The sequence below is a fragment of the Alkalihalobacterium alkalinitrilicum genome, from assembly GCF_002019605.1.
Taxonomy (GTDB): domain Bacteria; phylum Bacillota; class Bacilli; order Bacillales; family Bacillaceae_F; genus Alkalihalobacterium; species Alkalihalobacterium alkalinitrilicum.
The window spans coordinates 4,373,231-4,430,901 of sequence record NZ_KV917368.1; the positions used below are offsets into that span (position 1 = coordinate 4,373,231).

The window sequence follows — 57,671 nt, forward strand, 5'->3', positions numbered from 1 at the left end:
CAGCAATTGCCCGTATTAAAGAAATGTTAAATGAAGAAGAAGAGCAAGGTTTGAAGCTTAGGATCGGTGTTAAAGGTGGCGGTTGTAGCGGTCTTTCATACGGCATGGGCTTTGATAAAGAAGTGCAAGAGGGCGATCAGAAGTTAGATTATGACGGTCTAGAAGTTTTGGTCGATCAGGAAAGTGCACCTGTATTAAATGGTGTTGTGATTGATTTCAAACAAAATATGATGGGCGGAGGATTTACCATTGAAAATCCAAATGCCATCGCATCATGTGGCTGTGGCTCTTCGTTTAGAACAGCTGAAAATGCTGGAAAACCTGAAGATTGTTAATCAGAAACTGATCGTTTATTTTATCTAAAATTAAGCAAAAATATTACGATTTATAGTAAAATAAGCTATTTTGTCTACGCTCATATATTTTTGTGTAAAGACATGTTAAGCACTTTCTAACGTATTTTTGATATGTTACGAAGTGCTTTTTCTTATGTTTGAAAATGAGAGAGCTATAGAGACCTAAAGTATATTTAATGATTACAAAGTATTTTGTGTGATTCAAAGTTTTGGGCTTTTTTGAATTTGTAGTTGTTATTTCCTCATTTAAGTGGTGTATTAAAGGTTTTTTTTTCATATTTAGTACTTTCGCCTATTTTTATTGAACTAACGAGCACTCTCTTTAGCTAGCAAATTCTAATAATACTCGGAATAGTCATTACTCTATACGCACTAATATTTGATGCATAAAGTATAGTAATGATGAAAGTAAAGGTCATCAAAAGGAGAAGGGGGAAGGTAAATGAGTTATTATAAATCACCATCACATAACGTTTGTGGGTGTCATAATCCAATTAAGCCTCTACGTCCTCATCATGATACTCATAGACCAAAACACAAGGAAGAAAAGAAGACCTGTGGTTGTTTTTGTGAACGCTTTATAGGAGAAACTCCAGTTGAATTTCAAAGCTTAGTGATTAATGGAAGAGCATTTAGAGTCAATTCTGATGATCCAGTTCACCCTGATTTTCCAGTAGTAGCTACGATTACTCTAACGAATATAAATAAAAAAACGTGTTGTGCAACTGTTAGAGTTACGTATGTTCCTGAAGCAGAAAAAAGTCCGCAAACATATCGAGATATTGCATGTCATCAGCTCGGACCGTATATTGAATAAGGTGTTACGATTATTAGCTATAGTAATGACACATTAGAAAGAATAAAAGGGATAGGCTAGTGTAGTCCCTAATCTATCCCATAATTATTTAGCACACATCACTAAACTTAGCTGCTGTAAAAACACGTGAATCGACCTTGATCGGGACTTGAGGGTCACAAATGTCTTTGGGGATTGGACCTAGGTCAACGGTTAAGTAATAGCGGTTTAGTCCACAGCATGGGTTTTGGTCAACCCAATGAAAATGAGTTGTCGTCGTACTGGCTCCTGGTGTTAAAGAAAGTGTCGTGACTTGAAATCCAGGGGAGCAGGTGGCTGCATCCTCCCATTCATCTTTAGGACAACTTGTTAATGTAGCTGTTGATGGAGAAGAGGTGTCTGTTGTCTCAAAAATAATTTGAGGGGTTTCATCATCACAGATTCTCCAAATTCGGAACGTGACAGGTACTCCAAAAAGCCCAGTACTCGTTGACCCCAAATCAGAGAAACATGCACTGATGGATAGGAGTTCGGGTACTTTCCATTCAACTGTAGCATGGAGCAGCACTTTATCTTTTTTCTCATCGGTACAAATTTCTACTTTAGCAATTGGATTAGCAGGAGTGGGACAATTTACAGCTGGGATCGTACGGCTTGTATTTTGATCTTTATCAAAATCAGTAAATAAGGTTTTATCATCTTTCTTTTTGGCATGGGGAGTTTTTTTACAATGAGATTTTGATTTGTGATTTTTCTCAAAATAAAATGAATTCAATTAAAACACCTCTATCTAGTTTTTATTCCTTTTATGTATCATATTGGGTTTATTTGAATTTGTGATTGGTGGGCATTTATTATAGAAAGAAAACCATACATTTATGCGATATCGTATAAAATAAAAAAGGCTGAACATAAATTCAGCCTTTAAATGTATTGTATTTTAGGTAGCATAAACCTAGGGTAGAAGATTAGCCAACCTCGTGTTTCCTTTATCTCCTACAGATGGCTCTATTCCATGTGCCCTTTAAGAGGAATTCTTATCTCTGAAATCTAAAACATACTTGAACTGTGACCAGGTTGAAGTCTTGCTTCAGGGTCCATGTATGATTTTGCATTATTGACTGCCGTTGGTGCCTCACCAAAACCGACAGCAATTAATTTGACTTTTCCAGGATAGGTTGCGATATCACCCGCAGCATAAATCCCATTAATATTCGTTTCCATTTTTGAATTTACGATAATCGAGTTTTTTTGAATTTCAAGCCCCCATTCCTTAATCGGGCCTAGGGAAGAGACGAAACCATAGTTTATGACAACAGCATCGACGTCAACGGTAACTTCCTTTTCTCCCCTTACTTCTTCGAGGACGACTTGAGTAATTTTCTCACCATCTCCAATTAAATCTTTAATGGCATATGGCGTTTGAATATCGACCTTGGATTGATTTAGAAGTTCTACACTATGCTCGTGTGCTCTAAATTTATCACGGCGATGAACGAGTTTTACGTTATTAGCAATCGGTTCTAACATAAGTGCCCAGTCGACAGCAGAGTCACCACCACCACAAACTAGAACATTTTGCCCAGCAAAAATACTTAAGTCGTTAACGAAATAATGGAGGTTCTTTCCTTCATACTTTTCTGCACCCGCTATATCAAGGCGGCGAGGCTGGAAGGCACCTGCGCCAGCTGTAATAATAATTGCTTTTGAAAAATGTTCTTCTTTATTCGTTTGAATTTTAAAGACTTGACCATCTTGTTTCTCTAATTTTTTTACAGATTGTTCTAAAACAATGGTTGGATTAAATTTCTTCATTTGTTCTTTTAAGTTATCTACAAGCTCTTGTGCACGGACTTTAGGGAAGCCTGCTACGTCATATATGTATTTTTCTGGATATAATGCAGAAAGTTGACCACCTAGTTGAGGCATACTTTCGATAATTTTTACCTTTGCTTGTCGCATTCCACCATAAAACGCCGTAAACAATCCGACTGGCCCACCGCCGACAATCGTTATATCATAAACTGAGCGTTCTTTTGTCATATAAGCACCTCCACTATTTTCGAAATATTTTAACTGTTCATTTAATATTATAGACGTAATATGGAGCAATTTAAAGGAATAATGTGAAATTATCTGTATTAGAGTAGTTTTTCCAACGCGTAAGATAATATCGTAACTTTATAAAACCTTACATTCCATATAAATACAAGAATAAACGTACGGATTTAAGAAGAAATTATAAAAAAGACGGTTGAAAAATATGAAGAAAACCAATATCATTAAAGATGTGATTTGTGACTATTTTGGGAATTTATCTATACCTTTTTGTAATATTTTATAACATTTTATATTTTTACGTGAAGTAAATCACAAACTAGTAGGTTCATCGGATAGTATTTAACTAAAAAGAAAATGGAAGTGATTAAGTTGAAAAAGCCAAAAATCGTTATTTTAGGTGCAGGTTACGGGGGAATGATTACAGCTTCACGCCTTTCGAAGGAGCTAGGTTATAATGAGGCAGATATTACGTTAGTTAATAAACATGATTACCACTATCAAACAACATGGTTACATGAGCCAGCTGCTGGTACTATGGACCCTGAAAAAACACGTATGAAAATTAGTGAGGTATTAAATTTAAGTAAAATTCACTTTATAAAAGATGTTGTTGTGGATATTAAAAAGGACGAGAAAAAAGTAATTCTTGAAAATAGTGAACTTGATTATGACTATTTGGTCGTTGCATTAGGTTCTGAACCTGAAACGTTTGGCGTCCCAGGTGTTTTCGAACACGCATTTAGCAAGTGGACGGTTAACGGTGCTCGTCAAGTGAGAGACCATATTGAGTATATGTTTTCAATTTACAATAACGAAGACGAAAAACGTAATGAGTTGTTAACATTTGTTGTAGCTGGGGCTGGCTTCACAGGTATTGAATTTATCGGTGAATTATCAGAACGTGTTCCAGAATTATGTGCTGCATATGATGTGCCACGTGAAAAGGTCAAAATGTATGTGATTGAAGCTGCACCAACGGCTTTACCTGGATTTGATCCAGAGTTAGTCGAGTACGCAATGAACTTATTAGAGAGCCGTGGAGTTGAGTTTAAGATTAGTTGCCCAATTAAAGAAGTAACTGAGCACGGTGTACTTTTAGCTGATGGCAATGAGATTAAAGCAGAGACTGTAGTTTGGGCAACGGGTGTACGTGGTAACGCACTTATTGAAAAAGCAGGCTTTGAAAACATGCGTGGTCGCGTAAAAGTCGATCCTGATCTTCGTGCACCAGGTCATGATAACATCTTTATTATTGGAGATTGTGCATTAATTATTAATGAAGAAATTAATCGTCCATATCCTCCAACTGCCCAAATTGCGATGCAACAAGCCGCAGTATGTGCTTCTAACCTAAAAGCGCTAATTCATAACGCACCAACGAAAGGTTTTAAGCCAGAAATTAAAGGTACAGTTGCGTCATTAGGTGGTAAGGAAGCAATTGGTATCGTGTTTGATCGTAAGCTTTATGGTTCTTCCGCGAACTTTATGAAGAAGATGATCGATAATCGTTACTTATATATGCTAGGAGGAACACCACTTGTACTGAAAAAGGGCAAAAACCCACTATAAGCAGATTATTCAAAAGCTGACTTTACATTAAGAAGTCAGCTTTTTTCTTCAAAAATTCTTAGAAACAGAGCTTACATACTTGAATGCCTCTTTTTGCATTTCTTTAAAGCACAACCTTTTCACATCAGTGATTTCAAGATAGTGTAGTCATTTTATAAAAAACTGAATTGAATTACTAATTCTGCAATAAAAAGTGAAATTTAAAGATAAATTAATTTGATTGCGCTTACATGGCATAAAACAACCTGTTTTTCTCTTTTGCATTTTTGAGTAATAATTGATAAAATTATCTGAAACTTCAGAAATATCATAAGGGGGTTTCTCACATGAAGAAAAAACAAATTATTCTCAAAGATGGTCAATGCCCATATTGTAATGGAGTCGGTTATTTCGAATTGTATTTAGGTGGAAGTGAAACGTGTGAAGTTTGCTCAGGTCATGGAGAATTGAATAAGAAAGTTGAGAAAAGCGTAGTTTCATAATACTACGTTTTTTTTTGTTTTTTTAACAAGCTTCCAAAGATAACTATTTTTGCTGTTCTTATATGCTTTGGTCTCTAGACTGAAAAGAAATCGTAACTTCTTTTTAAAATGTTCACCAGTCGTTCAAGTATTCTATATTGACGCATGTACGTAGATTAAGTAAACTAACCTTTGTAGTATTATGTATAACTTCATGATAAAGTGAAGGTGCTTTTCTATTTGGGGGTGCAAGTTAGTGGATTTCCTTATGGGTTTACCCGTTTTAATTATATCGGTATTGTTATTTTTAATATTATTTTTTGGAATTGGTTTTTTATTAAACATGATTTTAAGAGCGACGTGGGTAATGGCCATTATTTATCCAATTGTTGTAATTTTAATTGTAGATAACGTCGGGTTAATGGAATATTTTACGGCTCCAATTGCTTCGTTTCAAGCACTTGGTTCTGATTTAATTTCACTTAAACCTGCGGATATCATTATTTTGTCAAGCGGTATGTTGGGTGCTGTTTTATCTGGTGTTGTTATCCGATTACTCCGCTCAAAAGGATACCGAATGTTTTAATGAATTGCATGATATAGAAGCGTAATGGGATGTTTACCCCATTACGCTTTTTTCTTTTTATCCCGCAACAACTAGCAGTAATCCCCCCACTTTAAGACTTCGAGGAATCATAAGAAGGATAAGTAGGGGATTTGAACACAGGCTAAATACGCCAGGTCCAGTGGTAACGTCTGTGGTGACCCACATCGTGTGGCCTCAACTTACCGTCAGTGGGGAAGAGAAAAACCCTTACTGATGGAAGCTTCACTTTTTTAGAGTACTTAGAAACGCATAAATAATCAGAAAAGTCAAATAACCAATTTACTTCTTCCTCTTTTTTGAATAATTTTGTTCAAACTGGAGATGCTTAGTCAGTGAGAGGAGTGAAGGAAATGGAAGTTGCGAAAAATACATTTCGCAGAATAACCATGACTTTAATGTTTTGTTTTGCATTTTTCACAACTTATCAGACGGTCACTGGTGTGAATGAGGAAGAATGGTCGAGTTGGACAAAGTTTGGGTTGTTTGAGCCACTCAGTGTAAATGAGAGTAGATTGAAGGATAGTAACTTAATGTCAAAAGAATTACCGATGATACAACATAAAAATGAAGCAAAAACACTTCCAGCTGACGCACAACCATTATCTTTAAATGACGCCGTCGATTGGGAACGTTACCCTTCAAAAAAGGTGGTTGCAACAGGCTATACAGCAGGTTATGAATCAACTGGAAAAAATCCTGGGCATCCAAGTTACGGTATTACATATTCTGGAGTACAAGTACGCAGGGATTTATATTCTACGATTGCAGCTGATCCACGTACTTTTCCGATTGGGAGTATTTTATATATCCCAGGATATGGATACGGTGTAGTTGCGGATACTGGATCTGCGATTAAAGGCAACAAAATTGATCTATATTATGACACTGTAGCAGAAGTATTTGAGAAATGGGGTAAACAGGAAGTCGAAGTTTTCGTTGTGAAAGAAGGAAATGGAAGATTATCTGAACAAGACCTTAATGACTTAAATGAGAACGAAACCGTTCAAGTATTTCGTAGGCAACTGTTATTCTAACTGTAAGAAAAAAGTGGTTGAAATAATTCTTTCCGAAAAAACAATAAATGATTTAATCATCTACAAACAATGAAGAGACTGATTTAAAAAGTGTCACGCACCATTAGGAAACGCTAATATGTCTAGTATTTCCTACTTGATTTGCACAAGAGGTACGTACACATGGAATCAGTCTCTTTGCTGTTTTATTTGAAAGGCGTACTTTTTAGAAAAACATTTATCCCAACGTATGTGTGACCCACATCGTTGTGGGCCTCAACTATCCATCATTGGGGGGAGAGGAAAACCCCTCACTGATGGAAATTTCACTTTATTGAACCTTTGAATCTAACAATGGATCTTTACCTTCAAACAAAGGGTATTTATCTGGATGTAATAATGCAGCAATCTTTTGTAAGCCTACTAATAGACGTGGCGATGGACGACAGAAAAGCGGTTCATCTAATACGTGTAAGTTTCCATTTACTATCGGTGCAAACTCATTCCATCCAGGTCGCTTTTTAACAATTTCGGGTTTTACTTTATCCTGTTCCACACCTACCCAAACGAGGCATATATGGTCAGGTTTTCTCTGGATGACATCATCCCAATCGGTTTGGACACTTGCTTTTTCAATATCAGAAAATACGTTAAATCCACCAGCTAAATCACTTATTTCAGTAAGCCAGTTTGTTTTTCCTGGGGTGAAGACAGGTTTTGGCCACCATTCCCAATATAAACGAGGTTTGTCTACAATTTCTTTGCTAATGGCACGATATTCTTCAATTAAGGTTTCGATGCGTTGGACGACTTTTTTAGCGTGATCTATTAATCCCGTTAATTCTCCTACTTTTAGAAGGTCTGCACAAATTTCTTTAATCGAATTAGGGTTAAGAACGATGTGGGGAATATTGCGTTCTTTTAATCGTTCGATATTTTTTTCCATTCCAGGTACACTCAATGACGCTAAAACAAGGTCAGGTTCAAAAGCGGCTAGCTTATCCATATCGATATTTAAGTCAGGGCCAAGACGTGGCAAGGATTGAACTGATTCTGGCCAGTCCGAATAATCATCAATAGCAATCAGTTGTTGATCAAGCCCTAGATACCCAAGTAACTCTGTATTACTAGGACAAATGGAAATAATTTTCATCATCATTCCTCCTCGTGATTTTATATCATTATTTATATTTACTCTGTAGGCTGGGAAGGCATAAAGAAAAACCTTCGGCATGAAGGTTTTCTCTACATTTACTATAACACTGCATGAAGAAAAAGTGTTAAGACAATTCCTAATAATCCACCAAAAAATACTTCTATCGGTTGATGACCTAAAAGTTCTTTTAATTCTTCTCTTTTTTCTTTTTCTTCCATCTTAGGCCATGATTTCACTTCATGGACAAGCTTATTAAAATCAGCCATGAGTTGATTGAGGACGGTCGCATGATAGCCTGCGTGTCTTCTAATCCCTGTTGCATCAAACATCACGATAATCCCGAATACAGTCGAGATCGCAAAAAGAGGTGAGTTAAATCCATATTCAAGGGCAATGGCTGTCGCTAAAGCAGTAACAGCAGCTGAATGAGAACTTGGCATTCCACCTGTACTTGTTAGGAGCCTCCAGTCAAATTTTCGCGTTGGAATAAAAGCTAGAGGTACTTTGATAAATTGAGCGAAACCGATCGCTATGAGTGCAGCCCATAAAGGGAAGTTTTGAAAAATCTCCATTGTTCTATGTTCGTCCTTTCTATAGTAAGAGGTCGTTCAAAAAAATCTGGATTGTTTTGTTTTGCATACGTACAATAAATTCTTTATATTTGCATTAAGAGTAGACTTAGTTTATGTTTTCAGTGAGCTGACATACTTTCTATTCCTGATTATTTGTCATTTGTAACCTGTAGAGAGGTGAAATATATTGGATGAACCGTTGTATCCACTGGAATACTATGAATTCTTTGTGAACTTCAATGAAGGTGACTACTACACATGTCACGACTTATTAGAAGAAATTTGGATGACGGATAAAAGTAACTATTTTCTTAAAGGGATGTTACAAATGACCGTCGCCATCTATCATTATGAGTATGGAAATGTAAAAGGAGCCAGACTCATGATGTCTGCGGGGCTCCACTATATACAACCGTATAGACCTTATTACTGGGGTGTCGATCTGGAAGAAATTGATCAATTTATTAAATTGTGCTTGTCCATTATACCACAGGACATCGATCGCGTCCCGTTTGAACGAGTAAATGAGTTACCGAAACTTCCTCAACTCGCTCTTTTTTTACAAGAGTGAAATTAAATTCGATACTCGAAATAATATAGACTAATCGTTATAATAGAAGAAATAGGTGAAGGGGGCAAATAATGTATAACGTAGTAGAATTAAAAAATTGGAAAAATGAAGAAGTAGATGGGATTTTTATAGCCTTGTTTGAAGATGATAAACATTGGCCAGAGAGTTTAAATGAGGTAGACGCATCCATAGACGGGACGCTTAAACAGATGTTAAAAGAAGCTCGATTTCATGGCAAGTTTAAAAGTGTCTTTTCATTTCATACCTTAGGTAAGCTTAAAGCGAAAAAGGTTTATATCGTAGGTGTTGGGAAAAGGTCTGAGATAGACGATGAGCAAATTCGTAGCGCCTTCGCGACTTTAAGTAAAAAAATTCATGCCGATCAACTACAAAGTGTGGCTGTGATATTAGATTCGTTTGTACATGAAGAAAACGAGGAGCACTATGGTTACCTGCTTTCTGAAGCCATTGAACTAACAAGTTACAAAGTCGCTCATTATAAAGAAAAAGATAATCAAGTCGAAAAGTCTTTAGAACGAGTCACCATTTTTACGAATGGCTCAGAGCAACCATTACTAGAAGAGTTACACGCTGGAAAGGTGTATGGAGGTGGAACCAACTTAGCTAGGGCATTAGTGAATACACCAGGTAACTTACTAACACCGACCGATTTAGCGGAAAGTGCTAAAGAAATTGCCGAACGACATGGTATGGAAATTGATATTTTAGAGCGTGAAGACATGGAGAAGCTAGGGATGGGTGCTCTCCTTGCTGTCGCTCAAGGCAGTGAACAACCACCGAAGATGATTGTCATGAAATACCAAGGGAAGAAAGAGTGGAACGATGTTTTAGCATTTGTAGGTAAAGGTCTGACCTTCGATTCGGGAGGTATCAGTATTAAACCAGGTGCCAATATGCATGAAATGAAGATGGATATGGGCGGGGCAGCTGCAGTTCTTGGAGCGATGGATATTATCGGACAGATGAAACCAGAAACGAACGTTCTTGCTGTTATTCCTTCATCAGAAAATTTACTCAATGGTTTAGCGATGAAGCCAGGGGACGTCATTACTTCATTAAGTGGGAAAACAATCGAAGTAAGAAACACGGATGCAGAAGGACGTTTAATTTTGGCTGATGGCGTTACTTATGCGAAACACTTAGGTGCGAGCTATTTAGTGGATGTTGCGACTCTAACAGGAGCTGTGATCATTGCGTTAGGTGAATATACGACAGGAGCTGTGACGAACAACGAAGAACTTATGGAAAAGCTACTGTATTCAGCTTACGACTCAGGCGAGTGGGTATGGAGATTACCTAGCTTTGAACCGTACCGAAAAATGTTGCAAACGAGTGACGTCGCTGATTTGAATAATTCTCCTGGCCGTCCAGGTGGAAGTATTACGGCTGGATTGTTCATTGGTGAATTTGCAGGTGATACGCCTTGGGTGCACCTTGATATTGCGGGAACAGCTTGGAGCTCAAAAGGGACAGAAACAGGACCAAAAGGTGGTACAGGAGCGATGGCTCGTACTTTAGCGACCCTCGCTGAACAATTTGATAAATAGAAGGAAATATGAAGCTAGGCCCCTTTAGTAGATGAAGGGGTCTGGCTTTTTGGATTTTCGGAATTCAAATGGCGTTTTTGGAGGATTTCGCCACATATGTAAGGAGACTAGAGGATTACTATACATAATATGGGTCAGTGTACTTGAACATAATATATGCTTACTCATCAAGGTATCCGCCAATTTTAGCTGGTTGAGTTGGAAAAATAATCCCAGTATCATTATTGTATGTCTTGTTTTCAGACAACTTAGAATACATAACGAGGAGGCTTAACTAGTTGAATATTATTCAAAAAGTCGACCGTGGAATTATGAAAGTCGAAGAAGTGATCTTAAGTTATTCGGTCATCCTCATTTCTGTGATGGTTGTCGGTAATGTACTAAGTCGAGCACTCACAGGAAAAAGTTGGGCTTTTGCAGGAGAGATTAGTGAGTTTGCGGTGATCCTTGCGACATTTATGGGCATCAGCTATGCAGCTAGAAAAGGTCGACACATTAGTATGTCAGCGTTTTTTGATATCGCACCGCCAAAGATTAGGAAAGCCCTTGCGATATTTATTCCAGCAGTGACAGCGATTATTTTATTTGTCCTAGCTTACTACGCGTATGGCTATATGTATTCCGTATTTGAGAGAGGGAGAGTAACGATTGCTTTACAAATTCCTGTATGGATTTTACTCACCTTTATACCACTCGGGTTAACCTTAGGAGGAATACAATTTTTACGGAATATGTGGATCAACATAAAAGAAAAAGAGGTGTATTTAGCAACTGAGAAAAAGGATTACTCGGAAAATTGAGTGTTCAATCCTTTTAATCTATGAAAAAAAAGAATAGAGAGGGACAACTATGGTAGCAACTCTAATGACGATAATGGTTATATTTTTAGTGCTAGGTTTTCCGATGTTAATACCTTTAATTGTAGCGCCACTTATCGTTGTCTTATTTTTTCTCCCCAACATCGACCCGATATTTCTCATTCAACAAATGATTCAAGGAATTTCTGCTTATGTTCTATTAGCGGTTCCGCTGTTTATCTTTGCAGCAGACATTATGTCCACGGGAAAAACATCGAAACGGCTACTAGATTTTGTTGGTGCGTTTATTGGACATCTTAAAGGCGGTTATGCGATTACTACCGCTGCAGCATGCACATTATTTGGTTCGATTTCTGGTTCCACACAGGCAACAGTTGTGGCAATTGGTAAACCGATGCGCGAACGTTTACGTTCGGTAGGTTATAAAGATTCAAATGCGATCGCTCTTATCATAAATTCAAGTGACTTAGCTTTATTAGTGCCACCGAGTATTGCAATGATTATTTATGCACTTTCAGCTTCAAGTGTTTCCGTTAGTGAATTATTTATGGCAGGGATTGGACCTGCAATATTAGTTTTCATCATGTTCGCTGTGTACAGCTATATTTATGCAAGAATCAAAAAGATCCCAACGGTCGAGAAAGTTTCATGGAAACAAAGACTTACGTTTACACGAAAAGCGTTACTCCCATTAGGGTTTCCTGTCATTATCATTGGTGGGATCTACTCGGGAATTTTCAGTCCAACGGAAGCAGCAGGGATCTCAGTTCTATATGCAATCATTTTAGAAGTACTCATCTTCAGAACAGTAAAAATTACAGATATTCCGAAAATTGCCTTATCAACGGGGCTTGTTACATCAGCTGTATTTATTCTTGTTGCTGCGGGTCAAGCATTTTCATATGTCATATCTTATGCACGAATTCCGCAAATGGTAGCCAACAATGTAATGGGTGGCGATCCCTCAGCACTTACGGTGTTATTTATTGTCGCGATCTTTTTCTTTATTGGCTGTATGTTTGTCGATCCAATCGTCGTTATCGTTATATTAACACCGATATTCTTTCCGATTGCGATGCAGGCTGGAGTTGATCCGATCCATCTAGGGGTAGTTATTACGTTCCAAGCGGCTTTAGGTTCGGCGACACCACCATTTGGGGTTGATATTTTTACCGCTAGTGCAGTTTTTAACAAATCTTATTTAGATGTAATTCGAGGAACACCGCCTTATATTGTTATGCTCGTGATTGCCTCGATTTTAATTATATTGTTTGAAGAAATTTCTCTTTTCTATCGTTACTTTATGTAAAAGAGAATTTCATATAAAAAAACAGGGGGTATTTGATGTTTTTTAAAGAAAAAAAGTTCATGTTACTTACGTTTACCATCGTGATGAGTGTCATTCTTGCAGCATGTGGAAGTGAGGAAGCAGATGGTGGCGAGGTAGATGGAGAAGAAACGTACAATTGGATGTTTGCGACGGAAGAAACAGAAGGTCAAGTGCAATTTGAATATGCACAGGAGTTCGCGGATCGTCTTCATGAAAAATCAGATGGACGAATTAACATCGATGTATATGAATTTGGTGGACTTGGTAGTGAAGTCGACCAAGTAGAACAACTTCAAAGTGGTATTATCGAATTTGCAATCGTATCACCAGGATTTACAGGTACAATGGTTGATGAAGGTCAATTGTTCGCTCTTCAATTCTTATTTTCAGATGATATGGAATTAAACCAACACGTTTTAAATACTAGTGAAGCGTTAAACGTTCACCTTGCAAATAAATATGAAGAACATAATATTTTACCACTTGCATTCTGGACGGAAGGGGCGATGCAGTGGACGGGGAACCGCGAGTTACGTACACCAGAAGATTTCAACGGTTTTAAAATGAGAACACAAGAATCACCGTTAATTATTAAATCATATGAAGCGTACGGTGCTGACCCAACAGCGTTAAGTTGGGCTGAATTACACGATGCATTAAATCGTAATATGGTGGATGGTCAAGAAAATCCAATCTTCTTTATTGAGGATGCTTCATTCCATGAAGTACAGAGTCATATGACGATTTCAAGACATAATATTTATGTCGCAATGACAACAGTAAATCCTGATTTCTATTATGGTTTACCAGATGACATTCGTGCACTGATCGATGAAACGGTTGAAGAGATGCGACCTGTTGGCTTTGAGCTTCAGGAGCGTTTAAATGAAGAATTACTTGATGAAATTGTTGATAATGAACAATATCCAACAGAAGTAATTGAGCTAACGGAAGCGGAAAGAGATGCATTCAGAGAGCTAGCGATGCCAGTTCACGAATCTTTCCTTAATGAAGTTGGAGAAGACGGGAAACTAATTGTAGAAATGCTTCAAGCTGAAATCAAAGCAGCAGAATAAATAATAACGAAAAGACTGACTCAAGTTTAGCCACTACCGCTGTTATGGAGGCGGATGCTGCGAGTCAGTCTTTTTTTGTTGTAAACAGGGAGCTTGAAGAAATTGAGCATTTATAGTGCCCGCGAGAGAAGAAAAAATGAGAGAACGGTAACTATAGAGCGTTCATAGTGCCCGCGAGAGAAGAAATGAAGAGAAAACGGTAACTATAGAGCGTTCATGATGCCCGCGAGAGAAGAAATGATGAGAGAACGGGAACTATGGAGCGTTCATAATGCCCGCGAGAGAAGAAAAAATGAGAGAACGGGAACTATAGAGCGTTCATAATGCCCGCGAGAGAAGAAAAAATGAGAGAACGGGAACTATGGAGCGTTCATAATGCCCGCGAGAGAAGAAAAAATGAGAGAACGGTAACTATAGAGCGTTCATAATGCCCGCGAGAGAAGAAAAGATGAGAGAACGGTAACTATAGAGCGTTTATGATGCCCGCGAGAGAAGAAAAAATGAGAGAACGGTAACTATGGAGCGTTTATAATGCCCACGAGAGAAGAAAAAATGAGAGAACGGTAACTATAGAGCGTTTATAATGCCCGCGAGAGAAGAAAAAATGAGAGAACGGGAACTATGGAGCGTTCATAATGCCCGCGAGAGAAGAAAAAATGAGAGAACGGGAACTATGGAGCGTTCATAATGCCCGCGAGAGAAGAAAAAATGAGAGAACGGTAACTATAGAGCGTTTATGATGCCCGCGAGAGAAGAAAAGAAGAGAGAGCGGTAACTATAGAGCGTTCATAATGCCCGCGAGAGAAGAAAAGATGAGAGAACGGTAACTATAGAGCGTTCATAATGCCCGCGAGAGAAGAAAAAATGAGAGAACGGGAACTATGGAGCGTTCATAATGCCCGCGAGAGAAGAAAAAATGAGAGAACGGGAACTATGGAGCGTTCATAATGCCCGCGAGAGAAGAAATGATGAGAGAACGGTAACTATGGAGCGTTCATGATGCCCGTGGAGAAGGAAATGAGAAGGGAGTGGGAACTATGGAGCACCCTTAAAACACGCAAGAAGAAAAAAACTAGCATATCACCGTAACCGTATAGAACCACGCCCCCTCTTCAAACTATAATCCGTTCAACTCCAAAAGTGCGATTTTTATCTAAGGGTATACTATTTTAGAAGAATATTACATTGACTTCATAAAAAGAGAATGATAGCTTTAGTATATTAATTGTTTAATATACTAAAGCGTTTAGTGTTGTAAGGAGGATTTTATAATGAATGCAGTTATCATCGCAGTACTTATTATGCTAGTGTTAAGCTTAGTTCGTGTTCACGTCGTTATTGCCCTAGTCATTGGTGCATTGGCTGGTGGAGTTGTTGGTGGCCTAGGTTTAACTGATACGATTGATGTGTTTACAAATGGGCTAGGTGGCAGTGCAAATGTAGCGCTAAGTTATGCTTTGTTAGGTGGATTCGCCGTCGCCATAAGTCGAACGGGGTTACCTGATGTGATCGTAAAGCTAGCATTAGCTATCGTAGGTAAAGAGGGCGACAGTCGCAAGAGAGCATTATCAAAAGCACTAATTTTTATTATCATATTAACAATCTCTTGTTTTTCACAAAATGTAGTACCAATTCATATCGCTTTTATTCCGATCTTAATTCCACCGATCTTAAAAATCTTAAATGAATTAGGGGTGGACCGCCGTGCGATTGCTACAATCATTACGTTTGGTTTAACGACACCATATATTTTACTTCCCTATGGATTCGGGGCGATCTACCATGATATTGTAGAAACAAATATGGCAGAAAGTGGGCTTGTGATAAATCGAGCTGATATTCCTGCAGCCTTGTTGTTACCTGTTTTCGGTTTGGTTATTGGATTACTTATCGCAGTGTTTATTACGTATCGTAAACAGCGAAACTATGAAACAAAAGAGTTAATGAGAGAAACAAACATTTCAGAAAAGGCGTTTACAAAGCGTTCCGTTATTTTCGCTATCCTTGCTATTATCATTACATTAATTGTGCAACTGATTACCAAATCAATGATTGTTTCAGCCTTAGCAGGATTAATTGTCATTTATTTAAGTGGCACTATAAAATGGACAGAGTCGGATGAACTTGTTACGAATGGTATGAAAATGATGGCGTTTATCGGCTTTGTTATGCTTTCTGCATCTGGATTTGCAGCAGTTATTCGCGAAACAGGTCATGTAGATGCTTTAGTCGAACAAGTGGCGGGCGTTATAGGTCAAAACCAGGCATTAGCGGCATTATTAATGTTACTTGTTGGACTTTTTATTACGATGGGGATTGGCTCATCTTTTTCAACTATACCGATCATTGCAGCGATTTTCGTTCCATTAGGTGCAGCAGTAGGTTTTAGTCCACTTGCGATTATTGCATTGATTGGAACAGCTGGAGCATTAGGTGATGCGGGGGCCCCAGCTTCAGATAGTACACTTGGTCCTACAGCAGGGTTAAATGCAGACGGACAACATGATCATATTTGGGATACGTGTGTCCCTACATTTATTCACTTTAATATTCCATTACTCGTTTTTGGTTGGATTGCAGCAATGGTCCTTTAGTTGGGCATTTTAAAAAAATTAGCAGAAATTTGTAAGTTTTTGAAACCTAATCATGGGGAAAAGCGTCTATATAATATAAGTATTCGAGGTAAGGAGAATGCGTATGGTGTATAGAATAAAGGGTGGTTTTATTATATTGCTTTTCCTCGTCATTAGTGGGTGTTCATCGATCGATGAAAGAGGAATCTTCTATCAGTTAAACGAAATTTTTGCGACATCCTCTAAGCTTTTTCAAAATCACAGTCCGTATGGGGAATTGTTTTATAATGAACAGTTTCATAAGGTAGAAGATATTGAAAGGCTTCTCGATGGAAAAGTAACAGAAAATGGGCTGCAGTATATGGTTGAAAGAATATTTGATGATAACGATGAAATGCTCGTTTATAAGGAGCCATTTCAAATGTACATAAAAGAATCAAATGTTTATCAATCAACAATTAACGTTACAAATGGGTATTATGAAACGGTGAGAGAAACGATACTTAATCCAGGGCTAAGGTTAATTTCTCAAGAAGAGCTTCTCTTTGAAGAATATGGAGATCGGTTAACCGTAACAGGGGAAAATATCAATATCGAGTTTTATAATCTGGAAGAGTATGGAACCGCAGATCAGTATACTAGGTACGGTTATCCAGCCAATGATGTCCTTACAGTATGCTTTACATTTGTAAAAGACTCCAGCGGATATTTATTGGATTCTTTTCAAATTGGAAAAGGCGATGTGGCTTCTTAAAGCTTTTTAAACAGATGGCAGTTTTAATAAACTTTTTAACCTGAAGACCAACTTCGTAACCAACACCAAAAAAAGAAAACCAAATTTTAGACCATAACAAGTCTATTATATTGGTTTTCTTTTTTTTTTAACTTTTCCTTTAAAGAAATATTAAGTTTTTTGTTCGTTTTTAACAATTTCACGTCCAAAATGATTTTATCAACAGTTAGTGCTTCTTTGTTGTAGGATTATTTCTAAGAAGCAACAGTGTATTTTGCTGCGTTTTTTCGTGTCGCGTGGTAGACCCGTTCGCAAATAACAGCACCAATCGCAGCCACGATGATATCTTTAATGAGTGGTGCAATCATCCATCCCCAAGCCATTCCATACGTGAATCCCTCTGGAGCTTGAGCGATCGTAGTATAAGCAAAATACATATAGTTGGTGCCGAGTACGTACGTTATGACCAGTCCTGTGTAACTAGCGATTAAAAATGTTTTCAAAGAAGCGATGCTCGACTTTTCGACAATTTTGCCTGCAACAAAAGCGATAAGGATAAATGATAACAGAAATCCAAATGTCGGTGAAACGAGCGTACTTAGTCCACCTTTAAATTGAGCAAAAATGGGGGCACCTACTAAGCCGACTAATAGATAAACAATCATCGAGGTTGCACCTAGTTTACTTCCTAATAAAGCACCAGCCATAATCGCAAATAGGGCTTGGAGAGTAATCGGAACACCCCCAATAACTAGAAATGATGTTACGTTTGCACCAATCGCCATTAAAGCTACGAATAATGGGACCATCACTAAGTCAATCGTCTTAAATTTCGGTTTCGTCGTCAATATGTTCACCTCTGTTTTAATATTAGTTAACATTATCATATTTAATAGACTAAAGAGTGTCAATATAAAGTTTCTATTATAGTTAACTTTATTTATATTTTAGTTAACTAATGCACAGTTCTTTACAATTACTTAGTAGAAGCTTAAGCTTTGTATATAATATTTAAATAGAAAAGAAGTTCATTATCTCGCATCAACTGACGATTAGTGGGGGAAGAGGAAAACCCTCGCTGATGAAAGTTTTACTTTTATAACTGCGTAAAAAGAAGGGGTAAGTATGAAAAAAATAAAAATTGTAACTGATTCTACTGTTGATTTTTATGAGCAACTAAAAGATTTAGGTGTTGAAATTGTCCCACTATCAGTAACGATCGCAGGTCAATCATACTTAGACGGAGTGGATATAACATCGAGAGAATACATAGGTAAATTAAAGAGTAGTAAGGAAATTCCCAAAACATCTCAACCAGCTGTTGGTACATTTGTAGATACATATAATCGATTAGGGGAAGATGGTAGTGAAATCATCTCTATTCATATGACTTCTGGAATGAGTGGGACAGTAACTGCGGCAGAAACTGCGGCAGGGTTAGTCGATGTACCAGTTACCGTCGTTGACTCAATGTTTATATCAGCTGCTCTTTCTTTTCAAGTTATCGAAGCAGCAAAGATGAAGTTAGAAGGAAAAAGTAAAGAAGAAATCTTACAACGATTAAAAGAAGTGCGATCCAATACATCGCTGTATCTCATGGTCGATACGTTAGAATATTTAGTAAAAGGTGGACGGATTGGTAGAGGAAAAGCGTTAATTGGTTCGTTACTAAAAATAAAACCTGTAGCGTCACTTGATGATGGAGTTTACACACCAGTCACAAAAGTTAGGACGCATAGCCAGTTCATTAAGTTTATTCAAGGGCAGTTTGAGAAAGAAACAAATGGAAAAACGGTAAAATCGATTGGAATCGCTCATGCTGATACAGAGTCACTTGCTGATCAAGTTAAGCAAGCACTTTCAACTGATCAGGCGGAAGTAGATAAAGCCGACATTGCTTTTACGACGCCAATCATTAGTACACATACAGGACCTGGAGCTATTGCTGTAATGTATTATGCTGAATAAATTGTCATTTTAACTCTATTTGAGAGCTATAAAGGCATACCCGTATTCTTGTGTTTGAAAAATTTAGGGAATAAAAAAAGGCCGCACATTACGGCCTTTTTTGTACCACTTAAAAAGCTGTACTTTTTAAGTGGATGGAAAGAAAAGATTAATCTCTAATCCATGTATTTCAATTAGTCTACTCACATAAGTCTTGCTCCAGTTTTCGATTTCGCTTCGCAGTAAAATTTCAGTTGAAATAAGTAGTTCGAATGTAAGCTTATTTAACGGCTTCTTTTAACTGTTTCCCTGCTTTAAATGCAGGAGTTTTACTTGCAGCGATTTCGATTTCCTCACCCGTTTGTGGGTTTCTACCTTTTCTTGCAGCGCGCTCTCTCACTTCAAAGTTACCAAAACCGATAATTTGTATACTTTCACCTTTTGCTAGTGTATCAGAAATGACTTCAAAAAGTGAGTTTACACAAGTTGAGACATCCTTTTTCGTAAGCTCAGAGTGTTCAGCGACAGCGTTAATAAGTTCAGTTTTATTCATAAATTTTCCCTCCCAAATCTACTAATTTTACTTAGTTGCTATCATCGTTACCGTTTTTATAATAAATATACATCGAAACAGCGTTTTCTTAGTATTTTTACACTTTTTAACTAAATTAGTACATATTTTTGCTGTTATGCGCGTACTTTCACTAGTAAATAGCACTGGGTTTGGTGTTATTACCCATTTTATTCCGCGACAACTGGCAGTAATAGCCCCGCTTCAAGACTTCGGAGAAAAAAAGTAAATGGAAACATAAAGTTTACCCGTTCATTAAATGTTTAAAAATTCTTAATTATTGTATTTGCCTTTCTTCCTAATCCGAGATTGTTTATAATGTGCAAATGTGTTTCTAATATAATATTTTTACTAGTTTATTAAGGAGGAGAAACATGAGGGATAATAACAAAGGGATTATTTATCGTTCTCTAGATGGGATAGAACGTGTCGGTAATAAACTTCCACATCCAGTAACATTATTTGTGATATTCGCTTTTATTGTTATATTACTATCAGGAATTTTCTCGGCTTTTGGTCTTTCTGTCGAGCACCCGACGAATGAAGGGGAAGTATTAGAAGTTAAAAACCTAATGAGTGCAGAAGGAATTAAATATATGTTTACGAGTGCGGTTGCTAACTTCACAGGTTTTGCACCGTTAGGTACGGTACTTGTGACGATGTTAGGGATTGGTATTGCGGAACGGTCGGGGTTAATTAGTGCAGCGTTACGTGCTCTAGTTACATCGGTTCCGAAACAACTAATTACTGCAGCGCTTGTATTCGGTGGTATTATGTCTAGTATGGCAGCAGATGCAGGTTATGTGGTGTTAACACCATTAGGGGCTGTTCTTTTTGCTGGATTAGGAAGACATCCTTTAGCTGGTCTTGCTGCAGCGTTTGCTGGTGTGTCAGCTGGCTTTAGTGCGAATTTATTATTAACATCATTAGATCCGTTATTAGGTGGATTAACGCAAGAGGCCGCTGCTGTGTTAAACCCTGAGTATGCAGCTGCGATGAACTACGCGATGAACTGGTATTTCATGATTGCGAGTGTATTCGTACTAACGATCGTTGGTACAATTGTAACTGATAAAATTGTTGAACCACGTTTAGGGAAATACAAAGGTGGAGTGACAGAAACCGTAAACGGAATTTCGACTGTTGAAAAGCAAGGGTTAATTGGAGCCTTGCTTGCATTTATCGTAACAGGAGCAGCGATCGCTTTATTAATTGCTCCAGAGTGGGGTCCGTTACGTGGTGAAAATGGAGAAGTGATCAACTCACCATTCTTTTCATCACTAGTGCCGATAATTTTAATCATGTTCTTTATTCCTGGTTTTGTTTATGGAAAAGTTACAAAATCCATTCAATCGGATAAAGACGTAGCTGACCAACTTTCAGATACAATGGCTACGATGGGGGCTTATATTGTGTTAGCTTTTGCTGCTGCGCAATTTGTAGCTTATTTTAACGAAACAAATCTAGGTTTAATTTTAGCGATTTCAGGTGCTGAATTTTTAGAAACGACTGGATTTACAGGATTACCTTTACTCATAACTTTTATTGTTGTAGCAGGATTTATTAACTTGTTTATCGGAAGTGCCTCAGCGAAATGGGCGATTATGGCGCCAGTATTCGTACCGATGATGATGAATCTTGGTTATTCACCAGAATTAACACAGTTGGCTTATCGTATTGCTGACTCGACAACAAATGTAATTTCACCACTTATGCCTTACTTTGCGATCGTGATTGCATTTGCGCAAAAATACGATAAGAAGATTGGGATTGGAACGTTAATTTCCACGATGCTCCCTTATTCGATTGTATTTTCGATCGTTTGGATCATTATGCTAATTGTTTGGATGTTCTTTGGAATTGATTTAGGACCAGGTTCTCCAATTCATTATCAACCGTAATTTATCCCACAACAACTGGCAGTAATAGCTAAATGAACACAGACTAAATGCGCTACGTCCTGTGGCACCGTCTGTGTGACCCACATCGTGTGGGCCTCAACTAACCATCAGTGGGGGAAGAGGGAAACCATCACTGATGGAAGTTTCACTTTATAAATACAGTGTCTAAGTGCGAGCTAGTTTGCAAATAGTAACTATAGACAGAAATACTTACTGACATAAAAATGTATTTTAGTCATAAGTGTGCGGAGGGTAAATCGTGGCACGAGATAAAAAGAAAATCATTATTAATGCTGCAACCAAGTCGTTCTCTTTATACGGATATAAAGCAACAACAATGGATCATGTAGCAAAAATCGCTAAAGTTGGAAAAGCGACCATTTATACTTTTTTTTCAACAAAGGAAGAGTTATTTCAAGAAATTATTGATGATCTAGCTAGAGAAATGAAGGAAGTTGCTTTGGAAGAAATCGATCGCAACCAACCTTTCTCGAGAAATTTACACCAGTCGTTAATTCGAATTCTTGATTATCGCGAAAAACATTCTTTAACAATAAAGCTTTATCAAGAAGTAAAAGAGTTTGGGACACCAGCTTGCATCGATGCGCTTGCTCGACTAGAAGAAGAAATTATTGCGTTTATCGAAAAAGAAGTACACTATGCGTTAGATAAAGGTGAACTGAAAGCATGTGACCCTAAAATAACAGCTTTTATTATCTTAAAAATGTATATCTCCCTTGCCCATGTTTGGGGAGTGAAGCACGATCGATTATCGAAAGAAGATATTGCGAATTTATTTAATTTATATTTAATGGATGGATTAGCGAAATAGCTGACGAAAGACTTTCTCTGAGGAGAAAGTCTTTTTTTGGGGGGGGGGTTAGAAAGCTTACCTATTAAATGATGAAAGTACAAATAAAAATTTGAAAATATTCACAAAAAGAGATCTTGTAGAAAGTTTATAGTTCGATTATAATCGAACTATAAATAATTCGATAGGAGTCGAACTGAATGAAAGTGACAGTCAAATTTCATCCGATCTTTGAATTTTTAATAAGTCTTTATGTGTTTTCAGATAAAGGAGCACATAAGAAGATGGATTTAGGGGTTAATTGGGTCAACGCAATTAAACCAGTCTTAAGTGATGATTTTTTACATGTAGTGTCTAATAAAGAAACGCGTACAAAGCTAGCGGTCATTCAGTATTACTTATTGTCTCAGAAGGTTAATGAAAACGAGAGTATTCTGCAACTGTTAACACAAATAGAGGAGGAAGAAACGAAAAACCTGATCAAGCCCGCTTACGAGTGTACAGAATTTAAAGAGCAAATACCTCCAGATGTAAAAGATGTTATTCCACTTTTAATAGAATGGTACAACACGTATTTTACAACGATAGATGAGAAAATCTTCAATAACTTAAGAGAAAGTGTACAAAGCGCAAAAAAAGCCTTAAAGAAAAAAACGGTTAGCCAAGTAGTAGAGGAATTAACAAACGGTATTATTCCACCAAAAGAAAGCAGCAGAGAAATTGTGTTAATTCCACAGTATCATTATTCACCTACCGTTTTACATGACAAGACGGTAAGTCAGCGCATTTATTTTTATCCTGTCGATGCCATGCCGAACGCTGCTGGTAGTCCTTCCATTTTACTAATGAGAAAGTTACGGGCGTTAACGGATGAAAACCGCTTAAAAATTTTAAAATATCTAGCAAAAGGTGACCGAACATTTTCGGATATCCAAAAGCATATCGGTTTAGCTAAAAGTACCGTCCACCACCATTTAATTGTGCTTCGTTCTGCAGGCTTACTAAGCTTAGTAGTATATGAAAGTCAACCAGACCAATATCGGTTTAGAGAAGATGGATATACAGGTTTAGAAAACTTATTAACCGATTTTATTACGTGATAAAGGGAAGGCGAAAAGAATGGGAGATTTATTAAAAAATCGTGCATTTTCCGCAGTTTGGTTAGCTCAAGCATCTTCGGCACTCGGGGGAACATTTGCTACATTTATTATCTCGTGGCTTGTTTACGAATTATCAGGCTCAAAAATGGCGATGGGAAGTATATGGATTACGTTTATGGTTCCGTCTTTATTGACGACGTTGTTAGCAGGACCATACTTAGATCGCTTTGATCGCAAGAAAATTATGATCTTATCAGAATGGGTTCGTGCAGGAGTTTTTTTAGTCCCGCTCATATTATATCCACTAGGATTACTTAATGTATGGCATTTGTATGTAGTGGCAGCCATTATGGGAATAGCAGAACCGTTATTTCGCCCAACGAGTATGGCTTATGTTGCACAAATTTTACCGAAAGATCGCTTGTTAAAAGGAAACTCTTTCTTAGAGGGGACAATGCAGTTAATGATGTTAATTGGACCAGCGCTTGGTGGGTTACTCATGTCTGTTCTAGGCATTGTACCTGTTTTGGCATTTTTAGTAACCTGTATGGCCGTATCTGGTTTCGTCCTATTATTCATACCTAGTTCGAAAAAGAGAGTCGCTAGCAAGAAGAAAGAAACGTGGTTTGTTCAATTTAAGGCAGGACTTAAATTTTATCGGTTGTATCCTGTATTGTTCTGGATAGGAATTTTATTAATGGTCTCTAATTTTAGTTCGGGTGCAGCGATGCCGATGTTTCTTCCATTTGTCCTTGATCATCTCGGTGGTAATGAGTTTCAGTATGGTTTGTTTATGTCCGCTTTTCCGTTAGGAATGTTACTAGGTTCTCTTGTGACGGGCACTTTTGAACAACCGAAAAACCTTCGTAGAGTGATGTTAGGTAGTCTATGGATGGGTGGGGCGTTACTTGCTCTGCTAGGATGGGTACCGACGTATTGGTTGGCACTCATTGTTGTGATGTTCTCTGGTTTTTTCGCGATGGTTTTTACAATTAATAACACAACGTTTTACCAAAAACGAGTTCCTGATGAAATTCGTGGCCGCGTGTTTGCGGTACGTACGTTGCTCGCCCAGTCAGGCATGCCATTAGGGGCAGCATTCGGTGGTTTTTTTGCAGAAATGTGGAGTCTAACCGCATTGTTTACGCTTCTTGGTATTCTATCAATGATTACGATTACGATTGCTTGGTTCCAGAAAGTATTCTATCATCTCAATGATGAAGTTGCCGATGATGATCAAGTACCACTTCAAGTGGCCGTTCCTAAATAAAGTTAGGAAGAACCCCTCAGTTGGTGATAAGATCCAACTGAGGGGTTTGTATGTTATCTCGTTTTTTCATGGGCTTTGATGTTTTGTAAAGTAGCATTGATTTCTCCACCAATGACTAGAATAAGCCCACTTAAGAAAAACCAAAACATCAGTATGATCACCCCACCCAAACTACCGTAAGTGGCAGAGTAATTAGCAAAATTCGTAACATATATAGAAAACCCAAGAGAAATAAGCTGCCATGAAATGGTTGCAAAAATAGCACCGTAAACGACATCCTTAAAAGCAAGTTTTCGATTGGGTGCAATCATATACAGTAACATTAAAACGACGGTCATAATGACAATCCCAATGACCCAGCGAAGTCTGTTCCACAAAATAAAGGACTGATATGGGATGTGGAAAATGGCGTCTATTGCTTCGAGTATTAACTTCCCGAAGATAGGTAAGATGAGTGTAACAATAAATACAATAACTAAACCGAACATAAGTAGGATCGACAAAAGTCGAACAACAATAAAAGATCGAGTTTCATCGATATTATGAGCTTTGTTAAGCGCACGGATTAAAGCGTTAATCCCGTTGGAAGCTGACCAGATTGTCGCAATGATCCCGAAAGAGAGCAAGCCTCCTTTAGGCTCTACTACAAGTGCTAAAATGGTCGTAATAAATAAATCAGCAAGCTCAAATGGCACATAATCTTCAACGAACTCATAAACCTGTGAAACATCAAGAGGTAAATATGGAAGAAGCGCTAAAATAAAAATTAATAACGGAAAAATAGAAAGTAGAAAATAAAAAGCAAGCTGTGCGGCCCAATCTTGAATCGGGTCTTTTTTAAATTGCTCATATAATTCTGCAAAAAATAAAAGAGGTGGTACGCGATTTGGCATAGCGCTCATCCTTTTCTTTAATAACAAGATCAAGTAACTTTCATTCTGTAGAAATTCCACAGCATAAGAAGGAATCCTTCCCTTACTATAAATCCCCCAAAACAGAACGAATAAACATTACACGGACTATTATCTCTTAAGCACAGATTAGGCTTTAACACTTCCAGTAAAAGGGAGGATTATCGTCTAAGGCACAGATTAGGTTTAAACACTTCCAATAAAAGGAAATATTGTAGACTAAAGCACAGATTAGGCTTAAAAGCTACCAATAAAAAGGGGGTAATGACTTCTAAAAAGTAGTTTGGGAACAGATATTGTCAGTAAAAGGAGGATACCCCTATTAAAATTCCAGTTTGAATCTTCAGACTCGTTATAAAAAAAATCGCTAAGGCCAATTCACTCCCTAGCGATTTTTTTCTGTTAATTTTAAGCTGACAAATGGGTTTCTTTATCTTCTTTCCTTTTCCCTTCACGTGCAACAGCTATCCATAAAAAGACGCCACTAAGAACGAGTAGGAAGCCAGAAATATAAAAAACCATTGCGATCCCAAAAGATGCAGCGACTACGCCACCCATCACGGGTCCAACGACATTCCCTAAAAATCGAAAACTGACATTATACCCTAATACTTCACCTTGTACAGATAGTGGTGCAAGGTGTCTAATATAAGCTGTCATGCAAGGAAGCAAGCCGCCTATTTGCAGTCCGAATAAAAAGCGTAAAATTATTAATTGCCAAAGCTCTGTGACAAGTGCTTGAGGAATAAAAAATAAAGCCGATAAAAACAATAAAATAATAAGGATTTTTCCGTGTCCAAGTCGATCTCCTAAATCGCCCCATTTTCGAGTAGCTAGAAGATTTCCTAATCCTGTTACAGAAAAAGCGAAACCAGCAAGAAATGCAAGATTTTCGGTTCGCGTTAACTCGTGTACGTAAAGAGCTAATAAGGGTTGAATACTAAAGTTAGCCGCTTGTATAACGAGAGAAATCATCATGACCGACATTAGTATTGGACTTTTAATAATATGCATCACAACTTCTTTTCTCGTATAGACTTTCTTTTCAGCATTCGTTTCTTTAAATACAACTTCTTTAATACCGAAGGCAACGAGAATAGAAGCAAAAATAATCACGACACCTGTAATTGTAAAAGTGTATTGAAACCCAACCGTATCCGCTAATACTCCACCTAATAGAGGTCCACATAATCCACCACTAACCGTTCCAGTTTGAAGCGTTCCAAGCGTTCGGCCTGCTGTTTCTTTTTTACATTGGGCTGAAATTAAAGCAGCAGAGGTTGGGATAAAGCCAGTGACAAACCCCATAAATGCTCTAAGTATGAATAGTTCAGTTACCGAGGATACAAACCCCATTAATAGGACGCTAATCCCAATTCCTGCCGAAGTAAAAACTAATATCTTTTTACGACCGTATTTATCGCCAAATCTACCCCAGATCGGTGAAACCAAAAAGGCAACGAGAAACGTTAAACCAAACACGTAACCTGCCCATTGCTGAACGTAAGCTTCTGAAAAATCTCCTAACGTCTTAATGTACAATGACAAAAATGGTAACACCATCGTAGCACTAGCAGCAACTAGAAAGTTCGCAAACCACATAATGACAATATTCTTTTTTTCTATCGTCAAGGTACACACCTTCTTGTTGAAATTTATTTCGTTACTCTAAATATTATAAAGGAATTGACAGAAATATGAAAGGGAAATGTGTTGGGCTCTTTTGAAATTCGTACTATAATAAGGATAATGGACTGTTGGAGGGGAAGTAAATTGGAGAAAAAGTACCAAACAAAAGAAGGAAAAACGATCTGGGTTATCTTGATTTTTTTAACGGTCATAAACTTATTTATGTTTAACGAACGAGTTCTATTTTTGCCTTATATTGCTTTCGTTATTTTTGTGTGTGCAATGTTTTTATCGTATGAATTTAAAATAAATGAGAAGACATTATCCTACCAAATTAATTTATTTGGTTTAGCTCTCATCAAGAAAGAAGCAAGTGCAAGTGAAATTAAAGAGATGTACTTCGTTAGATTAAGAGATGTTCCGACCGTATTGATTAAACCACATAAAGGCATGCGCTGGAAATTAACTAAATTTACACCAAGTACGTACGATCAAGATTTATATGATTTTGCAACCGAACATCATATTAAATGCACTAAATTAAATGGCTATGAACCAGGAATGACTGAACAGTCGAGATAAAAAACTAACTGCAGGTCCACTAGAAGTCGAGCTTAATTCTTTCATTTTAACTGTAGCATTGAGATACTGAAATAAGACATTTGTTTGAATTCTGTGTAATTTTCAGAATTTATTAGACAAAAGCTTGTCTTTTCACGTATACTTGTTGGAAAATGAAATTTTGTATAGGAGTGAGCATCTATGCCATCAGTAGAAAGTTTTGAACTTGACCATACCATTGTAAAAGCTCCATTTGTCCGTCATTGTGGAACACATAAGATTGGAACTGACGGGGTTGTGAATAAATTTGATATTCGTTTTTGTCAGCCGAATAAACAGGCAATGAGACCTGAAGCTATTCATACATTAGAACATTTACTCGCTTTAAATATTCGTCGCTTTGCGGAGGACCAAGATCATTACGACATCATTGATCTTTCACCAATGGGATGTCAAACAGGGTTTTATTTAATTGTTAGTGGAGAACCAACAATTGAAGATATGATCGATGTTCTTGATAAAACGATGAATTATTCAGTCGAACTAAAAGAAGTTCCAGCAGCGAATGAAAAACAATGCGGACAAGCGAAGCTCCACGATCTTGAAGGAGCAAAAAAGTTGATGAACCACTGGCTCTCTCATGATAAGGACTTTTTAAAAGAAGTATTCTAGACGATACAAAATGAAAGAGTAATAAGTTCCAATCACAAGCAAAAACGCATGGATTTTCAGAGCGGATATCCATGCGTTTTTTTGTACATTATGAGACGGACTGCAATTCTTTTATTTCACTAAAAAAGTGGATTCAAAGGGAGGGCTGACTAGGGATCTTTTATTGTGGTATAGGAGAGGTGTTTTTTAATCAATTCAATGGCAACCTACCACTTAAAGTGGTTTGGGCTCACTTTCATTCGCTTTAGTAATTATTTCTTCGATATCTAAAGTAATTGAAGGTAGAGTGGATGCTTTTAGTACTGTCTTCATAAGGTGGAGTGCTTCTTCGTTAACCATTGGGTCATTTGAGGCGACACAGTCTGAAGGCACGTATAATACAAAATCCCGCATATATGCATCATTGGCTGTAAATTGTACACACATATTTCCAGCAACACCCGTAATCATTAGGGTGTTTACTTTTAGGTACTGCAATAATAAATCTAGTGGCGTAGAGTAAAAACCAGAAAACTTAGGTTTCAAGACGAAATAATCGTCATCGTCTGGTAATAAAAGCTCCGTTATCTCTTTGCCAAGAACGCCATCATGTAAACAATGGTCGATAAGATGGCGAAAATCAGATTGCCACTTACCATAATTATCGTTTACATAAATAATGGGGACCTTTTGCTTTTTAGCAGCAGCTTTTAATTTAGCAATTTTTTTAGCGGCTGGTAAGGCGTGCGCAAACAGTTTTTTCCCGTCATCAAATTCAAAGTCATTAATCATATCAATAATGAGTAGGGCAACACTTTTATTATCGGGAACAAATTCGTGTAAGTCTTCATTTATAATCGGCATAAAAAAACCTCCTTAAAAACAAGTCATGTCTTGCATGATTTTAACATATTGAAGAAACGTGTAAAAATTAGAAAAAATTTGGTCTGAAATTTTAAAAGAGCAAGACCATTTCATTAGACTAATATGATATTATTAACGAAATAAAAGTACACATGTAGCTATTAGACAGGAAGGGGAGTATTGGAGTGAATAGTAAAGAAATAGAAGTTCTTCAAATTATTGAAGAAAACGGACGCGTTAGTTTAAATACTCTAGCGAAAATGGTGGAGTTAAGTGAAGAACAAGTTGAGGGGATTTTGAAAAAGTTAGAGAAAGAGAAGGTCATTTTAAGTTATTCTGCAGTCATTGACTGGAGTAAAGTATATGACCAGGAAAATGTAACAGCGATGATTGACGTCAAAGTCACACCACAACGCGGGGTTGGTTTTGATGATATTGCCAAACGAATTTATCGTTTCCCTGAAGTGAAGGCTCTTTATTTAATGTCTGGAGCATATGATTTATCGGTCGTTATTGAAGGAAAAAGCATGTCGCAAATTGCACGCTTCGTATCAGATAAATTATCGACGCTCGATTCTGTTATTTCGACGACAACTCATTTTCAATTAAAAAAATATAAGCATGATGGGGTTGTGTTCGAAGATGGAGAAGAAGACCGTAGAATCGTGGTGACTCCGTAATGGTCCAATCAACTAAAGTAAACCGTCGTTTGTCTAAATCTGTTCAATCCATTCAACCATCAGGAATTCGCCGTTTCTTTGATTTGGCGTCGACAATGGATAATATTATTTCTCTCGGGGTCGGTGAACCTGATTTTGTTACCCCTTGGAATGTACGAGAAGCTGCGTTTTCTTCGTTAGAAAGAGGATTTACAGCGTATACAGCCAATGCAGGCCTCCTTGAATTAAGAGAAGAGATATCGAAATATATGAGTCAGCAATTTGCCCTGCCTTATAGTCCAGATAGTGAAGTTCTCGTAACGGTTGGTGCAAGTGAGGCGATTGATCTTGCCATTCGTGCCCTCGTCGACCCAGGTGATGAAGTAATAGTCGTTGAGCCGACTTTTGTATCGTATGCTCCAATTGTTTCTCTCGCTGGAGGCGTTCCAGTGTCAGTAGGTACAAAGAAAGAAGATGAGTTCAAAGTAACACCTGCTCAATTAGAAGCAGCGATTACACCAAAGACAAAGTTAGTTATGATTTGTTTCCCTAATAATCCAACAGGGGCTGTAATGACAAAGGAAGAGCTAGAACTCATTTCTCATGTTATTAAGAAGCATGACTTACTTGTGTTATCTGATGAAATTTATGCGGAGCTTTCTTATGAAACGAGTCATTATTCCATCGCTCGTTTACCAGATATGCGTGATCGTACCGTTGTCATTTCTGGTTTTTCAAAAGCATTTGCCATGACTGGGTGGCGTCTAGGTTTCACCCTTGCTCCAGAAGACATTACAGCAGCGATGTTAAAAATTCACCAGTATACGATGATGTGTGCATCTACACCTGCTCAGTATGGGGCGCTCGAAGCACTACAAAATGGCTTAGCCGATGTGAAAAAAATGGTTCAAAGCTACAATCAGCGTCGTAACTTTATTGTTAAATCATATGCTGAAATTGGCTTACCTTGTCATACGCCTGGTGGTGCATTTTATGCGTTTCCATCCATTAAAAATACGGGATATGACTCTGGGGAATTTGCAGAAAAACTACTTCTCGAAGAGCGGGTTGCGGTTGTACCTGGAGATGTTTTTGGTGAAGGTGGAGAAGGTCATATTCGCTGTTCGTATGCAACATCGATGGAAAATCTTGAAGAATCAGTTCGCCGTATCGGAAGATTTTTAGAAAAGCATACACGCTAAAATTTATGAAATTAAAGAGGTTTCCTGTTTAGCTTCATAAAGATGACTAAGCTAGTGTAGAAAAGGATCCTGTTTCTTATCGTAAATTAAAATATAATATTTTAAATGGCTATCAAATTGAAGGTTAATTTGATAGCCATTTTTTGTTAGTACTTCATATTGGTAGGAGTTTTTTTTTTGTTAGAAGGACGATAATTTCGTTATTTTTATCTAAACTAAGAAATGGCACGCAATAATTTAACAAAAAAAAGACAAAGCGGTTACGCCTTGTCTTAAAAGGGGGAATACTATATGGTAGTAAACAGTTATTCCCTTTCTTGCAAAGGTTTATACTAGTGAATAAAATAAATTGAGGTGTAATTGATGAATACATTTGAAAAAATAAAAATAGAGCAACCGCTCATCCATTGCATGACGAATGTGGTTGTGACTAATTTTACTGCTAATGGGTTACTTGCGATTGGGGCATCACCCGTAATGGCTTATGCAAAAGAAGAAGTAGCTGACTTGGCTAAAATCGCTGGAGCATTATTACTAAACATTGGGACCCTCAACCAAGAACAAGTGGAAGCGATGATTATGGCAGGAAAAGCAGCTAATGAAGCTGGCGTCCCTGTGATCCTTGATCCAGTAGGAGCTGGGGCAACGTCTTATCGAACAGAAACGACGATGCGTATTCTAAATGAAGTTAATGTCACGGTTCTTCGAGGAAACGGTGGAGAAATTGCGGCATTACTCGGCGAAAGTGGTATCATAAAGGGTGTTGATGGTTCAACCTCGTTACCGAAGGACATGTTGGCAAAAAAAGCGAGTCGATTATTTCAGACAATAACAGTCATTACTGGTGAAGTCGATGTAGTAACAGATGGATCGCAAACATATGAAATTTCAAATGGACATTTCTGGATGACGAAAGTCGTAGGGACAGGCTGCTTACTAGGTGCTGTATTAGGTGCATTTCTTGCGATGAAACCAGACGAACCAATTGAAGCGTTAGCGGAAGGGTTAGCTTTTTATGGAATCGCAGGAGAGATCGCATACGAATACTCACAAAAACAGGGAATTGCTACATACCAGGAATCATTTTTAAATGTATTACATCAAATGACTGTCGAACAATATGAACAATACAAAAAGCTTGCAATTATAGAATAGAGGGATAATGATGAGTCAAACGTTTTCACAATTAGGCGTTTCTGATACTTTCGTAAAAGCACTAACAGAGCAAGGAATTGAAACTCCTACAAAAATCCAAGAACAAGGAATTCCAGAAATTTTAGCAGGTAAAAATGCAGTGTTACATTCGCAAACAGGGAGTGGAAAGACATTAGCTTTCGTGCTTCCCTTACTTGAAAAACTCGATGAAACAAAAAAAGAACTTCAAGTACTAATTATTGCACCTACACAAGAGTTAGCGATGCAAATTTTTCAAGAAGTAAAAGAGTTAACAAAAGAAACGTCGTTCGCAGTAGAAGCATTAATCGGTAGTGGCAACATCAAACGGCAGCTTGAAAAATTAAAAAAAGTAAAGCCACAGCTTGTTGTTGGAACGCCGAGAAGGATCCTTGAATTAGCAGAAACAAAATTAAAACTTCATCATCTAGTAGCCATTGTATTTGATGAAGCGGATCGACAAATTTTAGATAGAAAAAGTAATGAAGACTATGTACAATTAGAGCGGAAAATGCCAGGGAATTGTCAATTTATCTATGCTTCGGCTACAGCTACACCAGAACTCATTAACCGGTTATCGCAAAAGGTGAAAGACCCAGTTTTCCTTTCTGTAAATCAGGGAATAGTAAAAAATAAGATCGAACATCTTTTTATTGTCGGAGATCGAAGGCAGCAAATTGATCATTTAAGAGGGATTATCCGTAATCTAAATATTACCAGAGGGATGATCTTTGTAAACAGCTTAGAACGAGTGAAGGAAACAGTGGAAAAGTTAACGTATCACGGTATGAAAGTAGGGGCCCTTTCGAGTGAGCAAGATAAATTCCAACGGGCTGATGTTATGCAGAAATTTAGTAATGGAGATCTCCATATCTTAGTCGCTTCAGATGTTGCTGCACGCGGTATTGATATTCAAAATGTAACGCATGTCATTAACTTGCAGCTTACGGAAGAAAAAGATGGGTATTTACACCGAGCGGGAAGAACAGGGCGAATGGGCAAGGAAGGGACCGTCATCTCTTTAATTACGCGTCATGAGATCAATAAATTAAAGAAGTGGGCAGATGCATTTGAAATAGAGCTCCACGAAAAGCAATATCAGTATGGGAAGTTAACAGACCGCAATTTTAATGAAATAGACAATAAAAGTAGCAATAAACAAGTTAATGAAAAGGATGTAAAGAGTGCCGCTAAAAAGTAATTTTTTTGATTTAATGCAAGAGTTGTGTTAGACTAAGAAGGTTAAAAAATATTTAGGAGTTGTATTTGTATGGTAGCCAATTTAGAAGTAGGTAGCATTGTAGAAGGAAAAGTAACGGGTGTTAAAGCATTTGGTGCATTCGTAGCATTAGATGAAAAAACACAAGGGCTCGTTCACATTTCTGAAGTAGCTCACGGTTTCGTTAAGGATATTAATGAAGTTTTATCAGTGGGAGATGAGGTGAAAGTAAAGGTTTTAACAATCGATGAGAACACGAAGAAGATTTCTTTATCTATTCGTGCAACTCAACCAGCACCAGAGCGTCCAGAAAGAAAAGAACGTCCACAAGGAGCACGTCCACAAGGAGCACGTCCACAAGGTGGCGGCAGAAAACAAGAAAAACAAAACACGACTCAAGGATTCAACACGCTTGAAGATAAGCTAAAAGATTGGTTAAAGCAATCAAATGAAATTCAAGCAGAATTAAACAAACGCTCAAAGCGCTAATAGGAAAGAAAAGGAGAGACCTGATACGGAAACAGGTCTCTCCTTTTCTTTTTCGAAATATAGATAGGTATTTATTCAATATTAACGCTCAGGCTGAGGACTTCTTTCCAGCTCTTCATCAGGCTTAAAGAGAATGGAAATACAATAAAGTCCAGCTAAACCAACAAGTGCATAAATGAAGCGAGAAAAACCAGCTGCCTGACCACCAAAGATTGCAGCTACTAGGTCAAATCGGAAGAAACCAATCAAGCCCCAGTTGATGGCCCCTATGATCGCCAATACTAACGCTGTACGCTGAATGCCACTCATAACATCCACCTCCATTAATTAAATTAGCACTGATAAAGATAGTGCTCTTTGTTTAGAATGAGGTAAATTGCGAAGAAATATGCATTATACGCAGTTCTAAAAAATTTGACGAAAAATTAATCCGTTGTTTAAAAGGAATCTGCTAGTAAATATCAAATAAGTATCAAATAATATCAGATGCAGTCTCATTAGTTGCAACTCAGCATGAACTTGATAATAATTAGGGTGAAAGGGGAGTTGAATACATGCAATCATTTGCGTTTGTAAATCCAACGAAGTTAATTTTTGGAAAAGGTCAATTAGAACAACTTAGTAAAGAAGTGAGAAGATACGGAAATCGTGTTCTCCTTGTGTATGGTGGAGGTAGTATTAAACGGAACGGCATTTATGACAATGTTTTAAGCGAACTTGAAAAAATTAATGCGCATGTTGCTGAATTGTCAGGAGTAGAGCCTAATCCACGACTAACTACGGTTCAAAAAGGTATTGATTTGTGTCGTGAAGAAAACATTGACTTCATTTTAGCTGTAGGTGGAGGAAGTGTAATTGACGCAGCGAAAGCGATTGCTGTTGGAGCTGAGTTTGATGGGGAGATATGGGATGTTATTACGAGAAAAGCACGTCCGACTGGTGCATTACCGTTAGGAACTGTTTTAACATTAGCTGCAACAGGATCTGAAATGAATGCTAATTCTGTTATCACTCATTGGGAAAAAAATCAGAAAGTTGGCTGGTCAAGTCCGTTTTCTTTCCCGAAATTTTCAATCTTGGATCCTGTTCATACGTTTTCTGTGCCAAAAGATCAAACGATTTATGGAATTGTCGATATGATGAGTCATGTGCTTGAAGCCTATTTCCACAAAGCATCAAATACACCTTTACAAGATCGAATTTGTGAGTCGATTCTCACAACGGTAATGGAAGTAGGTCCCAAACTAGTCGAGGAATTAGAAAATTATGATTACCGAGAAACGATCCTTTATTGCGGTACAATGGCGTTAAATGGTATTACACAAATGGGGGCACGTGGAGACTGGGGAACGCATAATATCGAGCATGCCGTTTCTGCTGTATATGACATTCCGCATGGTGGTGGACTTGCGATTATTTTTCCACACTGGATTAAATATGCCATGTCAGAAAACTTAGAGCGTCACGTTCAGTTAGCTACACGCGTATTTGGTGTTGAACCTGAAGGAAAGACAAATGAAGAAATTGCATTAGAGGGAATCGAACAACTAGCTCAGTTCTGGAATAGCATTGGTGCGCCGTCGCGATTAGCTGATTATGACATTGATAATAGCCGTATTGAGGAAATGGCAAGTATTGCTACTGTTTTTGGAGATTATGGTAATTATAAGAAATTAAATAAAGAAGATACAGAGAAAATATTAACTGCTGCATTGTAAAAATGAGCATGTCTCCTTCACATAAAGGAAAAGATAAAAAAGAAAAATAGGGTGGAGAATTTGTTTAGGAGGATCACAATGAAAACCATACGCTTTGATTATTCAAAAGCACTTCCATTTTTTGAGCAACATGAAATCGATTATTTAAGTGGGGCAGTTGAAACGGCCCATCAGCAATTACATAATGGATCTGGAGCAGGCAGTGATTACATCGGATGGGTTGACCTTCCGGTAAATTATGATAAAGAAGAGTTTTCACGGATTCAGAAATCTGCAGCGAAAATTAAATCTGATTCGGATGTTCTCTTGGTTATAGGAATTGGTGGGTCCTACTTAGGTGCTCGAGCTGCTCTTGAAGCACTACAACATTCATTTTATAACATATTAGAAAAAGACAAACGTCAGGCTCCTCAAGTATTCTTTGTTGGAAACAACATTAGTTCTACGTATGTGAAAGATCTATTGACTGTCATCGAAGGAAAAGATGTTTCCATTAATGTAATCTCTAAATCAGGAACGACTACAGAACCAGCGATAGCTTTCCGAATCTTCCGTGACTATTTAGAGAAGAAATACGGAAAAGAAGAAGCGAAATCTCGTATTTATGCTACAACTGATAAAGCTAAAGGTGCGTTAAAAACGGTGGCTACAGAAGAGGGATATGAATCATTTGTTATCCCTGATGATGTGGGCGGTCGGTTTTCCGTACTTACTGCGGTAGGGCTTCTTCCACTGGCAGCTGCAGGTATTGATATTGAAGCAATGATGAAAGGGGCACAAGATGCGCGCGAAGCATACAGTAGTCCTAAGCTTGCAGAAAACGAAGCGTATCAATATGCCGCTGTTCGTAATGTTCTTTACAACAAAGGTAAAACGATTGAGTTAATGGTGAACTATGAGCCATCTCTTCAATATGTTTCAGAATGGTGGAAACAATTGTATGGTGAAAGTGAAGGAAAAGATCAAAAAGGAATTTTTCCTGCGTCTGTTAACTTCTCAACCGATTTACACTCGATGGGACAATACGTTCAGGATGGCCGCCGTGATTTATTTGAAACGATCATTAATGTAGAGAAAGTCCGAGAAGAGCTAACCATTGAGGAAGCGGCAAATGATCTTGATGGCTTAAACTATTTAGCTGGTGAAACGATTGATTTTGTTAATAAAAAAGCGTTTCAAGGAACGATGCTTGCCCATACCGATGGTGGTGTACCGAATTTAATATTAAATCTCCCCGAGATGAATGCATATTACTTTGGCTATATGGTCTACTTTTTCGAAAAAGCTTGTGCGATTAGTGGCTACCTTTTAGGTGTAAATCCATTTGATCAACCAGGGGTTGAGGCGTATAAGAAGAATATGTTTGCGCTCCTCGGAAAACCAGGATTTGAAAAAGAAAAAGCAGAACTTGAAAAGCGTCTATAACTGAATGATTTTAAGTAAGATAATGCCCTGCTACTCGTTTGAGTTGGTAGGGCATTTTTAATGTAAAACGGGGTAAGCTAATAGTAATAACGTGATGTGGAAAGGGTGAAGCAGGATGATTGAATTAAATTCTGCCATAGAAAATAAACAATTCAAGCTTCAACACTTAGAAGAAAAGTTGAAACCGCTTGGCTATATTATTGGTGGGAACTGGGATTATGATCATGGCTATTTTGACTATAAGATCGATGCTGACGAAGATAAATACTTATACTTAAGAGTTCCGTTTAAAGCAGTAGATGGGGAGATTGACCAAAAAGGTGTCAAAGTAGAGCTAGGTAAACCTTTTTTACTTAACCATGATTACAAAGACGATCTCGACGACAATGTAATGGAGTACAATTCGTTAATGAATCAATTTGCAGAGCCAGAACAAAAAGATGCACCATTTCCGAAAGAAATGGTCGCAACTGGTCAAAGTTTAATTCAAGAGCTTGAAGCCACACTACTGTATTTTCCTCAGTAGACGGTTTCAAAAGGCGAACACAACTATTAATCAAACGTTTAATTAAGAAAGTTTTAGGTTAGAAAAGCCTTTCAGACCTAAAACGAACGCAGTATCTAAAACCACTACTGATTAAATGTAGTGGTTTTAGATGAGGACACGCCGATGATGTTAAATAAGTATACTTATCATTAAGGCCACAGTTATGGAATTCAGCTATTTTTTATCTATCGCCTTCGCATCTTGCATTACTTCTTCTAACACATCCATTTCGACCATTTGTTCAGCAATTTCCTTATTCTTCTTTTCTTTATGTGGCTGTTGGTCGTGATTGTTTCTCGCCGCTTGTTTATTCCAATCACTCATTTTATATTCACCTCCGACACTAGTTTTTGAATATCGACTTATATTATTCGTTCAGTAGAAAATAAACGCCTATCTTTGTCCCGCACTTTGGCAATTGTGGTTTAGCAATAAGATATTAAGATGTCATAATTTACTATATATTTAAAAAACTATATATATTAAACTAGTAAAATATACATGCTATCGACTCTTAATCCTTTTATGGATATAGTGAAATTAGAACGATCTGGGATTTAAAAAGAGATAATACAAATAGGGAGTGGTATTATGGAGTGTTTCACCAATAAACAAGAAGAAATGCTAGAGTTAATTGAGCAGCTTGTGAACATAGATAGTGGCTCTTACTTAAAAGAAGGTGTCGATAAAGTCGGAGCGATATTAAAAGCAAAATATGAGGAACTCGGATTTCATGTTGAGGTCGTCGAGCAAGAAGAGCTTGGAAACCATCTAGTGATTAACCATAAAGATGCGTTCGATCCTAAAATTTTAATAGTGGCTCACTTAGATACAGTTTTTCCAGAAGGAACAGCAAGCGAACGTCCATATACGGTCGAGGGGGATTTTGCATACGGTCCAGGTGTCATTGACATGAAAGCTAGTCAAGTTTCAGTTCTGTATGCGATGAAGGCTTTAATTGAGTTGAACGATGATGCATACAAGAATGTTGAAATTGTCTTAAATAGTGATGAAGAAATCGGTTCACCGACTTCAAGAATATTGATTGAAGAAAAGTCCATTGGAAAAAAGTATGCCTTGATTATGGAACCTGCACGAAAGGATGGTTCGCTAGTGTCCGCTCGACGAGGTAAGGGATCCTATACGATTAATGTGAAAGGAAGAGCAGCTCATTCTGGAATTGAGCCAGAAAAAGGCAGAAGTGCAATTGAAGAATTAGCTTATAAAATTGTAAAGTTACATGAATTGAATGACCATGCTAACGGAATTTCAGTTAATGTCGGATTAATCGAAGGTGGCGACTCGATTAACACAGTATCTCCTAGTGCTGTCGGGCATGTCGACGTACGCATTTCATCACTAGACCAAGCAGAAGAAATTGAACATAAAATACAAGAAGTATGTTCAACGACAGATGTGTATGGAACTGAAATTGAATTATCAGGATACATTGATCGTCCACCTATGGTAAAAAATGAGCAAACGAAAGAGCTTTTATACGTAATTCAACAAGTCGGTCATGAAATGGGATTAGAAGTAACAGATACTAAAACAGGCGGTGGCTCAGATGCATCATTTACTTCGGCACAAGGAGTCGCTACCATTGATGGATTAGGTCCAGTCGGTGGTAACCCACACAGTGACAGAGAATACTTAGAAATACCTACTTTAACTGAACGGTCCGAATTGCTTATGAAGACGATTCAAAGAATTTCATGAATTAGCTTCGAAACCATTTTGACCGATTTATGCACGGTCTAATTTCTTCCTTCAAACAAATAAATAATGATTTTGTATGCCTATCATACTGATTTTTTGGTGAATTTAGGTTAGAACTAAAGGAAAGACCTATCAGCTATACAGGTCTTACGGTCCAATTTTTGTGAAAGAAAATAGTCAGTGATTGTTTGTATGAAAAAATAATGCTATGATTCTTAAGGCTACATAAATATTGTCGAATTATAGCGTGAATCGTTGCCCATAGACGTAGGTTTACTATAAAAGTGAAGGAGGGATTTATAATGACGTTATTAATCATATTGCTGTTCTTAGCGAGTGCTGGTTTGTTTGTCTATTCTTTTTTTGCTAAAGACTATCAATCTGAAGTTACGAATCAAGTAAGCAACGTTCAAATTAATTTGATGCGGGAAATTAATGAAATTAAAGATAAAATGAAAGACGAAACGGAAGGAAGAGTGAAACGTGGATAAGCATACTGCACGAGGATTGTCGATGGGATTTTTTATCACAGGTATCGTTTTGTTACTGTTTAAGTCAGTGCTTGCCCCTGCGCAAACGACAGCTGAAGAACCTGTAATGAGTCAAGAAACAATTGAAGTATTTTTAAAAGCAAATAACCTTATGGTCATTTCCGAAGAAGATTATGAAGCTATGAAAAATGGACAAGCAGATGAAAGTGCAACGGCTGAACAGCCTACCGAAGAAAAAAAAGAGAGCGAAAGTAAGGTAGAAGAAAAAGAAGAAGAAAAGCAAGAAGAGAAGAAAGAGGAAGAGAAAAAAGAAGATGACAAGCCAGTCAAGCATAAAATAAAAATTACTTCTGGCATGGTAAGTCCTGATGTAGCCAAAATGCTGAAGGAAAAAGGACTTATAAAAGACGAAGCCAAATTCGTTCGAGCGGTTGAATCAAAGAATGCAGCCAAATATGTCCAAATTGGGGAACACGAGTTAACTACAGGTATGAGCCATAATGAAATTATACAAGTGATCACTAAAGGTAGGGCTCAATAAAGTGAATACAAAAAAACTAGCATTGGAAGTTGAACTCCAATGCTAGTTTTTTTGTGAATATCATTATTATTTTCATCGAACTAATGAACGTTAATTAACCTTAAATAATTGTACTTCCTCTCACTGTCCGACTTTCATTTAATTTTTTTCATTTTTATAGGAAAACAGGAAAACATAATATAGATGTGTTGTCTTTTTAAACTCAAACATTTATAATTATCTAAATACTTAAATTCGGAACGGTTGTTCCGATAATCGGAATTAGGGAGAGGTGAATAATGATGGTGATTAAATCCACACACGAAACCGATTATGATTATGAAATTTATCCACTTAATGAAACGGCAATCGTCATCAACTTTGGGCGTGAAATTGATGTTTCGATACATAACAAAGTAAAAGCCTTTACCAGCTATCTTGAACAATACCCAATTATGGGGTTGGTGGAGTATATCCCATCTTTTACTAGTGTAACGCTTTTTTATGATCCGATTAAAGTTGTTCGAGAAGGTAGCATTGGGCAACAGAATTCTAGCTATGATGTTATGAATTCAAAGATAAAAGATATTTTAAAAAATCTAAAAGGAATGTATCAAACGGAAAAAAGAGAAATAGAAATTCCCGTATGTTATGGTGGGGAGTTTGGTCCTGACTTAGATTTTGTTGCAAAGCATAATAATTTGACCACTGAAGAAGTTATTCAAATTCATTCTGAAGGAGAATATCTCGTTTATATGATTGGTTTTGCGCCTGGGTTCCCGTATTTAGGTGGAATGTCAGATCGCATTGCTACTCCAAGAAAAGCAAATCCTCGTATGAAAATCCCACAAGGTTCAGTTGGGATAGCGGGAAAGCAGACGGGAGTATATTCAATTGAAACCCCTGGTGGTTGGCAATTGATTGGTCGAACCCCATTAGAGTTATTTTTACCATCCAATAATCCCCCGTCCCTTCTTGAGTCGGGAGATATTATTCGGTTCAAGCCAATTTCTCATAAAGAATATAGAGATTATAAGGGGGGAGCATGATGAGTGTGAAAGTGATTCGCCCAGGACTTCTGACTACAGTTCAGGATTTGGGTAGAGCAGGATTACAGAAGTACGGTGTTGTTTTTAGTGGTGCAATGGACTCTTATGCTCTTCGAGTTGCAAATTTACTTGTTGGAAATGAAGAAGGAGATGCGGCGTTGGAAGTAACTCTGACAGGTCCTGAATTAGAAATAGAGGAAGACGTCCTAATTGCCGTAACCGGTGGTGATTTATCACCCACGATTCAAAATGAACCGATCCCATTGTGGAAGCCAGTTTTTGTGAAAAAAGGCAGTGTACTCAAGTTTGGTCCATGTCAGTTCGGGTGTAGAGCTTATATAGCAATGGGTGGAGGCATTGATGTTGATGAGGTCATGGGAAGCAGGAGTACATACCTTCGAGCGGGAATCGGTGGATTTCAAGGACGAGCATTAAAAGTCAATGACAGTATTAAGTTAAATCCACCGTCAGAACAAGCGCAACATTTAATAAACCAGCTTTCCACTGAAGAAAATCTACCATTTTCTTCAGCTACGTGGAGTGTAAATAATGTGACATATTTCCAAGATCAAAATCACATTAGCATTCGCGTCATTCGCGGTTCCCACTATGATTTGTTCACGTCAGAGTGTAGAGGGGCAATATATGAGGAAGTTTTCAAAGTGACACCGCAATCCGATCGGATGGGCTACAGACTATCAGGCCCAACATTAACACTAAGTCAACCATTGGAAATGGTTTCGGAAGCAGTTGCTCTCGGGACGATTCAAGTACCTCCTGATGGTAACCCTATCATCTTACTTGCTGACAGACAAACAACAGGTGGTTATCCACGAATTGGCCAAGTATTATCCGTTGATATCCCGCTGATCGCGCAATTAAAGCCAGGAGATGCGATCAAATTCAAAGAAGTCACGCTTAAACAAGCAGAAGAACTCTACCTGAACAGAGAAAGAGAATTAAACGAACTACGAGCAGGTCTTAAACTAAAAAGTGCCAGGTAACTTTAATACAATAAATGATTAAAGGTGCCTGGCACCTAAACTTCGTGAGATATGAGCTGCGGCTTGTTTTACTTCTTCGATTAACATAGGTAATTGTTCTTTTTGAAACCGAATATCTGGTCCTGCAATACTTAGACCGCCTACAACGTGTCCTGTGTGATCAAAAATAGGTGCTGCAACTGAGGAGGTTTGGTTTTCCAGTTCAGAATAGCTAACAGTGTATCCATCCAGACGAGATTGTCGCAAAATCAACCGCAACTGTTCTTTATCTGTAATCGTTCCTGTTCCATAAGGACTTAGTTTTGTCATATTGAGGTATTCGTCTATTTCGACATCCGATAAGTTGGCCAAAATAATTCGTGAGCAAGCTCCAGCGTAAAGCGGGGACCGCCTTCCTACTTTGGTAAAGAGTCTTACAGGATGTATGGTGTCAAGCTTTTCAATATAGATCGCATCATGATGATCTCGCATCGTCAGGTTAACGGCTTCACCAACTTTATCTCGGAGCTCTTTCATGACCGGATGAGCAATTTGACGAATATCAAGGCGGTCGGCTACGAGTTGTCCAAATTCAAGAAATAGCATACCGAGTGTATACTTCCCTTCCTGGTCCTTACCTAGAAAACCCATCTCTTCAAGGGAGCCTATCATTCGATGTACTGATGTTTTAGGGATTCCTGATAGTTCAACCATTTCGTTTAAACTTAACTTATTATGTGTTCGGAACAGGTCCAGGAGTTTCATAGATTTAACAACTGTTTTATTTTTGTTTTGCACGAGTTAATCTCCTTTCACAAAATTTATTAAGTAAAATTAAAAATTTTTGAGAAAATAAACAATAAGTAATAGAAAAAATTTTAAAAAGATAATTTTTTTAATTCTACTAAACCCTCGATCAATTGTCTAGGTAAGATGAAGTCCGGTCTATTCTAGGTGCTATTCATGCCTGATATTGAAAATGGGAATAGCTTCAGTCCTTGTTCTGGTTAAACTATAAAACGGTTATTACCAGTCATTTTTCTAGCTTAGGCTTAGTAAAAAATAACGTATTAGAAAGGGTGAGTGATATGAAACAGCAAAATCCAATCGATGAGAAACAAACACAAATAACACCGAAAGAAAGATTAAGTGCGATGACGGGGGCTGCCTTTTTAATGGCCACCTCAGCCATTGGTCCTGGGTTTTTAACGCAAACTGCCGTTTTTACAGAGCAACTCCTTGCCAGCTTTGCGTTTGTGATCCTTGCATCGATTATTTTAGATATTGGTGCTCAAATGAATATTTGGCGTATTATTGCCGTTTCAAAAATGAGAGGGCAAGAAATTGCGAATGCTGTCCTTCCTGGCTTAGGTTATGTTGTCGCTTTTTTCATCGTACTAGGAGGCCTCGCCTTTAACATTGGTAACGTTGCTGGAGGGGGATTAGGAGTTAATGCGTTACTCGGCTTTGATCCAAGAATAGGTGCGGTCATGACTGGAGTTATTTGTATCATTATTTTTTCCCTTAAAGAAGCCAATGTTGCAATGGACAAAATTGTGCGTTATTTAGGGGCATTGATGATTTTGTTAACGACTTATGTCATGTTTGTCAGTAAACCGCCTTACGCTGAGGCAGCGCTACGTACGGTTGTGCCTCTAGAAATTGATTTTTTAGCGATTATTACGATTGTGGGTGGAACAGTTGGTGGATATATTACATTTGCTGGAGGACATAGACTTTTAGATGCAGGTGTATCTGGTAAAGAAAATATACGTCATGTCACCAATACGGCGATTTCTGGAATTGTTGTCGCTTCAATTATGCGATTTATTTTATTTTTAGCCGTGCTAGGCGTTGTTTCTGCAGGCTTTGCTTTAAATGCCGATAACCCTACGGCTTCTGTGTTCCAAATTGCTGCTGGTGAAGTTGGTTATAGGATCTTTGGTTTAGTATTGTGGGCAGCTGGGATTACGTCAGTGATTGGGGCAGCTTATACATCAGTATCGTTTTTAACAACGTTTCATACAAGTATTAAGAAACACCAAAATTATTGGGTGATTGGGTTTATCGTATTTTCAACGATTGTTTTTGCTTTAATTGGGCGTCCAGTCACTTTATTAGTATTAGCAGGTGCATTTAACGGTTTAATTCTTCCTTTGACATTAGGATGTATTGTTTTAGCGGCTCATCGCACAAAAATTGTTGGAGATTATAAACATCCAGTTTGGATGACTGTTTTTGGAGCACTTGTTGTTGTATTAACTGCTTATTTAGGGGTTCGTACCCTTATTATAATGATTCCACAATTATTTTAGTTTATAAAACTGTAAAAATAAGGGAGGAGATTGTGTGTGAAATCCGTTGATCTTAACTGTGATTTAGGGGAAAGTTTCGGTTCTTTTGTTGTAGGCCAAGACGAACTTGTTTTAGCGCAGATTACTTCAGCTAATATTGCATGTGGCTATCATGCAGGAGATCACAATGTGATGGCTAAAACAGTAAAAATGGCCAAAGAAAAAGGTGTGAGTATTGGTGCCCACCCAGGATTTCCCGATTTGATCGGATTCGGACGAAGGGTTATTCAAACAGAGCCAAGCGACATTTATCACTTTGTTATTTACCAAATTGGCGCTCTTCAAGGTTTTTGTAAAGTAAATGATGTGGAGATCCGCCACGTAAAACCTCATGGAGCTTTGTATAATACGGCCGCAAAAGACCCAAAAGTAGCAGAAGCGATCGCCCAGGCCGTTTATGAGATCGACCCGTCTCTCGTTTTATTTGGCTTATCAGGAAGCGAGTTAATTAAAGCAGGCTTAAACGTTGGGTTAACAGTGGCAAATGAAGTGTTCGCTGATCGTACGTATCAACCAGATGGGACGCTAACGCCTCGAACACACCAGAATGCACTGATCCATGAAACCGATACGGCCATTCAACAAGTCCTGATGATGGTAAAGGAAGGGACGGTTAAGACGGTTGATGGTTCATATGCTCCTATTCAAGCGGATACGATTTGTATTCACGGTGATGGACCGAGTGCGCTTGATTTTGCTCGTTCATTACGAGAGACCCTTGTGGCAGAAGGAGTTAACATTTGTCCTGCTGAAGGTTCACATTATCACAAAGGAGAATGAAATGAAATCAAAACAAGTGAGGGAAAAGATTAGGAGCGGAGAATTTCAAACCAATACTTCGGGAGCGTGTGATGAGTATGTCCAAGCAAATGTAGTCATCCTCCCAAAAGAATATGCATTTGATTTCTTCTTATATACTTATCGTAATTCACAAGCGTGTCCAGTCATCGATGTGTTAGAAGCTGGTGAATATGAATCTCGTTTAGCAAAGGGATCCGATATTCGAACCGATGTTCCGCTTTACCATATATACAAAAATGGTGAGCTGCATGAGAAAAAAAATGACCTTCTCGATTTATGGAAAAATGATTTTGTAACCTTTTTACTTGGTTGTAGTTTCACATTCGAAAGCCAGCTGCTTGAAAATGGAATTTTCCTTCGTCATGTAGAGTGCAAGAAGAATGTAGCGATGTACAAAACCAATATTCCAACAGTACAAGCAGGGGATTTTTCTGGTCCTCTAGTTGTATCGATGAGACCGATTTCAAATGAACATATTGATAAAGTGGTTGAAATTACAAGTAGGTACCCCAACTTTCACGGTGCTCCTGTTCATATTGGAGAGCCAAGCGAGATTGGAATTAAACAAATAGAGCAGCCCGACTATGGGGAGTTCGTAGAAATTAAGGAAAATGAAACACCTGTGTTTTGGGCTTGTGGGGTGACCCCTCAAGCTGCGGCTGTTCAAGCGAAGATCCCACAAATGATCACACATGCCCCAGGGCATATGTTCATTACAGATTGGACGAATAAAGACTTCATGAAATAGTGTTGAGAGTTGGTGAATACTAAAAAATAAAATGAAAGGATTTTTTAATAGGCTTTTTGTTAATGGTAACTTAAATTTTATAATATTACGTCTGTAATAAAGGATAGGTTAATTAAACCCATCCTTTTCTTTCCTTGTTAGCTAGTTCTTCTAAGATATAGGTCAACTTTTTTGACCTAGGCCCCCAATGACGAGAGAGCCTAACGCCATCACGGAACTGTCCTCTTCATAGCGATCTTTTCTCTTATGTGTTCTAATCATTTCAAAATTTTATCCTCTAAATGATTTATGTGAAATTTTTAACAATATAAGCTGAAGATTAATATCCAAACAGAAATTACTCTCATAAAAATGAAACATTTGAGAAAGATAAAAAAACTAGTAGATTACACCAATTTTCTCCAAGTGAAATTTTATTCCGCAACAACTGGCAGTAACAACAAAATGAACACAGACGTTGCCACGTCCTGTGGCAACGTCTGTGTGACCCGTATCGTGTGGGCTTCAATTAACCGTGGGGAAGAGGAAATCCCTCACTGATGGAAGTTTCACCATATATGGAAGAATTCCTTGATCGCATATCGGTACTTCTCGTTTTTGGGTTTCAATCCGTCGTTCAAAAGCTTAATTAAGTGGATCTACTCCCATATATGAAAGAAGAGAACCGAAGAAAACGACAAAAGTTGCTCGGTCAATCAGAGAAAACGATCCGCTTGAAATCGAAGACTTAAAGGGGATTTTGAAGAATGGGAAGTAATCAACAGTACCAAATTAGTCCGATTGAAATGGGTGTCACACTAATCTCTTTAATTTTTGGGGTCGGGATTCTTACATTACCAAGGGTATTAGCCGAACGGGTTGGTACGACAGACGGTTGGATTTCAATCCTTGTTGCTGGATTCATTACGATGAGTTTAGTTTATATCTATGTAAGGATACAAAAAAAATTTCCAACTCAGTCCCTTCTTGAATTTATCGCTAACGGGAAAATCGGGAAATGGGGCGCAAAAGTATTAGCCTTTTTCTTTATCTTTTATTTTACTGTGTTACTTGCCTTTCAAGTGAGAATATTAGCAATGGCAACAAAATTGTATTTAATTGACCAAACACCTTCAGAAGTCGTTATTGGCATTATCTTACTCATCATTACGTATGCAGCTTCAAAAGGAATGCAAGGAATTGTTCATATTCATTTAATGTTTATGCCCTTTATACTTACAGCTTTATTTGGTGTCATTATTTTCAATCTTGGAGAAGCCGATTTTGGACAGCTATTACCAGTTGTAAGTGAAGGATTTATGCCTGTTTTATCTGGGATTTTACCTCCGATGTTTTCCTTTGCTGTCATTATGTTTCTTTTCTTTTTTATGGGTCATATGAAAGAAAGTGATTTACGTTCGCTGCCGCTAAACATTGCAATCCTTTTTCTTGTTCTAACCTACACCTTTCTAGCCATTATTTCATACGTGACATTTGGACTTGAAATGACGAAGGTCATTACATTTCCAGCAATCGAACTGGCAAAGGAAATTGAAATTATCGGTGGATTTATCGAAAGACTAGAATCTTTATTTTTGACGGTTTATATTATGGCTATTTTTACAACAATGGCGACTGTATTATTTGCAAATATTAAAACGATCGAAGAACAATTTATACCATCTAAAAAACTTAGAACATGGATCCCACCTGTTATTATTTTTATCATTTTCATTATTTCGTTTATACCTGACTCCATTACTAGTCTTGAAAACGTTGGTCAACTTTTGGCGGTGTTAGGAGATGTTTTATTAATATTAGGTATTGTGAGCGGCTACATCACTGTCTGGATCCGAAAACGAAGTAAAACTTCGTTTGATAATAGTAGTCAAGTATAAAACGTTTAGGCACCTTTTACATTTTACTGCGTGAAAGGTGCCTGGTACCATTTTATTGCAAATAGATTTTTATATCTAGCGTTTCAATTTGTGAAATGAGCAGCTCTTCGTACTCCTGGTGAGCTAAATAGTTGACTTCAGCTTCGACAACTTCAGGCTGTTCTTCTTTTACTTTGTCGATCATATCCTGCTGTAGCTTCAGCCATTGAGTCAACAGTAAGTGGCATTTCCTCAGCGACCTCTTCTACATCAGCGTCTGCTTGTTCAATATCTGTTGACTGCTGAGTATCTGTTCCTGATGAGTCTTGAAAAAATAAGTATCCCCCTCCAAAAGCTATCCCAAAAGTAAGGACAAAAGTAAGAATTGCGCTTTTCATTTTCCAGCTCCCTCCTTCGTTTCTTTTATCGAGCCTATCGTTATTTTTACTTGTAGCGGTATACTATTAAAAGAGTATAAAGTAAGGAGAGGTTGACAGAATGAAGCGGATAGACACTATGAAGTTTTTACTACAAAATGTACCTTTATTTAAAGAGTTAACGGAAGTTGAAATAGAACCAATAAGTGAAATGGCATATCCACGAGAGTTTAAAGTAGGTGAAATCTATTCATGCAAGGGGATCCGCTTGATCGAGTGTTTTTTATCCATGAAGGGCGAGTAAAGATTTACAAAACAGATGTGAGCGGAAAAGAACAAATTGTTTCTGTGCTTCAAAATGGGGATATGTTTCCGCATGCAGGTTTTTTTCGAACAGGAGGTTATCCAGCACATGCTGAAATTATGGAAGATGCGACCTTGCTCGTCATTCCAATTCAAGAATTTGAACAGCTACTTCTCCAACGACCAGATGTGTGTATAAAACTATTCCGTGTGATGGGGGAAAAAATAATTGATTTGCAAAGTCGATTAGAAGAACAAATATTTCACAATACGTACGAGCAAATTCTTATGTTATTTCTCCGTCTTGCTAAAACACATGGAAAAAAACAAGAAGATGGGCGAGTGAGATTAACGATTTAATTTACTAATCAAGAACTGGCCAATATGATAGGTACTTCAAGAGAAACGGTTAGCCGTACATTAACGAAGTTAAGGAAAAATCACATTGTCGAAGTTAGCCAAAAGGGTCATTTACTCATTTCGCTAGACTTAGTAAAACAGGAACTACAAATTGAATAATCTTTCGTTGATGAATGATCTCAAAGAATGGAGAGACATTGCTAGAATAATATGAGAATGAAGGGATGTTAAAACAGAACGCCACAATAAGTAGACGTTCTGTTTATTTAGTATGGTTATTTGTTTTGAGCTCGTTGGATGAGTTCACTTCGACCTAGACTACCTAGTGACTCGGCTGTAACAGGAATGAAACTTTCATTCCTACCATATTCATCATGGTTTTGTTTTCCCAATGACTTATAACGAATATGAACTTCTTCTAAATATTCTGGAAGCTCTTCAGCTGGTGGGAACGATTGTTTCATCGCGAGTAACCATGTTTCAAGTTTATAAGTTCCTCGTTCAGTAATTTTGCATAGATCTTCAAGCGATTGGACCAATTCATTTAAACAATCTAATCCGTTCCGTAATCTTACAATCCCTTTTAATTTGGCTCTTTCAGCAGAGTGTTCTAATCTGTACGTGTTTTCTTGGTATTGAAATTCAATAAAACAACTGTTACGATCCCAATTGAAATGGTAATCTACAATTTTTAAACGCTTCATAACCTTTATAAGTTTGCTTTCACACATATTTTGTTCCTTATGGGGCATCCATTTAAACATAAAAATCACCTTCCTCTTTTTTTCTAAAAATTCCAACTTATACAGGTGGTAAAGTATAACAAATGACAGCGATTTTCTTCGTTGTCGACGGTAAATCGTGTTTTTCTAGATTGTTTTAATAATCCGTACACTCTATACCGTTGTTTTCTACAAAATAAACGAATCCCCTTTTGTAATCGTTTTACATATGTCGACCATTTTTTTAAAAAGCAAAGAAAGAACGGTTCTAAAGACAAAAATGGTTTATTTTTGGTAGGCAAATAATAGATATTTGTCTAAACTTGTCAACGATTGCGAATAAAAAAATTTTGTTTCCAACCAATTCATTAACCTGTAATGGAGTTTTTTTCGTTTTTGTGATGTACATCACTACACCTTCCGCTCGAATTCGATACAATTTAATTAGCAAGTCATAATAAAACAAATGGAGGGTTACATTATGGAAACCATCTTTGATTTTTCAACAAAAACAGGTGAGATTGTTACACGATTACCAGAAACGAGTACAATTTTAAAAAAATATAAAATAGACTTTTGCTGCGGTGGAAACCGACCAATAGGTGAGTCAATCAAGGAAAAGAATTTAAATGGGGACGAAATTCTCGAACAACTAAATAATGCTTATATAAAATCATTAGTGAAACCGAGTGTTACTTGGAATGAAATTACTAATTCTGAGTTGATCGATCATATTATTTCGACTCACCATGCGTATTTGAGCAGTATATTACCAGAGTTAAGTCAATTTACAACGAAAGTTTTTCGTGTACACGGAAACCAGTGTCCTGAACTAACGAAGGTTCACCAGTTGTTTCACAGTTTAAAAGTGGAGCTCGAACAGCATACGATTGACGAAGAAAATAATGTGTTTCCTTTAATTCAAGCTTTTGAAGAAAACCGATCGAGTGAAATTATTTCTAAGTTATCGGAAAATATTAAGGAACTAGAAGATGAACATGAAGGAGCGGGAAATATTTTAAAACAGCTTCGTGAAGTGACAAATGATTATTCTGTTCCAGATTGGGCATGCATGACTTTTCAATTGACCTACCAAAAACTTGAAGATTTAGAAAGTGATTTATTTCAACATATTCACCTTGAAAACAACATCCTATTTCCAAGGGTGACTAAAGAATTAAGGGAGGTGCAATGAATGGAGATGCAACAGCTAGGATGCATGAGTGGGATGATGTTACGAGATGTAGAAGAGCATTGCCCAGCCCTTGAACAATTAAAAAAAGAACATATCCCTCTCACAAAACAAATGGAAGACTTTTATGAACTTACCCAAAGCATCGAAGGAGATGAGGCAGTAGCGACTAGAGAAAGCTTACAGCAATTGTATCAACAAGTAAAAGTGTTTGTATCCCAACTTGAACCTCACTCTGAGCGCGAAGAAGGTATTCTTTTCCCAATGCTTGCTGCCCACATTGGACAAAACATGGGGCCGATTGCCGTAATGGAATATGAACATGATCAAGCAAAAACCTATTTAAGGAAATTTCTGTCAGAAACAGAAGAACTTGGTTTAAAGGTAGAGCTCAATGATATTCGAACGTTAGCGAATTATGCGGCTCAAGCGTATTTAATTTTATCAGAACACTTTATGAAAGAAGAAAACGTTCTTTTCCCGTTAGCAGAACAATTCCTTTCGCCTGAAGAAAAACAAGAACTTGAAATGAGAATTAAGAGCTGAACTTTATAAAGAAAAACATGATGTCCGTGCATAATATTAACAATGATGTCTATCGCTAAAGCCTCACCAATTCTTATTGAATTGGTGAGGCTTTAGCAATTTTTCTAGAAACATATTTCCTATTAAACTTTTAAAGAAAAAATTTAAGGATTGAAAAATTCTAAAAAGTGATTGAATTTACTAAAATTATCTGATAACCTTTAGTTAACCGATTTCAGAAACCGATTTCAGAAATCGGTTACATATACAGAAACACTAAGTTCAGGGTGTGAATATCATGAAAATTACAATGGATGAAGTAGCAAAAAGAGCAGGTGTCTCAAAAACTACTGTTTCACGAATTATTAACGGGAATTTCCAACACGTACATGAAGATACGAAAGAAAAAGTTTTAAAAATAATAAATGAATTGAATTATAGACCTAATGCTTTAGCTAAAAGTCTTAAGCAGATGAAAACGAATGTAATTGGAATTGTCTTATCTAATTTACAAAACCCTTTTTGGTCTAGTGTATTGCAAGGCGTAGAAGATACTTGTCATTCTAACGGCTATAATTTAATGATTTGTAACTCAAATGATAATTCGAAACTTGAGCAGGAGCATATAGAAGGATTACAAATGAAGCAAGTAGATGGGATCATCGTTAACCCTACAATGAAAAATAAACAGTTATTTCAGTCAATAATAGATAGAGAGTATCCAATTATCGCCATCAATCGGAAAATTGAAGATGTACCTCTTGATACCGTTGTAGTGGATAATATTAAGGGCTCTGAACTAGCAATGGAACATTTCATTGAATTGGGAAAAAGTTCTATAGCTATCATCGTTTATCCACCTGATGGAATTAGTCCTAGGGAAGAAAGACTTCAAGGGTATAAAAGTGCTCTTATAAATCATGGTCACACAATTAATGAAAAATACATTTTGATTGTTGAGGAAAAAAAGGGTGCTGCAAAAGAAGAAATTAAAAAAGCACTAACTTCAAAAGAGCCACCAGATGCCATTTTTTCAACGAATAATATGATGACATTGGAAATTCTTGAAGGGATTAAAGAGTTAGGAATGAGTGTTCCTCAAGATGTAAGTTTAATCGGGTATGATGAAACCGTTTGGTCAAAGCATTTAGCTCCACCGTTAACGACAGTTAACCAGCCGAGTTATGAAATGGGAAAACTAGCGGCAGAAAAGCTTATTAACCTATTAAACACTAAACAAAAGGCAGAACCTAAAGTTACACAATTACAACCAAATTTGATTATAAGAGAATCTTGTTAAAAAATATCGTAGGAGGCGTTAGGATTGAGTCAATTAGGTTTTAGAGTACTACCAATAAATAAGAGACCAAGTCAGCAAATAATAGAAGCATTCTCGGATGTTGTTACTCCACATATTAGCGATAATATGAGTCGGATGAGTGCCGTTGGAACAAAATTAAGACCTTACCATAAAAGCGGAAGATTAGTAGGTACAGCACTAACAGTAAAGACAAGACCAGGAGACAATTTAATGGTCCATAAAGCGATTGATATGGCAAAGCCTGGTGATGTGATTGTTGTCGATGCTGGTGGAGACCAGACGAATGCAATCGTAGGTGAAATTATGTTACGAATTGCGCAAAAGAATGAAATTGCAGGATTTGTGATCAATGGAGCAATAAGAGATATAGCGGCATTTCAAGAAGATACATTTCCGGTTTATGCGTGTGGTGTTACTCATCGAGGTCCGTATAAGGACGGTCCAGGAGAAATCAATGTATCGATATCTATCGGTGGGATGATCGTCAAACCTGGTGATATTGTTGTTGGAGATGAAGATGGAGTTGTAGTAGTCCCACTTGAAGATGCAGAAAATGTACTAGCGAAAGTGAAGAAACAACAAAAAGTAGAAGAAGAAATTTTAGCGTCAATTGCAAATGGAACTGTCGATCGTTCATGGGTAAATAAACTATTAGCAGATAAAGGATGTGATGACTATGATACCAACTAAATTTGATTGGAAAAAGCTTCAATCCTTTTGTACCGATGTCTTTAAAGCAGCGGGTGTTCCCGTAAAAAGTGCAGAGATCGTTGCAGAGTCATTAGTTGAAGCAGATTTACGTGGAGTTGACTCACATGGAGTCGTTCGAACATCCATTTATTTAAAAAGGATGGAGGAAGGTATGATACAGCCTGACTCTAATTTTTTTACCCACTCTGAAACCGATACCATGGCTCTTTTAGACGGGAATAATAACTTCGGGTCAGTCGTTGGCATGGAAGCTTTGAATAAAGCTTTAGATAAAGCGAAAAAGAGTGGAATCGGAGTCGTTGGTGTGAAAAATTCGAACCACTTTGGGACAGGTGCTTATTATGCGAATAAAGCGATTGATCAAGGCTTTATTTTATTAGTCCTTTCCAATGCATCTCAGACGATGCCTCCAACGGGCGGGGTTAGACCATTCTTAGGGACAAATCCATTAGCGATCGGTGTCCCAACAGGTACGGATGTTCCGTTCATTTTGGATATGGCGACAAGCGTTGTTGCTAGAGGGAAGATTATTGTCGCTTCACAAAAAGGAGAATCGATCCCTGAAGGATGGGCGATTGATAAAGATGGTAATCCAACAACCGATGCTAATGCTGCATTAGAAGGTTCCGTCCTTCCACTAGGTGGACCAAAAGGATATGGTATATCGATGTTTATTGATATTTTAGCAGGTGTACTCACTGGTGCTGGATTTGGGAAGTACGTTAATAATATGTATGAAAACTGGGAAGACCCACAAAATGTTGGCCACTTCTTCCTCGCGATCAATATTAACAACTTTATGCCAATTGACTATTTTAAAGAGAGAATGGATCTATATATTACAGACTTAAAAAACGAGCCAAAAGCTCCAGGCGTAGAAGAGATTTATATTCCAGGTGAACTTGAATTAAGAAGAACAATAGAAAGAAAAGAAAACGGTATTGAATTACCTGAAAAAGTAGTGCAAGAGCTGAGTGAGATTGGCCAAAAATATGGAATTGACTTTACTCAAGCGGCTTACACAACAAATATAAGTACGGAGGTATCTAAATAATGTTATTAAATAAAGCGTTTAGGTATGAAATTCCAACCATTATCGAATTTGAAAATGGATTAATTAATAAACTTGCAGAGTTTGTAAAAGAGTTTGGAGGAACGAATGTATTGATCGTTTGTGATCCAGGTGTATTACAAGCTGGTGTTGTTACTAAATTAGAAGAGCCATTAAAGGCAGACAATATTCCTTACTCTATTTTTTCAGAGATTGAGGCAGACCCTGCGATTGAATCAGTTGACTTAGGCCTTGAAATGGCTAAGAGAGATGGTTGTGATTTAGTTGTAGGTGTTGGGGGAGGAAGTTCCCTAGATACAGCTAAGGCGATTGGACTTATGTTGACGAACCCAGGCCACATTAAAGATTATGTTGGAATTAACATGGTTCCAAATCCAAGTGCACCTGTAATTGCAGTACCAACTACAGCGGGGACTGGTAGTGAAATTACGATTTGGTCTGTTCTTTCAGATAAAAAAGAGAAAGCAAAAGTGAGTGTTGGAAGTATTTATAACTGTCCGAATATGGCACTGGTTGATCCAGAATTAACGATTTCACTTCCGCCGCATATTACAGCAGCAACAGGTATGGATGCTTTAACTCATGCGATGGAATCTTACGTAAATAAAGCAACCCAACCAATTTCAGAAGGTTTATCCGTACAAGCAATGAAAATGATATCGCAAAATCTACGTTTAGCGGTTGTTCAAGGCGAGAACGTTGAAGCAAGGTCGAATATGCTGCTTGCTAGTTTAATTGCAGCCATGGCTTTCAACTCAACGCGTTTGGGTTTAGCTCATGCTCTAGCAATTCCACTTGGTGCACATTTTAAAATTCCACATGGTACAGTAAATGCAATTTTACTCCCTGAAGTTATGGAATTTAATGTCATTGGTAATGTTTCAAAGTATGCAGAGATCGCTTCGATCTTTGGTGTAAATACAACTGGATTAACGGAGCGTGAAGCTGCTGAGCAATCGGTAGTTGCGATCCGTCAGTTAAATAAAGATGTTGGTATCACACAAACATTAACAGACTTTGGCTTAAAAGAAGAACATTTACAAATGATAGCTGAGGAAGCAATGTTATCTGGGAATGTTCCAGTAAATCCTAGAAAACCGACAATCGAAGACTTGAAGGCAATTTGTAGAGCAGCAATGTAATTTGCAAAAAGGAGTGTGACAAATGAAACCCAAAGTGCTAGTAACACGGGATTTACCTGGCGAAGGAATCGAAAGATTACGTGAAGTGGCAGATGTGGAAGTCCATACGGGGAAAGAAGAGTTAACCAAAGAGCAGTTAATTCAAGCCATCGCAGATAAAGATGCCATTATCTCTTTACTTGTGAATGAAATTGATGCAGAGGTTATGGATGCTGCTCCTCATTTAAAGGTTATTTCTAACTATGCAGTTGGCTTCAATAACATTGATGTGGACGCAGCACAGGAACGCGGAATTATCGTTACGAATACACCTGACGTTTTAACAGAGTCAACGGCTGATTTAACATGGGCATTGTTACTTGCAGTGGCTAGAAGAATTCCTGAAAGTGATACGTATACACGAGAAGGAAAGTTTGTTGGTTGGGCTCCCGAGTTACTTCTTGGAAGAACAGTTTATGGTAAAACGTTAGGTATTATAGGGATGGGAAGAATTGGTGAGGCTGTTGTGAGAAGAGCAAAAGGGTTTGGAATGAACATTGTTTATTACAATCGTCGCCCGCTTTCAACTGAAAAAGAACTTGAACTTGATGCAAGCTATGCGAGTTTAGAGGAAGTCATATCACAAGCTGATTTTCTCTCGTTACATACACCACTAACGCCTGAGACTCGGTATTTGATTGACGAAAATGAGTTAAAAGCAATGAAAGATACAGCCTACTTAATTAACACGTCAAGAGGTCCGTTAGTTAATGAAAAAGCACTTGTGAATGCTCTAAAAGAGAAGGCTATTGCTGGTGCTGGCCTTGATGTATTTGAAAACGAGCCTGCAATTGAAGAAGAACTATTAAACTTTCAAAATGTCGTCCTCGCTCCACATATAGGTAGTGCAACAATTGAAACGAGAGTTGAAATGGCAGATTTAGCGATTAATAATACTATCTCCATTTTAAAAGGAGAAAATGCTTTAACGCCTGTGTATTCTTAAAGAAATCAAGGTTAAAAAGGAGATGAGAAGAAAATGGAAGCAACTACAAACACATTTCTTTCTTGGTTAGAGAAAGAGCAGAATAAAACGTATGAAAATTTTATAAACGGTGAGTGGAAGTCAAGTTTAAGTGGGGAAACTTATCCCGTGTCTTGCCCAGGAAAAAACAATATAGTATTAGGACACTTTCCATACTCTACCGAGGAAGATGTTAACTTAGCAGTAGAAGCGGCTCACCAAGCCTTCCAATCGTGGTCTCAAGTTCCAGGACCAGACCGAGCCGCCATCCTACTAAAATTTGCTGATTTACTACAAGATCATCTAGAAGAACTAGCGTTTATTCTATCAGCAGAACAAGGAAAAGTATTAGCTGAAGCGAGAGGCGAAGTTGGTAGAGCTATAAAAGAAACGAGAAATGTAGCAGGGGATGCAATAAGAATCGAAGGGACTACTCTTCCTAGTGAAAAAAGTAATGTCACTGCAGCTGTTAAGCATCAACCAATTGGAGTAGTTGCAGCAATTGCACCATGGA

At 37.6% G+C, this 57,671-nt stretch carries 60 protein-coding genes and 1 pseudogene (2 of these 61 running past the window's edge); 46 read left to right on the plus strand and 15 right to left on the minus strand.

Annotated elements, in window-relative coordinates; all coding sequences use genetic code 11:
* Together BK574_RS21185 and BK574_RS21190 are read left to right on the plus strand one after the other, a co-directional pair.
* Positions 1-335 carry the 3' portion of a HesB/IscA family protein gene (locus tag BK574_RS21185; protein WP_078429998.1) on the plus strand. Its footprint begins 19 nt before the window's first position, so the window shows 335 of its 354 coding nt (coding positions 20-354); the start codon falls outside the window, past its left edge; the stop codon is at positions 333-335.
* Between the two features lie 463 nt (positions 336-798).
* Positions 799-1,173, plus strand: coding sequence for a hypothetical protein (locus BK574_RS21190; RefSeq protein ID WP_078429999.1), 375 nt, complete (start codon positions 799-801; stop codon positions 1,171-1,173).
* Positions 1,174-1,261: 88 nt separating this feature from the next.
* Here the strand turns inward: BK574_RS21190 and BK574_RS21195 are convergent, their stop codons facing one another.
* A complete protein-coding gene (locus BK574_RS21195) occupies positions 1,262-1,927 on the minus strand; it encodes a hypothetical protein (protein WP_078430000.1) in 666 nt (221 codons plus the stop codon).
* Positions 1,928-2,202: 275 nt separating this feature from the next.
* Positions 2,203-3,195 (minus strand): NAD(P)/FAD-dependent oxidoreductase, encoded by a 993-nt coding sequence (locus BK574_RS21200; RefSeq protein ID WP_078430001.1) that lies wholly within the window; start codon positions 3,193-3,195, stop codon positions 2,203-2,205.
* Positions 3,196-3,582: 387 nt separating this feature from the next.
* Between BK574_RS21200 and BK574_RS21205 the strand changes: the two genes are divergently transcribed.
* From BK574_RS21205 to BK574_RS21215, 4 genes are all read left to right on the plus strand, one after another.
* Positions 3,583-4,782 carry an NAD(P)/FAD-dependent oxidoreductase gene (locus BK574_RS21205; RefSeq protein WP_238458067.1) on the plus strand — a complete coding sequence of 400 codons (1,200 nt, stop codon included), beginning with the start codon at positions 3,583-3,585 and terminating at the stop codon, positions 4,780-4,782.
* Positions 4,783-5,108: 326 nt separating this feature from the next.
* A complete protein-coding gene (locus BK574_RS27680; RefSeq protein ID WP_158211713.1) occupies positions 5,109-5,264 on the plus strand; it encodes a YuiA family protein in 156 nt (51 codons plus the stop codon).
* A gap of 247 nt (positions 5,265-5,511) precedes the next feature.
* A complete protein-coding gene (locus tag BK574_RS21210) occupies positions 5,512-5,829 on the plus strand; it encodes a YuiB family protein (RefSeq protein WP_075387937.1) in 318 nt (105 codons plus the stop codon).
* A 371-nt stretch (positions 5,830-6,200) separates the two neighbouring features.
* Entirely contained in the window at positions 6,201-6,884 is a 684-nt protein-coding gene (locus tag BK574_RS21215) for a 3D domain-containing protein (protein WP_078430003.1), read from the plus strand.
* 310 nt (positions 6,885-7,194) lie between these two features.
* On the opposite strand, the gene BK574_RS21220 is transcribed toward BK574_RS21215, so the two are convergent.
* Positions 7,195-8,016 carry a cobalamin-binding protein gene (locus BK574_RS21220; protein WP_078430004.1) on the minus strand — a complete coding sequence of 274 codons (822 nt, stop codon included), beginning with the start codon at positions 8,014-8,016 and terminating at the stop codon, positions 7,195-7,197.
* 101 nt (positions 8,017-8,117) lie between these two features.
* On the minus strand, positions 8,118-8,591 hold the full coding sequence (locus BK574_RS21225) for a divergent PAP2 family protein (protein ID WP_075387867.1): 474 nt from the start codon (positions 8,589-8,591) through the stop codon (positions 8,118-8,120).
* A 187-nt stretch (positions 8,592-8,778) separates the two neighbouring features.
* Here BK574_RS21225 and BK574_RS21230 point away from each other — a divergent pair, with 187 nt between their 5' ends.
* From BK574_RS21230 to BK574_RS21260, 7 genes are all read left to right on the plus strand, one after another.
* Complete coding sequence (locus BK574_RS21230; RefSeq protein WP_078430005.1) at positions 8,779-9,162, plus strand: DUF309 domain-containing protein; 384 nt, start codon at positions 8,779-8,781, stop codon at positions 9,160-9,162.
* 71 nt (positions 9,163-9,233) lie between these two features.
* Positions 9,234-10,730, plus strand: coding sequence for a leucyl aminopeptidase (locus BK574_RS21235; protein WP_078430006.1), 1,497 nt, complete (start codon positions 9,234-9,236; stop codon positions 10,728-10,730).
* Positions 10,731-11,008: 278 nt separating this feature from the next.
* Positions 11,009-11,530: a TRAP transporter small permease gene (locus BK574_RS21240; RefSeq protein ID WP_075387870.1), complete on the plus strand. Its 522-nt coding sequence runs from the start codon at positions 11,009-11,011 to the stop codon at positions 11,528-11,530.
* A gap of 49 nt (positions 11,531-11,579) precedes the next feature.
* Positions 11,580-12,857: a TRAP transporter large permease gene (locus BK574_RS21245; RefSeq protein WP_075387871.1), complete on the plus strand. Its 1,278-nt coding sequence runs from the start codon at positions 11,580-11,582 to the stop codon at positions 12,855-12,857.
* Between the two features lie 35 nt (positions 12,858-12,892).
* Positions 12,893-13,954 (plus strand): TRAP transporter substrate-binding protein DctP, encoded by a 1,062-nt coding sequence (dctP, locus tag BK574_RS21250; RefSeq protein ID WP_078430007.1) that lies wholly within the window; start codon positions 12,893-12,895, stop codon positions 13,952-13,954.
* A gap of 1,271 nt (positions 13,955-15,225) precedes the next feature.
* A complete protein-coding gene (locus tag BK574_RS21255; RefSeq protein ID WP_078430008.1) occupies positions 15,226-16,548 on the plus strand; it encodes a Na+/H+ antiporter family protein in 1,323 nt (440 codons plus the stop codon).
* Between the two features lie 103 nt (positions 16,549-16,651).
* Positions 16,652-17,281, plus strand: coding sequence for a hypothetical protein (locus BK574_RS21260; RefSeq protein WP_078430009.1), 630 nt, complete (start codon positions 16,652-16,654; stop codon positions 17,279-17,281).
* A 233-nt stretch (positions 17,282-17,514) separates the two neighbouring features.
* Here the strand turns inward: BK574_RS21260 and BK574_RS21265 are convergent, their stop codons facing one another.
* Positions 17,515-18,108 carry a biotin transporter BioY gene (locus BK574_RS21265; protein WP_420796974.1) on the minus strand — a complete coding sequence of 198 codons (594 nt, stop codon included), beginning with the start codon at positions 18,106-18,108 and terminating at the stop codon, positions 17,515-17,517.
* Positions 18,109-18,385: 277 nt separating this feature from the next.
* Here BK574_RS21265 and BK574_RS21270 point away from each other — a divergent pair, with 277 nt between their 5' ends.
* Positions 18,386-19,228, plus strand: coding sequence for a DegV family protein (locus BK574_RS21270; protein ID WP_078430010.1), 843 nt, complete (start codon positions 18,386-18,388; stop codon positions 19,226-19,228).
* Between the two features lie 259 nt (positions 19,229-19,487).
* Here BK574_RS21270 and BK574_RS21275 read toward each other — a convergent pair whose 3' ends face one another.
* Positions 19,488-19,760, minus strand: coding sequence for an HU family DNA-binding protein (locus tag BK574_RS21275; protein ID WP_078430011.1), 273 nt, complete (start codon positions 19,758-19,760; stop codon positions 19,488-19,490).
* A 392-nt stretch (positions 19,761-20,152) separates the two neighbouring features.
* Between BK574_RS21275 and BK574_RS21280 the strand changes: the two genes are divergently transcribed.
* The 4 genes from BK574_RS21280 (at position 20,153) to BK574_RS21295 (ending at position 24,860) form a co-directional block, all read left to right on the plus strand.
* Positions 20,153-21,679 (plus strand): AbgT family transporter, encoded by a 1,527-nt coding sequence (locus BK574_RS21280; RefSeq protein WP_075387877.1) that lies wholly within the window; start codon positions 20,153-20,155, stop codon positions 21,677-21,679.
* A 259-nt stretch (positions 21,680-21,938) separates the two neighbouring features.
* The gene (locus tag BK574_RS21285) at positions 21,939-22,511 is read left to right on the plus strand and encodes a TetR/AcrR family transcriptional regulator (RefSeq protein ID WP_078430012.1); all 573 of its coding nucleotides are present in this window, start codon (positions 21,939-21,941) and stop codon (positions 22,509-22,511) included.
* Between the two features lie 179 nt (positions 22,512-22,690).
* Positions 22,691-23,590 (plus strand): ArsR/SmtB family transcription factor, encoded by a 900-nt coding sequence (locus BK574_RS21290; RefSeq protein WP_078430013.1) that lies wholly within the window; start codon positions 22,691-22,693, stop codon positions 23,588-23,590.
* Between the two features lie 19 nt (positions 23,591-23,609).
* Positions 23,610-24,860: an MFS transporter gene (locus BK574_RS21295; RefSeq protein WP_078430014.1), complete on the plus strand. Its 1,251-nt coding sequence runs from the start codon at positions 23,610-23,612 to the stop codon at positions 24,858-24,860.
* A 53-nt stretch (positions 24,861-24,913) separates the two neighbouring features.
* Here the strand turns inward: BK574_RS21295 and BK574_RS21300 are convergent, their stop codons facing one another.
* Entirely contained in the window at positions 24,914-25,753 is an 840-nt protein-coding gene (locus tag BK574_RS21300) for a YihY/virulence factor BrkB family protein (RefSeq protein WP_078430015.1), read from the minus strand.
* A 426-nt stretch (positions 25,754-26,179) separates the two neighbouring features.
* Positions 26,180-27,373, minus strand: a complete 1,194-nt coding sequence (locus tag BK574_RS21305; RefSeq protein ID WP_142248092.1) for an MFS transporter — start codon at positions 27,371-27,373, stop codon at positions 26,180-26,182.
* A gap of 171 nt (positions 27,374-27,544) precedes the next feature.
* On the opposite strand from BK574_RS21305, the gene BK574_RS21310 reads away from it, so the two are divergent.
* A complete protein-coding gene (locus tag BK574_RS21310; RefSeq protein WP_078430016.1) occupies positions 27,545-27,982 on the plus strand; it encodes a hypothetical protein in 438 nt (145 codons plus the stop codon).
* Between the two features lie 180 nt (positions 27,983-28,162).
* Positions 28,163-28,633, plus strand: a complete 471-nt coding sequence (locus tag BK574_RS21315) for an S-ribosylhomocysteine lyase (protein WP_075387883.1) — start codon at positions 28,163-28,165, stop codon at positions 28,631-28,633.
* Between the two features lie 213 nt (positions 28,634-28,846).
* On the opposite strand, the gene BK574_RS21320 is transcribed toward BK574_RS21315, so the two are convergent.
* Complete coding sequence (locus tag BK574_RS21320; RefSeq protein WP_078430017.1) at positions 28,847-29,476, minus strand: cysteine hydrolase family protein; 630 nt, start codon at positions 29,474-29,476, stop codon at positions 28,847-28,849.
* A 179-nt stretch (positions 29,477-29,655) separates the two neighbouring features.
* Between BK574_RS21320 and BK574_RS21325 the strand changes: the two genes are divergently transcribed.
* The 5 genes from BK574_RS21325 to yugI all read left to right on the plus strand — a co-directional run bounded on the left by BK574_RS21325 (position 29,656) and on the right by yugI (position 34,218).
* On the plus strand, positions 29,656-30,156 hold the full coding sequence (locus BK574_RS21325; protein ID WP_078430018.1) for an Lrp/AsnC family transcriptional regulator: 501 nt from the start codon (positions 29,656-29,658) through the stop codon (positions 30,154-30,156).
* Positions 30,156-31,337, plus strand: coding sequence for an aminotransferase (locus BK574_RS21330; RefSeq protein ID WP_075387886.1), 1,182 nt, complete (start codon positions 30,156-30,158; stop codon positions 31,335-31,337). The genes BK574_RS21325 and BK574_RS21330 overlap by 1 nt, the downstream gene beginning before the upstream one ends.
* Positions 31,338-31,700: 363 nt before the next feature.
* Entirely contained in the window at positions 31,701-32,492 is a 792-nt protein-coding gene (thiM, locus tag BK574_RS21335; protein WP_078430019.1) for a hydroxyethylthiazole kinase, read from the plus strand.
* A 10-nt stretch (positions 32,493-32,502) separates the two neighbouring features.
* The gene (locus tag BK574_RS21340; protein WP_218970606.1) at positions 32,503-33,711 is read left to right on the plus strand and encodes a DEAD/DEAH box helicase; all 1,209 of its coding nucleotides are present in this window, start codon (positions 32,503-32,505) and stop codon (positions 33,709-33,711) included.
* A 69-nt stretch (positions 33,712-33,780) separates the two neighbouring features.
* Complete coding sequence (yugI, locus tag BK574_RS21345) at positions 33,781-34,218, plus strand: S1 domain-containing post-transcriptional regulator GSP13 (RefSeq protein ID WP_075387889.1); 438 nt, start codon at positions 33,781-33,783, stop codon at positions 34,216-34,218.
* An 81-nt stretch (positions 34,219-34,299) separates the two neighbouring features.
* Here yugI and BK574_RS21350 read toward each other — a convergent pair whose 3' ends face one another.
* Positions 34,300-34,527, minus strand: a complete 228-nt coding sequence (locus BK574_RS21350; protein ID WP_075387890.1) for a DUF378 domain-containing protein — start codon at positions 34,525-34,527, stop codon at positions 34,300-34,302.
* A 245-nt stretch (positions 34,528-34,772) separates the two neighbouring features.
* Here BK574_RS21350 and BK574_RS21355 point away from each other — a divergent pair, with 245 nt between their 5' ends.
* From BK574_RS21355 to BK574_RS21365, 3 genes are all read left to right on the plus strand, one after another.
* On the plus strand, positions 34,773-35,936 hold the full coding sequence (locus tag BK574_RS21355) for an iron-containing alcohol dehydrogenase (RefSeq protein WP_078430021.1): 1,164 nt from the start codon (positions 34,773-34,775) through the stop codon (positions 35,934-35,936).
* A 78-nt stretch (positions 35,937-36,014) separates the two neighbouring features.
* The gene (locus tag BK574_RS21360) at positions 36,015-37,361 is read left to right on the plus strand and encodes a glucose-6-phosphate isomerase (protein WP_078430022.1); all 1,347 of its coding nucleotides are present in this window, start codon (positions 36,015-36,017) and stop codon (positions 37,359-37,361) included.
* Between the two features lie 115 nt (positions 37,362-37,476).
* Positions 37,477-37,887, plus strand: a complete 411-nt coding sequence (locus BK574_RS21365; protein WP_075387893.1) for a YugN-like family protein — start codon at positions 37,477-37,479, stop codon at positions 37,885-37,887.
* A 195-nt stretch (positions 37,888-38,082) separates the two neighbouring features.
* Here BK574_RS21365 and BK574_RS27685 read toward each other — a convergent pair whose 3' ends face one another.
* A complete protein-coding gene (locus BK574_RS27685; protein ID WP_158211714.1) occupies positions 38,083-38,232 on the minus strand; it encodes a hypothetical protein in 150 nt (49 codons plus the stop codon).
* 267 nt (positions 38,233-38,499) lie between these two features.
* Here BK574_RS27685 and BK574_RS21370 point away from each other — a divergent pair, with 267 nt between their 5' ends.
* From BK574_RS21370 to BK574_RS21390, 5 genes are all read left to right on the plus strand, one after another.
* Positions 38,500-39,627 carry a M20 family metallopeptidase gene (locus tag BK574_RS21370; RefSeq protein WP_078430023.1) on the plus strand — a complete coding sequence of 376 codons (1,128 nt, stop codon included), beginning with the start codon at positions 38,500-38,502 and terminating at the stop codon, positions 39,625-39,627.
* Between the two features lie 302 nt (positions 39,628-39,929).
* The gene (locus BK574_RS21375; RefSeq protein ID WP_078430024.1) at positions 39,930-40,118 is read left to right on the plus strand and encodes a hypothetical protein; all 189 of its coding nucleotides are present in this window, start codon (positions 39,930-39,932) and stop codon (positions 40,116-40,118) included.
* Complete coding sequence (locus tag BK574_RS21380; protein ID WP_078430025.1) at positions 40,111-40,659, plus strand: endolytic transglycosylase MltG; 549 nt, start codon at positions 40,111-40,113, stop codon at positions 40,657-40,659. The genes BK574_RS21375 and BK574_RS21380 overlap by 8 nt, the downstream gene beginning before the upstream one ends.
* Before the next feature lie 278 nt (positions 40,660-40,937).
* Positions 40,938-41,687 (plus strand): 5-oxoprolinase subunit PxpB, encoded by a 750-nt coding sequence (gene pxpB / locus BK574_RS21385; protein WP_274379438.1) that lies wholly within the window; start codon positions 40,938-40,940, stop codon positions 41,685-41,687.
* On the plus strand, positions 41,687-42,691 hold the full coding sequence (locus BK574_RS21390) for a 5-oxoprolinase subunit C family protein (protein WP_078430026.1): 1,005 nt from the start codon (positions 41,687-41,689) through the stop codon (positions 42,689-42,691). Before pxpB ends, BK574_RS21390 begins: the two co-directional genes overlap by 1 nt.
* An 18-nt stretch (positions 42,692-42,709) precedes the next feature.
* Here BK574_RS21390 and BK574_RS21395 read toward each other — a convergent pair whose 3' ends face one another.
* Positions 42,710-43,468: an IclR family transcriptional regulator gene (locus BK574_RS21395; RefSeq protein WP_078430027.1), complete on the minus strand. Its 759-nt coding sequence runs from the start codon at positions 43,466-43,468 to the stop codon at positions 42,710-42,712.
* 290 nt (positions 43,469-43,758) lie between these two features.
* Here BK574_RS21395 and BK574_RS21400 point away from each other — a divergent pair, with 290 nt between their 5' ends.
* The 4 genes from BK574_RS21400 to BK574_RS21415 all read left to right on the plus strand — a co-directional run bounded on the left by BK574_RS21400 (position 43,759) and on the right by BK574_RS21415 (position 48,450).
* Positions 43,759-44,985: an NRAMP family divalent metal transporter gene (locus tag BK574_RS21400; RefSeq protein ID WP_078430028.1), complete on the plus strand. Its 1,227-nt coding sequence runs from the start codon at positions 43,759-43,761 to the stop codon at positions 44,983-44,985.
* Between the two features lie 36 nt (positions 44,986-45,021).
* Positions 45,022-45,804 (plus strand): 5-oxoprolinase subunit PxpA, encoded by a 783-nt coding sequence (locus BK574_RS21405; protein WP_078430029.1) that lies wholly within the window; start codon positions 45,022-45,024, stop codon positions 45,802-45,804.
* Position 45,805: 1 nt separating this feature from the next.
* Positions 45,806-46,573 carry a putative hydro-lyase gene (locus BK574_RS21410; protein WP_078430030.1) on the plus strand — a complete coding sequence of 256 codons (768 nt, stop codon included), beginning with the start codon at positions 45,806-45,808 and terminating at the stop codon, positions 46,571-46,573.
* 746 nt (positions 46,574-47,319) lie between these two features.
* The gene (locus BK574_RS21415; protein ID WP_078430031.1) at positions 47,320-48,450 is read left to right on the plus strand and encodes a GerAB/ArcD/ProY family transporter; all 1,131 of its coding nucleotides are present in this window, start codon (positions 47,320-47,322) and stop codon (positions 48,448-48,450) included.
* A 52-nt stretch (positions 48,451-48,502) separates the two neighbouring features.
* On the opposite strand, the gene BK574_RS28940 is transcribed toward BK574_RS21415, so the two are convergent.
* Positions 48,503-48,634, minus strand: a complete 132-nt coding sequence (locus BK574_RS28940; RefSeq protein ID WP_274379439.1) for a hypothetical protein — start codon at positions 48,632-48,634, stop codon at positions 48,503-48,505.
* Positions 48,603-48,827 carry a hypothetical protein gene (locus tag BK574_RS21420; protein WP_078430032.1) on the minus strand — a complete coding sequence of 75 codons (225 nt, stop codon included), beginning with the start codon at positions 48,825-48,827 and terminating at the stop codon, positions 48,603-48,605. Before BK574_RS21420 ends, BK574_RS28940 begins: the two co-directional genes overlap by 32 nt.
* A 100-nt stretch (positions 48,828-48,927) precedes the next feature.
* Here BK574_RS21420 and BK574_RS21425 point away from each other — a divergent pair.
* Positions 48,928-49,628, plus strand: a pseudogene (locus BK574_RS21425) (Crp/Fnr family transcriptional regulator).
* Positions 49,629-49,744: 116 nt separating this feature from the next.
* Here the strand turns inward: BK574_RS21425 and BK574_RS21430 are convergent.
* A complete protein-coding gene (locus BK574_RS21430) occupies positions 49,745-50,173 on the minus strand; it encodes a hypothetical protein (protein ID WP_180320596.1) in 429 nt (142 codons plus the stop codon).
* A 499-nt stretch (positions 50,174-50,672) separates the two neighbouring features.
* Between BK574_RS21430 and ric the strand changes: the two genes are divergently transcribed.
* From ric to BK574_RS21470, 8 genes are all read left to right on the plus strand, one after another.
* Positions 50,673-51,386, plus strand: a complete 714-nt coding sequence (gene ric / locus BK574_RS21435; RefSeq protein WP_078430033.1) for an iron-sulfur cluster repair di-iron protein — start codon at positions 50,673-50,675, stop codon at positions 51,384-51,386.
* Positions 51,387-51,929 carry a hemerythrin domain-containing protein gene (locus BK574_RS21440; protein WP_338020610.1) on the plus strand — a complete coding sequence of 181 codons (543 nt, stop codon included), beginning with the start codon at positions 51,387-51,389 and terminating at the stop codon, positions 51,927-51,929.
* A gap of 277 nt (positions 51,930-52,206) precedes the next feature.
* Entirely contained in the window at positions 52,207-53,208 is a 1,002-nt protein-coding gene (locus tag BK574_RS21445) for a LacI family DNA-binding transcriptional regulator (RefSeq protein ID WP_078430034.1), read from the plus strand.
* Positions 53,209-53,232: 24 nt separating this feature from the next.
* Positions 53,233-53,919, plus strand: a complete 687-nt coding sequence (locus BK574_RS21450; RefSeq protein WP_075387912.1) for an RraA family protein — start codon at positions 53,233-53,235, stop codon at positions 53,917-53,919.
* Complete coding sequence (locus BK574_RS21455; protein ID WP_078430035.1) at positions 53,906-54,994, plus strand: Ldh family oxidoreductase; 1,089 nt, start codon at positions 53,906-53,908, stop codon at positions 54,992-54,994. The genes BK574_RS21450 and BK574_RS21455 overlap by 14 nt, the downstream gene beginning before the upstream one ends.
* Positions 54,994-56,154 (plus strand): iron-containing alcohol dehydrogenase, encoded by a 1,161-nt coding sequence (locus BK574_RS21460; RefSeq protein ID WP_075387914.1) that lies wholly within the window; start codon positions 54,994-54,996, stop codon positions 56,152-56,154. The genes BK574_RS21455 and BK574_RS21460 overlap by 1 nt, the downstream gene beginning before the upstream one ends.
* A gap of 22 nt (positions 56,155-56,176) precedes the next feature.
* A complete protein-coding gene (locus BK574_RS21465; RefSeq protein WP_078430036.1) occupies positions 56,177-57,139 on the plus strand; it encodes a 2-hydroxyacid dehydrogenase in 963 nt (320 codons plus the stop codon).
* Between the two features lie 33 nt (positions 57,140-57,172).
* Positions 57,173-57,671, plus strand: partial view of an aldehyde dehydrogenase family protein gene (locus tag BK574_RS21470; protein WP_078430037.1) — the beginning only. 995 nt of this gene lie beyond the right edge of the window; the window shows 499 of its 1,494 coding nt (coding positions 1-499); its start codon is at positions 57,173-57,175; its stop codon lies beyond the right edge, outside the window.

Coding starts and splice junctions, on each gene's coding strand:
- BK574_RS21190 (WP_078429999.1), top strand. CDS start 799: ATGAGTTATTATAAATCACCATCACATAACGTTTGTGGGTGTCATAAT.
- BK574_RS21200 (WP_078430001.1), bottom strand. CDS start 3,195: ATGACAAAAGAACGCTCAGTTTATGATATAACGATTGTCGGCGGTGGG.
- BK574_RS27680 (WP_158211713.1), top strand. CDS start 5,109: ATGAAGAAAAAACAAATTATTCTCAAAGATGGTCAATGCCCATATTGT.
- BK574_RS21210 (WP_075387937.1), top strand. CDS start 5,512: ATGGGTTTACCCGTTTTAATTATATCGGTATTGTTATTTTTAATATTA.
- BK574_RS21215 (WP_078430003.1), top strand. CDS start 6,201: ATGGAAGTTGCGAAAAATACATTTCGCAGAATAACCATGACTTTAATG.
- BK574_RS21220 (WP_078430004.1), bottom strand. CDS start 8,016: ATGAAAATTATTTCCATTTGTCCTAGTAATACAGAGTTACTTGGGTAT.
- BK574_RS21225 (WP_075387867.1), bottom strand. CDS start 8,591: ATGGAGATTTTTCAAAACTTCCCTTTATGGGCTGCACTCATAGCGATC.
- BK574_RS21235 (WP_078430006.1), top strand. CDS start 9,234: ATGTATAACGTAGTAGAATTAAAAAATTGGAAAAATGAAGAAGTAGAT.
- BK574_RS21245 (WP_075387871.1), top strand. CDS start 11,580: ATGGTAGCAACTCTAATGACGATAATGGTTATATTTTTAGTGCTAGGT.
- dctP (WP_078430007.1), top strand. CDS start 12,893: ATGTTTTTTAAAGAAAAAAAGTTCATGTTACTTACGTTTACCATCGTG.
- BK574_RS21255 (WP_078430008.1), top strand. CDS start 15,226: ATGAATGCAGTTATCATCGCAGTACTTATTATGCTAGTGTTAAGCTTA.
- BK574_RS21260 (WP_078430009.1), top strand. CDS start 16,652: ATGGTGTATAGAATAAAGGGTGGTTTTATTATATTGCTTTTCCTCGTC.
- BK574_RS21270 (WP_078430010.1), top strand. CDS start 18,386: ATGAAAAAAATAAAAATTGTAACTGATTCTACTGTTGATTTTTATGAG.
- BK574_RS21275 (WP_078430011.1), bottom strand. CDS start 19,760: ATGAATAAAACTGAACTTATTAACGCTGTCGCTGAACACTCTGAGCTT.
- BK574_RS21280 (WP_075387877.1), top strand. CDS start 20,153: ATGAGGGATAATAACAAAGGGATTATTTATCGTTCTCTAGATGGGATA.
- BK574_RS21290 (WP_078430013.1), top strand. CDS start 22,691: ATGAAAGTGACAGTCAAATTTCATCCGATCTTTGAATTTTTAATAAGT.
- BK574_RS21295 (WP_078430014.1), top strand. CDS start 23,610: ATGGGAGATTTATTAAAAAATCGTGCATTTTCCGCAGTTTGGTTAGCT.
- BK574_RS21300 (WP_078430015.1), bottom strand. CDS start 25,753: ATGCCAAATCGCGTACCACCTCTTTTATTTTTTGCAGAATTATATGAG.
- BK574_RS21305 (WP_142248092.1), bottom strand. CDS start 27,373: ATGTGGTTTGCGAACTTTCTAGTTGCTGCTAGTGCTACGATGGTGTTA.
- BK574_RS21315 (WP_075387883.1), top strand. CDS start 28,163: ATGCCATCAGTAGAAAGTTTTGAACTTGACCATACCATTGTAAAAGCT.
- BK574_RS21320 (WP_078430017.1), bottom strand. CDS start 29,476: ATGCCGATTATAAATGAAGACTTACACGAATTTGTTCCCGATAATAAA.
- BK574_RS21330 (WP_075387886.1), top strand. CDS start 30,156: ATGGTCCAATCAACTAAAGTAAACCGTCGTTTGTCTAAATCTGTTCAA.
- thiM (WP_078430019.1), top strand. CDS start 31,701: ATGAATACATTTGAAAAAATAAAAATAGAGCAACCGCTCATCCATTGC.
- BK574_RS21340 (WP_218970606.1), top strand. CDS start 32,503: ATGAGTCAAACGTTTTCACAATTAGGCGTTTCTGATACTTTCGTAAAA.
- yugI (WP_075387889.1), top strand. CDS start 33,781: ATGGTAGCCAATTTAGAAGTAGGTAGCATTGTAGAAGGAAAAGTAACG.
- BK574_RS21350 (WP_075387890.1), bottom strand. CDS start 34,527: ATGAGTGGCATTCAGCGTACAGCGTTAGTATTGGCGATCATAGGGGCC.
- BK574_RS21355 (WP_078430021.1), top strand. CDS start 34,773: ATGCAATCATTTGCGTTTGTAAATCCAACGAAGTTAATTTTTGGAAAA.
- BK574_RS21360 (WP_078430022.1), top strand. CDS start 36,015: ATGAAAACCATACGCTTTGATTATTCAAAAGCACTTCCATTTTTTGAG.
- BK574_RS21365 (WP_075387893.1), top strand. CDS start 37,477: ATGATTGAATTAAATTCTGCCATAGAAAATAAACAATTCAAGCTTCAA.
- BK574_RS27685 (WP_158211714.1), bottom strand. CDS start 38,232: ATGAGTGATTGGAATAAACAAGCGGCGAGAAACAATCACGACCAACAG.
- BK574_RS21370 (WP_078430023.1), top strand. CDS start 38,500: ATGGAGTGTTTCACCAATAAACAAGAAGAAATGCTAGAGTTAATTGAG.
- BK574_RS21375 (WP_078430024.1), top strand. CDS start 39,930: ATGACGTTATTAATCATATTGCTGTTCTTAGCGAGTGCTGGTTTGTTT.
- pxpB (WP_274379438.1), top strand. CDS start 40,938: ATGATGGTGATTAAATCCACACACGAAACCGATTATGATTATGAAATT.
- BK574_RS21390 (WP_078430026.1), top strand. CDS start 41,687: ATGAGTGTGAAAGTGATTCGCCCAGGACTTCTGACTACAGTTCAGGAT.
- BK574_RS21400 (WP_078430028.1), top strand. CDS start 43,759: ATGAAACAGCAAAATCCAATCGATGAGAAACAAACACAAATAACACCG.
- BK574_RS21410 (WP_078430030.1), top strand. CDS start 45,806: ATGAAATCAAAACAAGTGAGGGAAAAGATTAGGAGCGGAGAATTTCAA.
- BK574_RS21415 (WP_078430031.1), top strand. CDS start 47,320: ATGGGAAGTAATCAACAGTACCAAATTAGTCCGATTGAAATGGGTGTC.
- BK574_RS28940 (WP_274379439.1), bottom strand. CDS start 48,634: ATGATCGACAAAGTAAAAGAAGAACAGCCTGAAGTTGTCGAAGCTGAA.
- BK574_RS21420 (WP_078430032.1), bottom strand. CDS start 48,827: ATGAAAAGCGCAATTCTTACTTTTGTCCTTACTTTTGGGATAGCTTTT.
- BK574_RS21430 (WP_180320596.1), bottom strand. CDS start 50,173: ATGAAGCGTTTAAAAATTGTAGATTACCATTTCAATTGGGATCGTAAC.
- ric (WP_078430033.1), top strand. CDS start 50,673: ATGGAAACCATCTTTGATTTTTCAACAAAAACAGGTGAGATTGTTACA.
- BK574_RS21440 (WP_338020610.1), top strand. CDS start 51,387: ATGGAGATGCAACAGCTAGGATGCATGAGTGGGATGATGTTACGAGAT.
- BK574_RS21445 (WP_078430034.1), top strand. CDS start 52,207: ATGAAAATTACAATGGATGAAGTAGCAAAAAGAGCAGGTGTCTCAAAA.
- BK574_RS21455 (WP_078430035.1), top strand. CDS start 53,906: ATGATACCAACTAAATTTGATTGGAAAAAGCTTCAATCCTTTTGTACC.
- BK574_RS21460 (WP_075387914.1), top strand. CDS start 54,994: ATGTTATTAAATAAAGCGTTTAGGTATGAAATTCCAACCATTATCGAA.
- BK574_RS21465 (WP_078430036.1), top strand. CDS start 56,177: ATGAAACCCAAAGTGCTAGTAACACGGGATTTACCTGGCGAAGGAATC.